The sequence below is a fragment of the Paraburkholderia fungorum genome (assembly GCF_046027605.1).
Taxonomy (GTDB): domain Bacteria; phylum Pseudomonadota; class Gammaproteobacteria; order Burkholderiales; family Burkholderiaceae; genus Paraburkholderia; species Paraburkholderia fungorum_F.
In genome coordinates this window covers 173,015-223,571 of sequence record NZ_JAQQEF010000014.1, presented here as the reverse complement: position 1 = coordinate 223,571, position 50,557 = coordinate 173,015, and the positions used below count along the sequence as shown (strand labels likewise).

General features: G+C 61.4%; 43 protein-coding genes (1 of these 43 only partly in view). 29 read left to right on the top strand and 14 right to left on the bottom strand.

Features of this window, described 5'->3' with window-relative positions; all coding sequences use genetic code 11:
* The 3 genes from prpC to PQR53_RS23405 all read right to left on the bottom strand — a co-directional run.
* Window positions 1-1,148, bottom strand: a 1,148-nt coding sequence (prpC, locus tag PQR53_RS23415; protein WP_408459037.1) for a bifunctional 2-methylcitrate synthase/citrate synthase, incomplete at its 3' end; no start/stop codon positions are given.
* A gap of 160 nt (window positions 1,149-1,308) precedes the next feature.
* Window positions 1,309-2,325 (bottom strand): HpcH/HpaI aldolase/citrate lyase family protein, encoded by a 1,017-nt coding sequence (locus PQR53_RS23410; protein WP_408459034.1) that lies wholly within the window; start codon window positions 2,323-2,325, stop codon window positions 1,309-1,311.
* Window positions 2,326-2,675: 350 nt separating this feature from the next.
* Entirely contained in the window at window positions 2,676-3,659 is a 984-nt protein-coding gene (locus tag PQR53_RS23405; RefSeq protein ID WP_154557955.1) for a malate dehydrogenase, read from the bottom strand.
* A 581-nt stretch (window positions 3,660-4,240) separates the two neighbouring features.
* Between PQR53_RS23405 and PQR53_RS23400 the strand changes: the two genes are divergently transcribed.
* From PQR53_RS23400 to PQR53_RS23275, 26 genes are all read left to right on the top strand, one after another.
* Window positions 4,241-5,041: a GntR family transcriptional regulator gene (locus PQR53_RS23400; RefSeq protein ID WP_408459032.1), complete on the top strand. Its 801-nt coding sequence runs from the start codon at window positions 4,241-4,243 to the stop codon at window positions 5,039-5,041.
* Window positions 5,042-5,198: 157 nt separating this feature from the next.
* Window positions 5,199-5,615 (top strand): succinate dehydrogenase, cytochrome b556 subunit, encoded by a 417-nt coding sequence (sdhC, locus tag PQR53_RS23395; RefSeq protein ID WP_054034790.1) that lies wholly within the window; start codon window positions 5,199-5,201, stop codon window positions 5,613-5,615.
* A gap of 4 nt (window positions 5,616-5,619) precedes the next feature.
* Entirely contained in the window at window positions 5,620-5,988 is a 369-nt protein-coding gene (gene sdhD, locus PQR53_RS23390) for a succinate dehydrogenase, hydrophobic membrane anchor protein (RefSeq protein ID WP_408459029.1), read from the top strand.
* Window positions 5,989-5,992: 4 nt separating this feature from the next.
* Entirely contained in the window at window positions 5,993-7,768 is a 1,776-nt protein-coding gene (gene sdhA, locus PQR53_RS23385) for a succinate dehydrogenase flavoprotein subunit (protein ID WP_323044595.1), read from the top strand.
* 24 nt (window positions 7,769-7,792) lie between these two features.
* On the top strand, window positions 7,793-8,497 hold the full coding sequence (locus PQR53_RS23380) for a succinate dehydrogenase iron-sulfur subunit (RefSeq protein WP_134963614.1): 705 nt from the start codon (window positions 7,793-7,795) through the stop codon (window positions 8,495-8,497).
* Window position 8,498: 1 nt separating this feature from the next.
* Window positions 8,499-8,771 carry an FAD assembly factor SdhE gene (locus PQR53_RS23375; protein ID WP_179739516.1) on the top strand — a complete coding sequence of 91 codons (273 nt, stop codon included), beginning with the start codon at window positions 8,499-8,501 and terminating at the stop codon, window positions 8,769-8,771.
* Between the two features lie 92 nt (window positions 8,772-8,863).
* A complete protein-coding gene (gene gltA, locus PQR53_RS23370) occupies window positions 8,864-10,165 on the top strand; it encodes a citrate synthase (protein WP_408459024.1) in 1,302 nt (433 codons plus the stop codon).
* 340 nt (window positions 10,166-10,505) lie between these two features.
* Window positions 10,506-11,138: a hypothetical protein gene (locus PQR53_RS23365; protein ID WP_408459021.1), complete on the top strand. Its 633-nt coding sequence runs from the start codon at window positions 10,506-10,508 to the stop codon at window positions 11,136-11,138.
* Between the two features lie 29 nt (window positions 11,139-11,167).
* Entirely contained in the window at window positions 11,168-12,973 is a 1,806-nt protein-coding gene (locus PQR53_RS23360; protein ID WP_408459018.1) for an enterotoxin A family protein, read from the top strand.
* Window positions 12,974-13,232: 259 nt separating this feature from the next.
* A complete protein-coding gene (gene leuC / locus PQR53_RS23355; protein WP_408459015.1) occupies window positions 13,233-14,642 on the top strand; it encodes a 3-isopropylmalate dehydratase large subunit in 1,410 nt (469 codons plus the stop codon).
* A 5-nt stretch (window positions 14,643-14,647) separates the two neighbouring features.
* Window positions 14,648-14,806: an entericidin A/B family lipoprotein gene (locus PQR53_RS23350; RefSeq protein ID WP_408459012.1), complete on the top strand. Its 159-nt coding sequence runs from the start codon at window positions 14,648-14,650 to the stop codon at window positions 14,804-14,806.
* Window positions 14,807-14,891: 85 nt separating this feature from the next.
* Entirely contained in the window at window positions 14,892-15,545 is a 654-nt protein-coding gene (gene leuD, locus PQR53_RS23345) for a 3-isopropylmalate dehydratase small subunit (protein ID WP_408459009.1), read from the top strand.
* Between the two features lie 26 nt (window positions 15,546-15,571).
* Window positions 15,572-16,639, top strand: a complete 1,068-nt coding sequence (gene leuB, locus PQR53_RS23340; protein WP_408459006.1) for a 3-isopropylmalate dehydrogenase — start codon at window positions 15,572-15,574, stop codon at window positions 16,637-16,639.
* Window positions 16,640-17,020: 381 nt separating this feature from the next.
* Window positions 17,021-18,142, top strand: coding sequence for an aspartate-semialdehyde dehydrogenase (gene asd / locus PQR53_RS23335; protein ID WP_323047661.1), 1,122 nt, complete (start codon window positions 17,021-17,023; stop codon window positions 18,140-18,142).
* Between the two features lie 139 nt (window positions 18,143-18,281).
* On the top strand, window positions 18,282-21,119 hold the full coding sequence (locus tag PQR53_RS23330; protein ID WP_408459002.1) for a motility hub landmark protein FimV: 2,838 nt from the start codon (window positions 18,282-18,284) through the stop codon (window positions 21,117-21,119).
* Window positions 21,116-21,928: a tRNA pseudouridine(38-40) synthase TruA gene (gene truA, locus PQR53_RS23325; protein WP_408458999.1), complete on the top strand. Its 813-nt coding sequence runs from the start codon at window positions 21,116-21,118 to the stop codon at window positions 21,926-21,928. The genes PQR53_RS23330 and truA overlap by 4 nt, the downstream gene beginning before the upstream one ends.
* The gene (locus PQR53_RS23320; RefSeq protein ID WP_408458996.1) at window positions 21,925-22,638 is read left to right on the top strand and encodes a phosphoribosylanthranilate isomerase; all 714 of its coding nucleotides are present in this window, start codon (window positions 21,925-21,927) and stop codon (window positions 22,636-22,638) included. Before truA ends, PQR53_RS23320 begins: the two co-directional genes overlap by 4 nt.
* Window positions 22,639-22,698: 60 nt before the next feature.
* Complete coding sequence (gene trpB, locus PQR53_RS23315) at window positions 22,699-23,892, top strand: tryptophan synthase subunit beta (RefSeq protein WP_408458993.1); 1,194 nt, start codon at window positions 22,699-22,701, stop codon at window positions 23,890-23,892.
* An 11-nt stretch (window positions 23,893-23,903) separates the two neighbouring features.
* Window positions 23,904-24,821 carry a DNA-methyltransferase gene (locus PQR53_RS23310; protein WP_408458990.1) on the top strand — a complete coding sequence of 306 codons (918 nt, stop codon included), beginning with the start codon at window positions 23,904-23,906 and terminating at the stop codon, window positions 24,819-24,821.
* A gap of 32 nt (window positions 24,822-24,853) precedes the next feature.
* Complete coding sequence (gene trpA, locus PQR53_RS23305) at window positions 24,854-25,666, top strand: tryptophan synthase subunit alpha (protein ID WP_408458987.1); 813 nt, start codon at window positions 24,854-24,856, stop codon at window positions 25,664-25,666.
* Between the two features lie 82 nt (window positions 25,667-25,748).
* Window positions 25,749-26,621, top strand: a complete 873-nt coding sequence (gene accD / locus PQR53_RS23300; RefSeq protein ID WP_408458985.1) for an acetyl-CoA carboxylase, carboxyltransferase subunit beta — start codon at window positions 25,749-25,751, stop codon at window positions 26,619-26,621.
* Window positions 26,622-26,794: 173 nt separating this feature from the next.
* Entirely contained in the window at window positions 26,795-28,105 is a 1,311-nt protein-coding gene (gene folC / locus PQR53_RS23295) for a bifunctional tetrahydrofolate synthase/dihydrofolate synthase (protein ID WP_408458982.1), read from the top strand.
* A gap of 29 nt (window positions 28,106-28,134) precedes the next feature.
* Complete coding sequence (locus tag PQR53_RS23290) at window positions 28,135-29,070, top strand: SPOR domain-containing protein (RefSeq protein ID WP_408458979.1); 936 nt, start codon at window positions 28,135-28,137, stop codon at window positions 29,068-29,070.
* A gap of 7 nt (window positions 29,071-29,077) precedes the next feature.
* Window positions 29,078-29,572, top strand: a complete 495-nt coding sequence (locus PQR53_RS23285; protein ID WP_179739466.1) for a CvpA family protein — start codon at window positions 29,078-29,080, stop codon at window positions 29,570-29,572.
* Between the two features lie 135 nt (window positions 29,573-29,707).
* Window positions 29,708-31,258 carry an amidophosphoribosyltransferase gene (gene purF / locus PQR53_RS23280; protein ID WP_408458976.1) on the top strand — a complete coding sequence of 517 codons (1,551 nt, stop codon included), beginning with the start codon at window positions 29,708-29,710 and terminating at the stop codon, window positions 31,256-31,258.
* A gap of 306 nt (window positions 31,259-31,564) precedes the next feature.
* On the top strand, window positions 31,565-32,755 hold the full coding sequence (locus PQR53_RS23275) for an O-succinylhomoserine sulfhydrylase (RefSeq protein WP_408458973.1): 1,191 nt from the start codon (window positions 31,565-31,567) through the stop codon (window positions 32,753-32,755).
* Between the two features lie 30 nt (window positions 32,756-32,785).
* Here PQR53_RS23275 and PQR53_RS23270 read toward each other — a convergent pair whose 3' ends face one another.
* The 6 genes from PQR53_RS23270 to PQR53_RS23245 all read right to left on the bottom strand — a co-directional run bounded on the left by PQR53_RS23270 (window position 32,786) and on the right by PQR53_RS23245 (window position 37,909).
* Window positions 32,786-34,255: an MFS transporter gene (locus tag PQR53_RS23270; RefSeq protein WP_408458970.1), complete on the bottom strand. Its 1,470-nt coding sequence runs from the start codon at window positions 34,253-34,255 to the stop codon at window positions 32,786-32,788.
* 11 nt (window positions 34,256-34,266) lie between these two features.
* On the bottom strand, window positions 34,267-34,779 hold the full coding sequence (locus PQR53_RS23265) for a glycine-rich domain-containing protein (RefSeq protein ID WP_408458967.1): 513 nt from the start codon (window positions 34,777-34,779) through the stop codon (window positions 34,267-34,269).
* 47 nt (window positions 34,780-34,826) lie between these two features.
* On the bottom strand, window positions 34,827-35,735 hold the full coding sequence (locus PQR53_RS23260; RefSeq protein ID WP_408458965.1) for a hypothetical protein: 909 nt from the start codon (window positions 35,733-35,735) through the stop codon (window positions 34,827-34,829).
* A 455-nt stretch (window positions 35,736-36,190) separates the two neighbouring features.
* On the bottom strand, window positions 36,191-36,373 hold the full coding sequence (locus PQR53_RS23255; RefSeq protein WP_408458962.1) for a hypothetical protein: 183 nt from the start codon (window positions 36,371-36,373) through the stop codon (window positions 36,191-36,193).
* A gap of 366 nt (window positions 36,374-36,739) precedes the next feature.
* Complete coding sequence (locus tag PQR53_RS23250) at window positions 36,740-37,534, bottom strand: AraC family transcriptional regulator (protein WP_408458959.1); 795 nt, start codon at window positions 37,532-37,534, stop codon at window positions 36,740-36,742.
* Window positions 37,535-37,567: 33 nt separating this feature from the next.
* A complete protein-coding gene (locus tag PQR53_RS23245) occupies window positions 37,568-37,909 on the bottom strand; it encodes an FKBP-type peptidyl-prolyl cis-trans isomerase (RefSeq protein WP_408208184.1) in 342 nt (113 codons plus the stop codon).
* Between the two features lie 189 nt (window positions 37,910-38,098).
* On the opposite strand from PQR53_RS23245, the gene PQR53_RS23240 reads away from it, so the two are divergent.
* From PQR53_RS23240 to PQR53_RS23230, 3 genes are all read left to right on the top strand, one after another.
* A complete protein-coding gene (locus PQR53_RS23240; protein WP_408458956.1) occupies window positions 38,099-38,905 on the top strand; it encodes a sensor histidine kinase in 807 nt (268 codons plus the stop codon).
* Between the two features lie 94 nt (window positions 38,906-38,999).
* A complete protein-coding gene (locus tag PQR53_RS23235) occupies window positions 39,000-40,343 on the top strand; it encodes a hemolysin family protein (RefSeq protein WP_408458953.1) in 1,344 nt (447 codons plus the stop codon).
* Between the two features lie 82 nt (window positions 40,344-40,425).
* A complete protein-coding gene (locus PQR53_RS23230; RefSeq protein ID WP_408458950.1) occupies window positions 40,426-41,148 on the top strand; it encodes a sulfite exporter TauE/SafE family protein in 723 nt (240 codons plus the stop codon).
* 29 nt (window positions 41,149-41,177) lie between these two features.
* On the opposite strand, the gene PQR53_RS23225 is transcribed toward PQR53_RS23230, so the two are convergent.
* From PQR53_RS23225 to glgX, 5 genes are all read right to left on the bottom strand, one after another.
* Window positions 41,178-42,665 carry a dipeptidase gene (locus PQR53_RS23225; protein ID WP_408458947.1) on the bottom strand — a complete coding sequence of 496 codons (1,488 nt, stop codon included), beginning with the start codon at window positions 42,663-42,665 and terminating at the stop codon, window positions 41,178-41,180.
* Window positions 42,666-42,728: 63 nt separating this feature from the next.
* Window positions 42,729-45,587 (bottom strand): malto-oligosyltrehalose synthase, encoded by a 2,859-nt coding sequence (treY, locus tag PQR53_RS23220; protein ID WP_408458945.1) that lies wholly within the window; start codon window positions 45,585-45,587, stop codon window positions 42,729-42,731.
* Window positions 45,584-47,788, bottom strand: a complete 2,205-nt coding sequence (gene malQ / locus PQR53_RS23215) for a 4-alpha-glucanotransferase (RefSeq protein WP_408458942.1) — start codon at window positions 47,786-47,788, stop codon at window positions 45,584-45,586. Before malQ ends, treY begins: the two co-directional genes overlap by 4 nt.
* Window positions 47,785-49,704, bottom strand: a complete 1,920-nt coding sequence (gene treZ, locus PQR53_RS23210; RefSeq protein ID WP_408458940.1) for a malto-oligosyltrehalose trehalohydrolase — start codon at window positions 49,702-49,704, stop codon at window positions 47,785-47,787. The genes malQ and treZ overlap by 4 nt, the downstream gene beginning before the upstream one ends.
* Window positions 49,705-49,826: 122 nt before the next feature.
* A protein-coding gene (glgX, locus tag PQR53_RS23205; RefSeq protein WP_408458937.1) for a glycogen debranching protein GlgX crosses the window boundary here: on the bottom strand, window positions 49,827-50,557 show its end. The gene runs 1,489 nt beyond the window's last position; only the last 731 of its 2,220 coding nucleotides appear in the window; its start codon lies off the right edge, out of view — the gene reads right to left on this strand; the stop codon is at window positions 49,827-49,829.

Genomic DNA, 50,557 nt, shown 5'->3' with positions numbered 1-50,557 from the left:
GGTCCGGTGTAATTCGCGCTCGGACGAATGATCTTGTTGTCGATCCGTTGCTCGATGATGTGCGCGCTCCAGCCTGCCGTGCGGGCGATCACGAAGAGCGGCGTGAACATCGCGGTAGGCACGCCCATCATGTGATACGAGACCGCGCTGAACCAGTCGAGATTCGGAAACATCTTCTTCGCGTCCCACATCACCGACTCGAGACGTTCGGCGATATTGAAGAGCTTGTTGTTGCCCGCTTCCTTCGACAGCTTCTTCGCGATTTCCTTTATGACCTTGTTGCGCGGATCGGAGATCGTGTACACCGGGTGGCCGAAACCGATCACCACTTCCTTGTTCTCGACGCGCTTGCGGATATCGGCTTCAGCTTCATCCGGCGTCTGATAGCGGGACTGGATTTCGAACGCGACTTCGTTCGCGCCGCCGTGTTTCGGGCCGCGCAGTGCACCGATTGCGCCGGTAATCGCTGAATAGATGTCCGAACCCGTGCCGGCGATCACGCGACCAGTGAATGTCGACGCGTTGAATTCATGCTCGGCATACAGGTTCAGCGACACGTGCATCGCGTCGACCCACGACTTTGACGGTTCTACACCGTGCAGCAGATGCAGGAAATGGCCGCCGATCGAATCGTCATCGGTTTCGACTTCGATGCGCTTGCCGTTGTGCGAATAGTGGTACCAGTACAGCAGCATCGAACCGAGCGAGGCCATCAGCTTGTCGGCGATATCACGAGCGCCCGGCAGGTTGTGGTCGTCTTTCTCCGGCAGCACGGTGCCGAGCACGGAGACGCCCGTACGCATCACATCCATCGGATGTGCGGCGGCCGGAATCCATTCCAGCGCGGCTTTCACATTCGCGGGCAGGCCGCGCAGCGCCTTGAGCTTGATCTTGTAGGCGGTCAGTTCGGCCTGCGTGGGCAGCTTTTCGTGGACCAGCAGATACGCGATTTCTTCAAATTCGCATGAGGTCGCGATATCGAGAATGTCGTAACCACGGTAATGCAGATCGTTGCCGGTCTTGCCGACCGTGCATAAAGCGGTGTTGCCAGCCGTCACGCCGGATAGCGCCACGGATTTCTTCGGTTTGAAGCCGCTTTTGGATTCGTTCTCGCCTTGTGCACCGGCGGTTTGCGTAGTCTCGCTCATCTCCCGCAATCTCCTTTGTGCCTGCTCAATGCTTCTGGTTGAATCGCGTATTCGACGCCTGTTTTCAACAAAGCCAAACGATGCTGCGATCCGCTGGCATGGCGGCACGCGTGGGCGCTGTGCAGCGCTGCCGCGCCGGTTGTAGCGTTGGCCGTCATGCTCATGATTCGGTTTGCCCGTTAGCGCCCACTTTCGTGAAGAGTGGTGCGGCGTCTTGCGGGACGGTGCGGCCAGTGGACTGCGCGCGACGCAGTACGGACCAGTAGTAGCGATAGCTTGCCCGGTCGTGCAGCGTGTCGTGATAGCGCGTCGGTCCCCATTGCGCCGACTGGGCAGCCAGCAGAATTTCGGTGGCAGTGACGATTTCCTCGTCACGCGGGGCAAACGCGGCGACGATCGCCTCGATTTGCGCCGGATGGATGCTCCACATGCGCGTGTAGCCGAACTCGTTGCGGGCGCGCGTGGCGTCATTCGCGACTACGCTCATGTCGCGAACTTCCGTGCTGACGTTATGCGACGGCACTTTGCCGTATGCATGGCAGGCCGCCGAGATCTCGAGCTTGGCACGCCGAACCAGCGGATGATCGAACTGACCGGGCGAGCGCATCGCGGTATCGGGAATCGCGCCGTCGTGCGCGGAAACGAAGTCCATTAGCCCGAAGCTCAGCGCTTCGACGCCCGGCAGCGCGGCCAGATCGAACACACGCGTCAACGCGCCATGGGTTTCGACGAGCAATTGCACCGGTACCGGCTGCGCAATGCCGAGCTCGCTGCGCGTCGCTTCGATGAACGCGACCATCTCGGCGGCATCGGGCACGTTGCGGATCTTCGGCAGGGTGATGTAAGCGGGCGCTCGCCTGGCGGCGCGCAGAATGAGGCGGACATCGTCGCGCCAGTGCGGATGATCGAAGTCGTGGATTCGCACGCCGACGCGGCCGAAATGGTCGTGCCCGCTGCCCAGCAGCGACGCGACCAGCTCCGCGTGTTCGGCTTCCCGGCCGACCTGCGCGCCGTCTTCACAATCGAGTGTGATGTCGAACACAGGGCCGAGTTGCTGCTGCAATGCCAGCGATTTCAGCATCAGCTTCTCGCTGCCGGCGTAGTGATCGCAGGCAGGCAGCACAGCGGGCGGCACTTCGCCGTCAAACAGCACTTCGGCGGGTGTGAGGGCGCGCATCTTCGGCGTCAGGGGCGTGGGTTGTGTTTAGAGAAAATCTGATGCGGATGCGTTCTGTTCGGTCACCGTCGAGCACCCGTTCAAAACGCGTTCGGATCAGATGTGAATGCCGGCATGGCGATCTGCGGAATCAGCCGCAGATTGCAGCGCCGCACCTGCATTCGCATGTAAAAAACCGGAGCCCGCTGCAGTGACGCTCCAGACCTGCCGCTTCGCACCAAGCCCCCTGAGAGGGGACCCCCCAATCCCCCAAGGGGACTTGCTTCGGGGCGGGGGGACTTTCTGCGCAGCGGAAAACCTGGAGCGGCCCGGCGTTTACTCACGAGTTCCGGTTCATCTGCCTCAGGCGCTTAGCCGAGCAGGTGTTGAACGCCTTCGCGCTCTTCAAGCAGTTCGTTCAGCGTGCCGTCCATCTTTTCGCGCGAGAACGCGTCGATTGCCAGACCTTCAACACGCTTGTATTCGCCGTTTTCACACGTAACCGGCACACCGTAGATGATGTCTTCCGGAATGCCATACGAACCGTCCGACGGGATACCCATGGTGACCCACTTGCCGTTCGTGCCGAGCACCCAGTCACGCACGTGGTCGATTGCAGCGTTGGCAGCCGACGCCGCCGACGACAGGCCGCGCGCTTCGATAATCGCTGCGCCGCGCTTGCCGACGGTCGGGATGAACGTGTTGCGGTTCCATTCTTCGTCGTTGATCAGCTTGGTGAGGTCTTGACCTTCAGCCGTTGCAACGCGGAAATCCGGGTACATGGTCGGCGAGTGGTTGCCCCACACTGCCAGCTTTTCGATCGAAGCGACCGGCTTGCCCGACTTGGCGGCCAGTTGCGACAGCGCGCGGTTGTGGTCCAGACGCAGCATTGCGGTGAAGTTCTTCTTCGGCAGATCCGGCGCCGACTTCATCGCGATGTAAGCATTCGTGTTGGCCGGGTTGCCGACCACCAGCACCTTCACGTCGCGGCTGGCGACTTCGTTCAGCGCCTTGCCCTGAACCGTGAAGATTTCGGCGTTTGCCGACAGCAGGTCTTTACGCTCCATGCCTTTCGAACGCGGACGTGCGCCAACCAGCAGGGCAACGTCGGCATCCTTGAATGCAACCTTCGGGTCGTCAGTGATCACGACACCCGACAGCAGCGGGAATGCGCAATCATCCAGTTCCATCACGACGCCTTTGACGGCGCCTTGCGCTTGCGGCAGGTCGAGCAGTTGCAGGACAACCGGCTGATCCTTACCCAGCAGATCGCCATTGGCGATGCGGAACAGCAGGGAGTAAGCGATTTGACCTGCGGCGCCGGTGACGGCAACGCGCTTTGCGGGCTTAGCCATTGAGAAATCTCCAGGACGATGCGTTAGACGCTAGGGAAAACGCCATTCTATATGCGCGTTCAGCGAAGCGTTGTGAAACACGGCGGAATTCACTGTTCGCGTACGGCCTCGAAATGTGCCGAGACTGTGCGGCGCTGCGGCAAGACCGCCATGCCGGAAACCTGTACTACAGCATGCCCCCAACCTGGCGCTTCGCGCCAGGTCCCCCGATGGGGCAAGAAAACCTGGGACGGCCCGATGTTTTCTTGAGAGAGCGGGGGCGGGGCATGTTGCGCCGGGTAGCCGCTGCACGGTGCGGGCTCCTGCAAACAGCGCGTTTCGGCAAGCGTCTGACCAACGAAGGGCGGCGGATCGAAACCTGGACTGCGTGGGAACGGCATGGTGCAGAGTGGCCGCCGGTGCGTTGCGGCGCTGTATTGCATCGTGCAAAACAGCCGCCGAAAACCCCGCAAACCCTTGCTCGACAAGGAGTGTAGGAGTCGTCTGGCACAAAGTCAACATTATCTTATGTCTTATATAAGACATATCTATTGCGGGGAAAACCCTAGACGCGGCCCGGCCCTTTATGATGAAATGCGCGGATGACTTCGAACCAGGCGAACACCGTGAATCCGAACGGCCAAGGGGCCGCCGGCGAGGGTGTATCCGCTGCCACACCCGCTACGTCGCCCACTTTCAGCCCCTTGTATCAGCAGATCAAGGGCTTGATTACGCAAAGCCTCGAAAGCGGTGAATGGAAACCTGGCGAGATCATTCCTAGTGAAGTCGAATTGGCGGCCAGATACAAGGTCAGTCAGGGAACAGTGCGCAAAGCAATCGACGAGCTTGCCGCCGACAACCTGCTGGTGCGCCGCCAGGGCAAGGGCACTTTTGTTGCGACGCACAACGAAGACCGCGCCCAGTTTCGCTTCCTCAGATTACTGGCCGATGACGGCGCGGAACACCCGCACGTCAGCCGCCTGCTTGAATGCCGGCGCTTGCGCGCTTCGGCGGACATCGCCCGGCAACTCGATCTGAAGCCCGCCGATCCGGTAGTGCTGATCAAGCGCTTGCTGCAGTTCGACGGCGAAGTCACCGTACTCGACGAAATCTGGTTGCCCGGCGCGGTGTTCCGCGGGCTCACGCTCGAGCGGCTGTCGGAGTATAAAGGTCCCCTCTATGCAATGTTCGAGACTGAATTCGGCACGCGCATGATCCGCGCAACGGAGAAGATCCGCGCGGTCGCAGCCGAGCCAGCGGTCGCCGATCTGTTGCACGTGCCGGCGGGTTTTCCGCTGCTGTCGGTCGAACGCGTGTCTTATACATATGGTGACCGGCCGGTTGAGGTGCGTCGTGGCTGGTATGTCACAACCGGGTATTACTATCAGAACGATCTGAGCTGAAGCGGGATGAAAAAAGGCGCCGCGTCCCACGCGCGCGCCTGTTTGAAGGCGCCTTTATCGCGCACGCTGTAACGGACCTGTCGTGGTTTTCGCTGCAGCGCGATATGAAAAGGCGCTAAAATTGCGGATTAGTGTGACTACATAGTAGGGGTCTAGCATGGCTGAAGCCGTAAAAAAACCGAGGCCGGAATTCCGGAACATCGGTATCGGGCAGATTTTGACGGCATACCGTCTCCCTCTAGCGGGGCGTGTGTCGATCTTGCACCGCTTAAGCGGTGGGCTGCTTTTTGTTTTTCTTCCGTTCCTGCTGTACCTCTTCGATCAGAGCCTGACTTCCGAACTTAGTTTCGAAGTCTTCAAGGGCTTCCTCTCCAACATCATCGTCAAGCTCATCACGCTCGTTCTCGCGTGGGCCTTCCTGTTCCACTTCTGCGCGGGTGTCCGTCACCTGTTCATGGACACGAGCCACGGCCTCACGACTAAAGAGAAGGGCAAGCAAACCTCCATCGTAGTGCTGGTCGTTTCGTCGCTTCTGACGATTGCTTTCGCGCTCAAACTCTTCGGAGCATTCTAAAAAAATGGCAGCTAATAACCGAATCGGTCCGAAGCGTCTCGTCGTTGGCGCGCATTACGGTCTGCGCGACTGGCTCGCGCAACGCATCACCGCTTGCATCATGGCGGTCTATACGGTGATCCTGCTCGCCTGGTTCTTCGGCGCGCGCGATTTCTCGTATGACGGCTGGGCGTCGATCTTCGCCACGCAATGGATGAAGCTCGCCACGTTCGTCACGCTGCTGTCGCTGTTCTATCACGCGTGGGTTGGTATCCGCGACATCTGGATGGACTATGTGAAGCCCGTTGGTATCCGCCTGTTGCTTCAGGCGCTGACGATCGTCTGGCTGCTCGCATGTGCGGGCTACGCTGCGCAGATTCTCTGGAGAGTGTAAAAGAATGGCTGCAATCAAGAATTCTCTGCCGCGTCGCAAGTTTGACGTGGTTATCGTCGGCGCAGGCGGCTCGGGGATGCGCGCTTCGCTGCAACTCGCGCGCGCCGGTCTGTCGGTTTGCGTGCTGTCCAAGGTGTTCCCGACGCGTTCGCACACGGTCGCTGCCCAGGGCGGCATCGGCGCCTCGCTCGGCAACATGAGCGAAGACAATTGGCACTATCACTTCTACGACACGATCAAGGGTTCCGACTGGCTCGGCGACCAGGACGCGATCGAGTTCATGTGCCGTGAAGCACCGAACGCTGTCTACGAACTGGAACACATGGGTATGCCGTTCGACCGCAATGCGGACGGCACGATTTACCAGCGTCCGTTCGGCGGCCATACGGCCAACTACGGCGAAAAGCCGGTGCAACGCGCCTGCGCGGCGGCTGACCGTACCGGTCACGCCCTGCTGCACACTCTGTATCAGCAAAACGTTGCGGCCAAGACGCAGTTCTTCGTCGAATGGATGGCGCTGGATCTGATCCGCGACGCCGACGGCGACGTGCTCGGCGTGACCGCGCTGGAAATGGAAACCGGCGACGTTTATATCCTCGAAGGCAAGACCACGCTGTTCGCCACGGGCGGCGCGGGCCGGATCTTCGCGGCGTCCACGAATGCGTTCATCAACACCGGTGACGGCCTGGGCATGGCTGCGCGTTCGAACATCGCGCTGCAAGACATGGAATTCTGGCAATTCCACCCCACCGGCGTGGCCGGCGCGGGCGTGCTGATTACCGAAGGCGTGCGCGGCGAAGGCGGCATTCTGCGCAATTCGAACGGCGAGCGTTTCATGGAACGCTACGCGCCTACCTTGAAGGATCTGGCGCCGCGGGATTTCGTTTCGCGTTCGATGGACCAGGAAATCAAGGAAGGTCGCGGCGTGGGTCCGAACAAGGATCACGTGCTGCTCGATTTGTCGCACATCGGCGCCGAGACGATCATGAAGCGTCTGCCGTCGATTCGCGAAATCGCCATGAAGTTCGCGAACGTCGACTGCATTAAAGAGCCGATCCCGGTTGTGCCGACCATCCACTATCAGATGGGCGGTATTCCGACGAACATCAACGGCCAGGTCGTGGGTACGTCGAAGGGTCACGAGGAAGTCGTCAACGGTTTCTACGCCGTGGGCGAATGCTCATGCGTGTCGGTGCACGGCGCAAACCGTCTCGGCACGAACTCGCTGCTCGACCTGGTGGTGTTTGGCCGCGCGGCCGGCAACCACATCGTCAAGCATGTGAAGGAAATCAAGGATCACAAGCCGTTGCCGGCCGACGCCGCTGATTTCTCGCTGGCGCGTCTGGACAAGCTGGAGAAGTCCTCGTCGGGCGAATACTCGCAAGACGTCGCGGCCGAGATCCGTTCCACGATGCAGGCGCACGCCGGCGTGTTCCGCACGTCGAAGCTGCTGGCCGAAGGCGTCGAGCGAATTCGCGAAGTGGCTGAACGTGTCAACAACATCTACCTGAAAGACAAGTCGAAGGTGTTCAACACGGCGCGCGTCGAAGCACTGGAAGTGGAAAACCTGATCGAAGTGGCACGCGCCACGATGGTTTCCGCCGAAGCGCGTAAGGAAAGCCGCGGCGCGCACGCGCAAGACGACTTCGAACATCGCGATGACGAAAACTGGCTGCGCCATACGCTGTGGTTCAGCGAAGGCGATCGCCTCGACTACAAGCCGGTTCATATGAAACCGCTGACCGTCGAATCGGTGCCGCCGAAAGCGCGTACCTTCTAAGGCACAAGTCAAAGGAATTCAGAAATGGCAAAGCGTACATTTGAAATTTACCGCTACGACCCGGATAAGGACGCAGCGCCGCGCATGCAATCGTACGAGATCGAGATCGACTCGCACGAACGCATGCTGCTCGACGCGCTCGTCAAGCTGAAGGCAGTGGACGAAACGCTGTCGTTCCGCCGTTCGTGCCGTGAAGGCGTGTGCGGTTCGGACGCAATGAACATCAATGGTAAGAACGGCCTCGCGTGTCTGACGAACCTGAACGATCTGCCGCAAAAGATCGTGCTGCGTCCGCTGCCGGGTCTGCCGGTCGTGCGCGACCTGATCTGCGACTTCACGCAGTTCTTCAACCAGTATCACTCGATCAAGCCGTACCTGATCAACGATACGCCGCCGCCGGAAAAGGAACGTCTGCAGTCGCCGGAAGAACGCGACGAGCTCGACGGCCTGTACGAATGTATTCTGTGCGCCAGCTGTTCGACCTCGTGCCCGAGCTTCTGGTGGAATCCGGACAAGTTCGTCGGCCCGGCAGGTCTGTTGCAAGCCTATCGTTTCATCGCGGATAGCCGCGACGAAGCGACCGGTGAACGCCTCGACAACCTGGAAGATCCGTACCGTCTGTTCCGTTGCCACACGATCATGAATTGCGTCGACGTCTGCCCGAAGGGCTTGAACCCGACCAAGGCGATTGGCAAGATCAAGGAATTGATGGTTCGCCGCGCTGTCTGAGATGGAAGAGTCTTCGCATCAGTCCGACCCTCTTCGCCGTGCGCGCCTTCGCTGGCGCGCACGGCGCGGCTTGCTGGAAAACGATCTGATCTTTGAACGTTTTTTCAGCCGATATGAGCATGACCTCAGCGATGCGGATGTAGGCGCTCTCACGCGCCTGCTCGAGCTGAGCGATAACGACCTGATGGACTTGCTGCTGGTCCGCAAGGAACCGGAAGGCGACCTTGCCGACCCGGATGTGATCCGGGTGCTGGAGTTGCTGCGCAACGCCTGAGCGCCGCTAATGTCTTGAGCGCCGCTTGTCCGTTGTTCCCAGGCGTGCAAATTATCGAAACCCTGTTTCCATACTTCGATTGAGGATGTGCTATGACCCCGTCAGATGTTAAAGCCACGCTATCGTTCAGCGATAACTCGCCGAGCGTTGAAATGCCGATCTACAAGGGCACTCTGGGCCCGGACGTGATCGACATCCGCAAACTGTACGGCCAGACCGGCAAGTTCACGTACGACCCGGGCTTCATGTCGACGGCGGCTTGCAATTCGGCGATCACCTACATCGACGGCGACAAGGGCGAGCTGCTGTACCGCGGCTACCCGATCGACAACCTCGCGGAAAACGCCGACTTCCTCGAAACCTGCTATCTGCTGCTGAAGGGCGAACTGCCGAACGTGCAGCAAAAAGAAGAGTTCGTGAAGACCGTCACGAATCACACGATGGTGCACGAGCAGATGCACTTCTTCTTCCGCGGTTTCCGTCGCGACGCGCACCCGATGGCAATTCTGGTCGCCGCAGTCGGCGCGCTGTCGGCGTTCTATCACGACTCGCTCGACATCAACAATCCGCGTCACCGTGAAGTGTCGGCGATTCGCATGATCGCGAAGCTGCCTACGCTCGTCGCGATGGCGTACAAGTACAGCATCGGCCAGCCGTTTGCGTACCCGAAGAACGACCTGTCGTACAGCGCGAACTTCATGCACATGATGTTCTCGAACCCGTGCGAAGAGTACAAGGTCAACGACGTGCTGGTGCGCGCGCTCGACCGTATCCTGATCCTGCACGCGGACCACGAACAGAACGCGTCGACCTCAACGGTTCGTCTGGCTGGCTCGTCGGGCGCGAATCCGTTTGCGTGTATCGCAGCCGGTATCGCTTGCTTGTGGGGCCCGGCGCACGGTGGTGCGAACGAAGCCGCACTGAACATGCTGGAAGAAATCGGCTCGGTCGACAACATTCCTGAGTTCATCAAGCAGGTGAAGGACAAGAACTCGGGTGTGAAGCTGATGGGCTTCGGTCACCGCGTCTACAAGAACTACGATCCGCGTGCGAAGCTGATGCGCGAAACCTGCCACGAAGTGCTGGAAGAGCTGGGTCTGCACGACGACCCGCTGTTCAAGCTGGCCATGGCGCTGGAAAAGATCGCGCTGGAAGACGAATACTTCGTGTCACGCAAGCTGTACCCGAATGTCGATTTCTACTCGGGCATCGTGCAACGCGCGCTGGGCATTCCGACGTCGATGTTCACGTGTATCTTCGCGATGGCACGTACGGTCGGCTGGATTGCACAGTGGAACGAAATGATTGCCGATCCGGAACAGAAGATTGGCCGTCCGCGTCAGCTGTTCATCGGCGATACGCAGCGTGAAGCGAAGCCGATTGCGCAACGTTGATCGATTGCGGTCTAGCAGGATTGAGAAGCCCCGGCAGTTGCCGGGGCTTTTTTGTTATTAGAAGCATCCCTGTCCTCATTAAACGCCCGGCGCTTCATGTGTCATGGGCGCTGCAACTTACCCATTCATATATCTGAGTCGATCCGTCGCGCCAATGCCGACGCCCTGAGGCGCACAATAAGTCCACAAATTCGTAGATCGCTTCCCCACCTCTAATTTGCCACCGTACACCTACTGCTTGTAATTAAAAAGCAGTTGTATGCGGCGAAGTTTCTTTGCGCCATTTAAACGACGATTAAGGTTGTTGGCGCAGGTTTTTATTGAAAAGCGAGGTGTGAAAATGAAGTCGAATCTGAGATGCGTGGCCGCGAAGGGACTATGTTCATTTTTCTTCGCTTCAGTTACTGGCATGCTCGATGCCAACGCGGCGGCAGGACCGTCACTGTCGGCAGATGTCGATACTGCGGAACTGTTGTCGCAGCGATATAACGTCACATACTACACTGGAACCAGTTGGGTTTCTTTGCCGGCAGGGGGTGGTAATGTTGTATTGGGCCCGCGGTTTTCAGCGGAAGGAGAAAGTCCCATTGTCTGGGGTTTTTACAAATACGGTATCGAATTAAAAGATAAAAACGGTCCGAACTCCACCTTTTACGTCTTTCTGTCGACAGATAAGGAACCTTGTATGGTTCATCAAACGTCTTCGTCGGATTATTTTTCGAACGAGACTTTAGGCTACGTTTACAGCATAACTACTCAATACACAAACCTTGCCACCTCGAATGTTCAGAATGCAAATGTGTCCGTAGCTTATCGAGTATGCAGCAAGCCAAATGTGATATCCATACGATTTTTCGACCCTATAACGAGCGGAATTCCGATTGGGATTGGCGCCCATGTCAATAATCAGACTGTAAGAATTTCAGAGACTTATATTCTTTTGAACACTGAGGGAATCTTGTATCCACAGTAATCGGATGAACATCTGAATGGAGTGCGGCCATGAGATCTCTCTCGATTTTTTTGATTGCTTTTGTGATACTGCTTGGGGTTGCGAGAAATACTTCTGCCCGGCCGGCGCAAATTCCCGAGTTTGTCTATCGGGCTGACACACGTGCTCCCAATGAGGTGAGGCGAGCTGGGGCATTTATCGCGAGAGGCGTTGATGCTTCGCGACCGGGAACGATTGCCGATCTCAGTCTTTACAATCATGCGACCGGACATGCGGGGCCCCAGAACGACTACTCAGGCTACGTCTCGACAACGAGCGATTTTATGCGGGGATACCGCTGGTTGTGGGATCTGGGAGGTGGGTTCCGTAGTGGCTATGTCTACACGATTCGTCCAACCGCAAACTTCGTCGATGTCAATGCCAGCTTAGGCCGATTCCTGGATCCGGTCATCCGGCAGGAAAATGAATGGGCTGCGATGGGGCGGATACATTGGTATCAAGTTGTCGGATGGCGCTCGGTAGCCGAGCCGCCGACAACACCAATGACGCCTAACCCCGAATACAATCCAAACCATATCGCATTCACGCTGCCGCCCGTTGCGGCTCAGCCGGAGCTAGCGCATTTTCCTCTCGGGCATGCGGCATGGAATGAAATGCCGTGGGTCGAATTTACGAATTGCGGGCGACCGCCAACGGGTAATAGGCAAAAACGTGCGGGATCTACGAGTGAGCAGTGCATCCCATTCGATAATGGGAACATGGACTACGCGTACTACACGGGATATTTGTCGGCGCTCAGTTCGACATTGTGTGGTGGCTCTTGTCTCGAAGGAGATCGAAGCTTTAATCAGCATGAGGATTTCGACTCGGCGATAACCTTCCTGTACGATCACGGTACCCAGCGCGAATGCGATTACGGTAGGGAGGAGATCCCGGAGAGTATCGCGGAAATATATAATAAAAGTTTATGTAGCCGTATGCAGATTGACGATAAGCTTCGCGTTAGAGAAGGGTATCTTCTGAAAAGTGCGGATTCGACCTGTATGGTGATAGCAACCCCGGACACGCAGTATACAACCGGGGAAATATGTCAGCCGTCGGGCAGAAACGTATTTGAAACTGATAATCCAGTACCTGGGTGTCCGGCAGGTTATAAGTTTGCGACGGCGGAAGATGTTGAAATAAATTCGAGTATTTGCTTCACGCAAATGGATATATACAGCATTGCCAGACTGGATGGCGAAAATATTGTGTCCGGTAGCGAACGTGTTCCATGTGTGATTTCGAAGAGTACACGCGTAACTCAAAGCTCTCTATGCAAGAAAATCTCATACACGACACCTGAAGTCGTTGTTTCATCTCAGTCTCCCGAAGGCGCAGTGTGTTGGGATCGTTACGCACCCGTAAACGTTCAGCAGGCAATGGCAAATAAAACGGCTTTGTGCAATCTGGTCATTCACTCGCCGAGCGGTTCAAATGTAATTGGCCTGGCTGATGGCTGGTTCAATGCGGAGACCTGTAAGGTCTGGGCGTGGACGCCTCCGCAAAAACCCGTTTATACCTTCTGTAACAACGGCGTCGCCGAAGGGAACCGTTTTCTTTCGACCATGATTTTGGCAAGCGCTGGCGAAACATGTCCGTCGGGCTTTCAGCTGGCGTCGGAATCTGAGTTGCAAGCTGATCCGGGTATTTGCTACGGGACATTACCGGCGGGATCGACGGCGCGTCTGGCGAACTCGGCCTCGGTGACGATGTCGCCCGGCGCAAGTCCGACCACACCTCTGTGCACCACAAAGTCATCGGATCCGACGACGTTGACGATGGCCGTTTGCAAAGCCGTACTGCCTGTTCCCTAGGCGGGGTTAGCGCGCTCGGCCAGCCCGCGCCGGTCGGTTGCCGCGTCGCAATGCCGACGCGCTACCGCCTGGCGCACCGGCGAGCCCGATGCCGGCCTTGCAAGCCCCTGCCGGGTAACACCCATACAGGTATCGCCACTACCACCCAACTCCCTGTTTTTTATCGGTTTTTCCCCCGAGTCAGAGACCCCAGGCAGGGTTCTGCGTGGCATAATCGACCGACACAGTCAGCCCGCAGTCACTACTACCCCCGCATACCATGGCACAGACTCTCTACGATAAATTGTGGAACACGCACGTGATCCACACGGAAGAAGACGGTACGACGATTCTCTATATCGACCGTCACCTGCTGCACGAAGTCACCAGCCCTCAGGCGTTCGAAGGCCTGAAACTGGCTGCGCGCCCGGTGTGGCGTATCAGCGCGAATCTGGCGGTGTCGGATCACAACGTCCCCACCACGGATCGCAGGCACGGCATTGCCGATCCGGTCTCCAAGCTGCAGGTCGATACGCTCGACACGAATTGCGACGCCTTCGGCATCACGCAGTTCAAGATGAACGACCTGCGTCAGGGTATCGTGCACATCATCGGGCCGGAGCAGGGCGCTACGCTGCCGGGCATGACCATCGTCTGCGGCGACTCGCACACCTCCACGCACGGCGCATTCGGCGCACTGGCGCACGGCATCGGCACGTCGGAAGTCGAGCACGTGCTGGCCACGCAAACGCTCTTGCAGAAGAAGAGCAAGAACATGCTGGTGAAGGTCGAAGGCCCGTTGCCGCGCGGTTGCACCGCGAAAGACATCGTGCTGGCGATCATCGGCAAGATTGGCACGGCGGGCGGCACCGGCTATGCAATCGAGTTCGGCGGTTCGACCATCCGCGCGTTGTCCATGGAAGGCCGTATGACGGTCTGCAACATGGCGATCGAGGCAGGCGCGCGCGCCGGCATGGTTGCCGTGGACGACATCACCGTCGACTACCTGAAGGGCCGCCCGTTCTCGCCGGAAGGCGTCGAATGGAATCACGCGGTCGAGTACTGGAAGCAGTTCAAGTCGGATGACGGCGCGCAATTCGATCGCGTGGTCGAATTGAACGCTGCCGAAATCGTGCCGCAAGTCACGTGGGGCACGTCGCCGGAAATGGTCACCGCCGTGGACGGCCGCGTGCCGGATCCGGAACGCGAAAAAGACCCGGTCAAGCGCGACGCAATGGAGCGCGCACTGAAGTACATGGCGCTCGAACCGAATGCGCCGATCGAGTCCATCAAGCCGGATAAAATCTTTATCGGGTCGTGCACCAACGCGCGCATTGAAGACATTCGCGCCGCGGCATACGTCGTCAAGAAGCTCGGCCGCCGCGTCGCACCGAACATCCGTCTGGCCATGGTCGTGCCGGGTTCGGGTCTGGTGAAGGCGCAAGCGGAACGCGAAGGCCTCGACAAGGTCTTTACCGATGCCGGTTTCGAATGGCGTGAGCCCGGTTGCTCGATGTGTCTCGCGATGAACGCCGACCGGTTGGACCCGGGCGAGCGTTGCGCATCCACGTCGAATCGTAATTTCGAAGGTCGTCAGGGCGCCGGTGGCCGTACCCACCTGGTCAGCCCCGCGATGGCTGCCGCTGCGGCTATCGAAGGGCATTTCGTCGATATTCGCAAGCTTGGATAAATCGCATGATGAAGAACATGAATCGCACCACTCTATTGCGCCGCTTCGCACTCGGTACGCTGGCCGGGCTAGTGCTCGGTCTGGCCGGCTGCAACACGGTGCACGGATTCGGCGAGGACATGTCGCACCTCGGCAATTCGATCAGCAATCACGCTGACAAATAAGCGGTTTTTGATTTTTACCGGCAGTGCGCCGGGGGCTCTCCCGCCGCCACCCGCACTGTCCGGTCTTGAAACAGGCGCAAGCGTCATGGATAAATTCATCGTACACACCGGCGTCGTGGCGCCGCTCGATCGCGAGAACGTCGATACGGACGCGATCATCCCGAAGCAATTCCTGAAGTCGATCAAGCGCACGGGTTTCGGTCCGAACGCGTTCGACGAATGGCGTTATCTCGACCACGGCGAGCCGGGTCAGGACAACTCGAAGCGTCCGCTGAACCCGGATTTCGTACTGAACCAGCCGCGCTATCAGGGCGCATCGGTGCTGTTGGCGCGCAAGAATTTCGGTTGCGGCAGCTCGCGCGAGCATGCGCCGTGGGCGCTGGGGCAATATGGCTTTCGCGCGATCATTGCGCCGAGCTTCGCCGATATTTTCTACAACAACTGTTTCAAGAACGGCCTGCTGCCGATCGTGCTGACCGAACAGCAAGTCGATCACCTGTTCAACGAAACCAACGCGTTCAACGGCTTCAAGCTGACCGTCGACCTGGACGCGCAAGTCGTGCGCACGTCGGACGGTGGCGCTGAGTATCCGTTCGAAGTGGCGGCGTTCCGCAAGTACTGCCTGCTGAATGGCTTCGACGATATCGCTTTGACGCTGCGTCACGCGGACAAAATTCGCCAGTTCGAAGCTGAGCGGATCGCGAAGCAGCCGTGGCTGAATCACCGCATCGTCGGATAAACGAAAAAATCATCAAGGAAATTCGCATGAAGATCGCAGTCTTGCCGGGCGACGGCATTGGTCCCGAAATCGTCAAGGAGGCCGTGAAGGTCCTGAACGTGCTCGGCGAAAAGTTCGAACTCGAAGAAGCGCCGGTTGGCGGCGCGGGCTACGAAGCAAAGGGCCATCCCCTGCCCGATTCGACGCTCGCGCTGGCGAAAGAAGCCGATGCGATCCTGTTCGGCGCCGTGGGCGACTGGAAGTACGACTCGCTCGAACGCGCGCTGCGCCCGGAGCAGGCCATTCTTGGTCTGCGCAAGCACCTGCAACTGTTCGCGAATTTCCGTCCGGCAATCTGCTATCCGCAATTGACGGGCGCTTCGTCGTTGAAGGAAGAAATCGTTTCGGGTCTGGACATCCTGATCGTGCGGGAACTGAACGGCGACATCTACTTTGGCTCGCCGCGCGGCGTGCGTGAAGCGCCGGACGGTCTGTTCGCCGGCTCGAAAGAAGGCTTCGACACGATGCGCTATTCGGAGCCCGAAGTGCGCCGCATTGCGCACGTGGCGTTTCAGGCAGCGCAAAAGCGTGGCAAGAAGCTGACCTCGGTCGATAAGGCCAACGTGCTCGAAACGTCGCAGTTCTGGAAGGACGTGATGATCGACGTCTCGAAGGAATACGCGGACGTCGAGTTGTCGCACATGTATGTCGACAACGCGGCGATGCAACTGGTTAAGGCGCCAAAGTCATTCGACGTGATCGTCACCGGCAACATGTTCGGCGACATTCTTTCCGACGAAGCCGCCATGCTGACGGGTTCGATCGGTATGCTGCCGTCGGCCTCGCTCGACAAGAACAACAAGGGCTTGTACGAGCCGTCGCACGGTTCCGCACCGGATATCGCCGGCAAGGGCGTGGCGAATCCGCTGGCCACGATCCTGTCGGCCGCGATGATGCTGCGCTATTCGCTGAACAAGGCGGAACAGGCGGATCGCATCGAAAACGCAGTCAAGAAGGTGCTGGAGCAGGGTTATCGCACGGGCGACATTTTGACGCCGGGTTGCAAACAGGTCGGCACCGTGGCGATGGGCGACGCAGTCGTCGCCGCCCTGTAAGGCGCTTTGACGCGGACGTAGCGCAGCGGGTAGTTGCGTCGCCGCGCAGTCTTTAAAGCGGCCTTTAAAACGCGAATTGGCCTTGAAACAGGCCAATTCGCGCGTAATACGGACGATAGCGGCAGACGATCACGTCGCCGGATTCCGGTTTTCGTGTATATTGTAGCGATGGCACAGCGCTCCCAAATCTCCTCGATTTCCAAACTGCACGGCAAATCCGCCCGTGTGGTTGAGCTCGCCATTAGCACCAAATCGCTCACCAAAACGATTACCCCGAAAACGATCACGAAACGCTGATCGTCCGTCGTGCCCGCTCATCTTCCCCGCGCGGTCACTGCGGGCAAAGATGCGGGGAAGTCTCCATTCGAAGGGTATGAAGTCATGAACGTAGGTCTCGTAGGTTGGCGCGGTATGGTCGGCAGCGTCCTGATGCAACGCATGCAACAGGAAGGCGATTTCGACTTGATCGAACCGGTGTTTTTCAGCACCAGCAACGCGGGCGGCAACGCGCCGTCGTTCGCCAAAAACGAGACCAAGCTCAAAGATGCAACAAGCATCGAAGACCTGAAGAAGTGCGAAGCGATCATCTCGTGCCAGGGCGGCGATTACACGAATGAAGTGTTCCCGAAGCTGCGCGCAGCGGGCTGGAACGGCTACTGGATCGACGCGGCTTCATCGCTGCGCATGAAGGACGACGCGGTCATCATTCTCGATCCGGTCAATCTCGACGTGATCAAGAACGCGCTGGTCAAGGGCCAGAAGAATTTCATCGGCGGCAATTGCACAGTCAGCCTGATGCTGATGGCGCTGGGCGGTCTGTTCCGCGAAAACCTCGTCGACTGGATGACGGCCATGACTTATCAGGCCGCTTCGGGCGCGGGCGCGCAAAACATGCGCGAACTGCTGCAACAAATGGGCACGCTGTACGGCGCGGCCAAAGAAGATCTGGCGGATCCGTCATCGGCGATTCTCGACATCGACCGCCGCGTGCTCTCCGCCATGAACAGCGACCGTATGCCGACTGACCACTTCGGCGTCCCGCTCGCCGGCTCGCTGATTCCGTGGATCGACAAGGATCTCGGCAACGGCATGTCGAAGGAAGAGTGGAAGGGCGGCGCAGAAACCAACAAGATCCTCGGCAAGCCGGCCATGGGCACGCCGGGTTCGATCCCGGTCGACGGTCTCTGTGTGCGTATCGGCGCAATGCGCTGCCACTCGCAGGCGCTGACCATCAAGCTGAACAAGGACGTACCGCTGGACGAAGTGAACAGCATCCTCGCGTCGGGCAACGATTGGGTCAAGGTCGTGCCGAACGAGCGTGAAGCGTCGATGCGCGATCTGTCCCCCGCCGTGGTGACGGGCACGCTGACGGTGCCGGTCGGCCGCGTGCGCAAACTGGCGATGGGCGGCGAATATCTGTCGGCCTTCACTGTCGGCGATCAGCTGTTGTGGGGCGCGGCTGAACCGCTGCGTCGCATGCTTCGCATTGTGCTCGACAAGTAAAGTAAACTACGCGCTCACGACGCGTAGAAAACTCAAGAAGCGTCGCGCTTGCGCGGCGCTTTTTTCATTGTGTGCTCCGATTATCTTGTCTCTTCTCAACCGCAAAAAAGGGCTGCGCGCTGACGCGCCAGGAGTCCCGATGAACCTTCGACTCTCTTCCCTTCGGGCTATGTCTATGTATCGAGGTACGGGCCACTTGACGGTCGCCGCAGCTCTGACTTTTGCGCTGGCCAGCGTCGGTGTCGGCGCAGGCAACGCAGTAGCAGCGACGGGCGACGCCGCAAGTGCGCCGGAGGGCGCCTCCGTTTCCTATGCCGCCGGCAGTCAATATACGGTGAAGCCTGGTCAGTCGTTGAACGACGTCGCGATTGCCGTCACGCAGTCGCGCGATCGGGCGACGCTCGCACGCGCTTCGCGCGCGTTGTTCGATGCGAATCCGGGCGGCTTCATGAGCCATGACCCGAGCCGGATGCGCGTCGGCGCGGTGTTGACGATTCCGGCACTGGATGCGTCGGGGGCTCTGGTGGCTTCCGCGCCGGTTGCTGGGTCCGCGTCTGCTGCGCCATCGACCGCCGCGGCTGCGGCTGCTTCCACGCCGAGCGTGTCCACCGCACCTGCCGCACCGGGCACGGCGACGCCCAGTGCGACGGTCGGCGCCGCGAGCGGTGTGGCGCAGGTCAATGCCGCAGCAGCAAGCGCGGCAAGTGCTGCGGCGCGCGCTGCAGCGCCGTCCGCGCCTGCGGTTTCAGGGACGGCCAGTTCGGCGGCTGAAGCAAGCCCGGCAACGCCGGGGAGCTCGACGACGGCCGGTGCGGTCGCGACGGCGCCTGTCGCGGGCTCACAGGCCGCAAGCGGGGTGCCGGCCAGCGGCGCGCATGTCTGGTCGGGAGCGGTCCAGCCATCGGCCAGCGAGGCCGCCGAAGCTGCGTCAGCCGCTGCCGCAGCGGCTGCGCAAGCGACGGCTACGGCCACTGCGCAGGCGGCATCGCAACCGCGTGCTCAGGTGTCCAGCTTGCAGCAATTGCTTGCGCTGAAAAATCGCGTGCTGATGGAACTGCAGAAACACGGTATCGGCGGCTCAGCGGCCGTGACGGGCACGCGTCAGCCTACGCCCGCGCCTTCGGCGAACGGTGCGCAGCCGGCCGCTGGTGCTTCATCGGCGGCGGCTGTTTCGGGGCATGGTAGCGCGGCGATCTCCACGTCAAACGACGTCGGCATCTCGCAGACGAATTTGAGCGTGGCAGCGGCGATCGGCGCGGCATTGGTGGTACTGCTGGCGGCTTTGGGTCTGCGGCGGCGTAAGCGCGCCGCTGTTGCCGTGACTGAAGACTCGCTGGCGCAGGACGCCGCGGCGGCTTCCGCGCGTGCGGCCGAGCGGGAAGATATCGTTTCGACGCGCGAACACATTCCTGTGCGGGACGCGTCGGATGCGAGCGACGACGCGGCAGCGTATGGGGTGGCACTGTCCGCGGCTGGCCGTGAGGACGCGGAGCGTGAAGCTGCGGCGCGAGAAGTAGAGGCACGCGTGGCTGCGGAGCGCGAAGCGGAAATTCGCGCGGCGGCGGAGCGTGAGGCGGCGGAGCGCGTTGAAGCTGAGCGCGCGGCGGCAGACCAAGCGGCTCAAGGGCGTGCTGCAGCAGAACATGTAGTAGCGAAAGACGCGGCAGAAGAGCGAGCCTCAGCAGAACGTGAAGCCGCAGCAGAAGAGCAGGCCGCAACGGGAGAGCAAGCGGCAGCACGAGAGCAAACCACAACACAAGAGCAAACGGCAGCAGCACGCGAAGCCGAGGCTGGCGAATCGCACCCAAGCTCCCTCGCACAAGACCCCGACGCATCCCGGCACGTGTCGCCCGAAAGCCACGCGGCACCCGCATCGTATGAATCTGCGCAACCGCGCGCAGACATCGAACCGGCTGCCCACAGCGGCTCCCTGTCCGAACCGCTTCCCACCGCTCATCACGAAAACCTCGACGGAGCGACCACGGCAGCAAGTCTTGCAGCCGCCGCGGAACTGGGTGCTGAAGCTTTGCCGCTGACGTCGCTCGAACCGGTCAGCGAGACTTTCGAGCAAGAAGTGACTCCACACCGTCTGCAGTGGGACGACGAACCCGCCTCGAGCGCGTCGGCTGCGCCGCTGGCAGCGTCGACAAATGAGCTGCAGAGCCATTTCGACACTCCCGCACCGGTCATCGACTTCACGCCGCACGAGGCCGAGCCGCACACGACGTCGCCGTTCGGTCAGCCGTACATCGACACGTCGGCGCATTCTGTGCCCGGCACGTCTGTGCCGGCAGTGCCCGTGGTCCAACAGGATACGTCTCACGTCGACCCGGCAGATCAGCCGCCCCATGAGCCGCCGCAATCACACCGGCAGCCACATCAGCAAGCCGAAACCGCAACACCTGATGGCGCACCGAGCCTCGACCCGGCCCCTGTCGCGCAAACGCAACCCGTGCGATCCATTCCGACCGCGTTCCCGCGAGACGCCGTCGATGCCTTCGGCGGTCTGAACATGCCATTGCCGCCGCGCGTCGAATCGACCGAGGCAGGGGTGAGCGCACCTGAATCGCTGGCGACACAGCCGGTGGCCTCCCCGGGAGCCACCGCACAGCAAGCCGTGGTGCCTCACGATCCGGACGACGCCCCGCATATCTCCGACGAAATCTCCGCCGGCACCGCAGGCCACGCAGCCGTCGCGGGCCTTGGCGCGGCCGGCTTGGGCGCGATCGGCTTCGGCGCGTTGAAGCTCGATTTCGACCTTGAGTTGCCGCCGAGTCCGGCTCAGCCGTTGCCCGCCTTTACGCAAGCCGATCTCAGCCGCATTGCCCGCAACAAACTCGATCTGGCCGCGGAATATATCGACCTCGGCGATCTGTCCGGCGCGCGCCTGCTCATCAACGAAGTGATCGAGGCGAACGATCCGGCCACGCGCACCGAGGCCCGCGCGCTGCTCTCGACGCTCGCCCCGTTGTCGTGAAGCGGATTGCGCTAGGCGTCCAGTACGACGGCTCGGCATTCTGCGGCTGGCAGTCGCAGCCGCATGGCAAGACCGTGCAGGACGAACTCGAACGGGCGTTGTGCGAGTTCGCGCAAGTGCCTGTGCAGACGGTAGTGGCTGGCCGCACGGATACCGGCGTGCACGGCCTTGGCCAGGTCGTGCACTTCGACACTGAACTCGATCGCACGGATTTTTCGTGGATTCGCGGCACCAACGCCTTTCTGCCGAAGACGATCGCCGTGCAGTGGGCCAAGCCGATGCCCGACGCGTTCCACGCCCGTTTTTCAGCGTTCGAGCGGACCTATTACTACGTCCTGTACGTCCATCCGTTCCGCTCGCCGATGCAGGCCACGCGAGCCGGCTGGGTGCACACGCCGCTCGATGTCGACGCCATGCGGGCCGCCGCCGCCCACCTGATCGGCGAACACGATTTTTCGGCGTTCCGTTCGTCGCAATGCCAGGCGAAAACGCCGGTCAAGCTGCTCTATCAGATCGACATGCGCCAACAGGGCGACTTCGTTCATTTCCGCTTTCGGGCGAACGCGTTCCTGCACCATATGGTGCGCAACCTGATGGGCTGTCTCGTCGATATCGGCCGGGGACGTCATCCGGCTGAATGGATGGCCGAGGTGCTCGCCAGCCGCGATCGCGACTGTGCCGCGCCGACCTTCATGCCCGACGGCCTGTACCTGGCGCAGGTGGGCTATCCTGAGCAATTCGCCGTGCCCGCGCCGCAGACCGGCAGCGTGCCGTGGAGTACCGTATGGACCGAGCAAGCCCAAACATGAAATCAACCGAAAATCTGGCGGCCGACGCTAACGCCGGCACGCCGCAGCAAGCCGCACCGCATCGCACGCGTATCAAGTTGTGCGGCCTGTCGAAGCCGGAAGACGTCACCCACGCGATCGACCTCGGCGCCGACGCGATCGGCCTTGTGTTCTATCCGCCGAGCCCGCGTTCGGTCAGCGTCGCGCAGGCGGTCGAGCTGGTGCATGACGTGCCGCCGTTCGTGTCGGTAGTCGGCCTGTTCGTGAACGCAACGCACGACTGGATTCGCGAAGTCGTCAGCAACGTCGGGCTCAACCTGCTGCAATTCCACGGCGACGAAACCGCTGCACAGTGCGAATCCCTTGCTGGAGTTGCGGGTTTGCCTTGGTTGCGCGCGTTGCGAATCGCGGCGGATACTCAACCGGCTGATTTGGTAAAATCAGCACTTAACTATTCAGCAGCCAGCGGCTTTCTGTTCGACACCCATGTCGAAGGCTATGGCGGCGGCGGGAAGGTTTTCGATTGGTCACTTATTCCAGCAGAGCTCGCGCGTCGGGCCGTTTTGAGTGGTGGGTTGAACGCGCAAAACGTCAGTGATGCGATCCATCGCGTGCGCCCGTACGCGGTCGATGTCTCGAGCGGCATCGAAGTACCGGGCGCCAAGGGCGTGAAAGATCACGCCCGGATGGCGGCGTTCGTACGCGCAGTGCGCGCGGCAGACGCCGAATGATTCAGGCGGCACGGTTTTCTCATACGAAAACCGTGCGCCACACTGAGAAGAGTGATCACCATGTATAACTTGCCTGACGAAAGAGGCCATTTCGGCCAATATGGCGGCGTGTTTGTCGCCGAAACGCTGGTTCATGCGCTCGACGAGCTGCGTGCCGCGTACGAGAAATATCAGAAAGACCCCGAATTCGTCGCTGAATATGAGCGCGAACTTAAGCATTTCGTGGGTCGTCCGTCCCCGATTTATCACGCGCAGCGTTGGAGCGAAATGCTCGGCGGCGCGCAGGTTTTCTTCAAGCGTGAAGACCTGAATCACACTGGCGCTCACAAGATCAACAATGTGATCGGCCAGGCGCTGCTCGCCAAGCGGATGGGCAAGCCGCGCGTGATCGCGGAAACCGGAGCGGGCCAGCACGGCGTGGCGACTGCAACCATCGCGGCACGCTTCGGCATGGAGTGCGTGGTCTATATGGGCGAGGAAGACGTCCGCCGCCAGGCAGCCAACGTCTACCGGATGAAGCTGCTCGGCGCGACCGTCGTGCCGGTGTCGTCCGGCTCGCGCACGCTGAAAGACGCCCTCAATGAAGCGATGCGCGATTGGGTGACCAACGTCGAAAACACCTTCTACATCATCGGCACCGTCGCGGGGCCGCATCCGTATCCGATGATGGTACGTGACTTCCAGCGGGTCATTGGTGACGAGTGCAAGGTGCAGATGCCCGAGCTGGTCGGCCGTCAGCCGGATGCCGTGATTGCGTGTGTTGGCGGTGGTTCGAATGCAATGGGTATCTTTTACCCCTATATTGACGACGCTTCGGTGCAACTGATCGGCGTCGAACCGGCTGGCGACGGGATCGAAACCGGCCGGCACGCGGCTTCGCTGATCGGCGGCAGTCCGGGTGTGCTGCATGGCAACCGCACGTATCTCCTGCAAGACGAGAACGGTCAGATCATCGAGACGCATTCGATCTCGGCCGGTCTGGATTATCCGGGCGTCGGTCCTGAGCATGCATGGCTAAAAGACAGCAAGCGCGCGCAATATGTCAGCATCACCGACGAAGAAGCGCTTAAGGGATTCCACGATTGTTGTCGCATCGAAGGCATTATTCCGGCGCTGGAATCCAGCCACGCGCTGGCTTACGCCGCGAAGCTTGCGCCGACACTGCCCAAGGACAAGGTCCTTCTGGTCAATCTGTCGGGCCGCGGCGACAAGGACATGCATACGGTCGCTGAGCGATCGGGCATTCAGTTCTGAGCACCGCGACGATGCGCGACGAGTTCGACGAGCCGCAACCGGCGTTTGAAACCGCCCCGGTCGCCGAAATAGCGGCGGCCGAGGCGCCTGCACCTTTGTTAGCAGAGGTGCCCGCCGGCATCCGGTTGTTGAACCGCGATTTTCTGACCGATGTGGCGAATATCCCCGACGGGTCGATCGACCTGATCCTTTGCGATCCGCCTTATGGGCTCGGCAAGGATTATGGCAACGACTCCGATATGCGCTCCGGCGAGGATTTCCTCGCCTGGACGCGTGGCTGGCTCGAGCTGGCTATTCCGAAGCTCAAGCCGTCGGGTTCGCTGTATATCTTCTGTACCTGGCAGTACGCGCCGGAAATCTTCAGCTTCCTGAAGACAAAACTCACGATGATCAACGAAATCATCTGGGACCGGCGCGTGCCGAGCATGGGCGGAACGGTGCGCCGCTTCACTTCGGTGCACGACAACATCGGCTTTTTCGCGGTGTCGAAAGATTATTACTTCGATCTCGATCCCGTCCGTATTCCGTACGATGCCGTCACGAAGAAGGCGCGTTCGCGTAAATTGTTCGAAGGCAGTAAGTGGCTGGAGCTTGGCTATAATCCGAAGGACGTCTGGTCAGTATCGCGGCTGCATCGGCAACACGCCGAGCGCGTCGATCATCCGACCCAGAAACCTCTGGAAATCGTCGAGCGGATGGTGCTGGCAAGTTGTCCGAAGGGCGGGCGCGTACTCGACCCGTTCATGGGCAGCGGCACTACCGCAGTCGCTTGCGCTCGGCAGCAGCGCGAATTCGTCGGCTATGAGATCAATGAAAGTTACTGCGCGATAGCGCGTGAACGCGTTAGCGCGGCCGCGTCGGCGCCCGCTGGCGCTCGCAAAACCCGCAAGGTTGCGGCCAAAGCCGAGCGCCAAACCGAGGCGCAATAAGCGCGCAGTAGCTAAAAATCCGAGAATATTCCATGTCCCGTATCAAGAACACGTTTGCCGCGTTGTCCGCCCAAGGTAAGAAAGGCCTGATTCCGTTCATGACGGCCGGCGACCCGGATCCGGCGCGCACGGTCGAATTCATGCATGCGCTCGCCGCAGGTGGTGCCGATGTGATCGAACTCGGCGTGCCGTTTTCCGACCCGATGGCCGACGGCCCGGTGATCCAGCAATCGTCCGAACGCGCGTTGGCGCAGGGCGTGTCGCTGCGGCACGTGCTGGCCGACGTGAAGCGCTTCCGCGAAACCGACGACAAAACGCCGGTGGTGCTGATGGGCTACGCCAATCCGATCGAGCGCATGGGCACGGAAGCGTTCGCCAATGCGGCGAAGGAAGCCGGGGTAGACGGCGTGCTGGTTGTCGACTACCCGCCGGAAGAGTGCGTGAACTTCGCGGAACAGATGCGATCTGCCGGCATTGATCCGATCTTTTTGCTCGCGCCCACTTCCACGGACGAGCGCATTGCTGAGGTCGGCAAAATCGCCAGTGGCTACGTCTATTATGTGTCGTTGAAAGGCGTGACCGGCGCGGCAAATCTGGACGTTTCCAGCATCGCGAGTAAAATCCCGGCCATCAAGTCGCGCGTACCCCTGCCGGTGGGCGTCGGTTTCGGCATCCGTGACGCGCAAACGGCGCGTTCGGTGGCCGAAGTTTCCGATGCTGTCGTGATCGGCAGCCGTATCGTGCAATTGCTCGAACAGGCGGCCCCCGAAACCGCCGCCGAGACGCTTACGCGCTTCATCGCCGAAGTGCGCGAGGCGCTCGATAGCGTCGCGACTGCCCGATAACAGTTATTTTTTTGTCTCCTGTAACGTGAGCGGCGGGTTTGTCCCGCCGTTCTCGCAACCGGTTGACCCAGAGGGATTCAATATGAGCTGGCTCGATAAGCTGCTGCCGCCAAAAATCAAACAAACCGACCCGAAGAACCGCAAGGGAATTCCGGAAGGCCTGTGGATCAAGTGCCCGTCGTGCGAAGCCGTGCTGTACCGCAATGACGTCGAGGCCAATCTGCATGTTTGCCCGAAGTGCGACCATCACATGCGCATCGGCGCGCGTGAGCGGCTCGACGGCCTGCTCGATCCAGAAGGCCGCTATGAAATCGGCCAGGAAATCGTGCCGGTGGATGCGCTCAAGTTCAAAGACAGCCGCAAATACCCGGATCGCCTGAAAGAGGCGATGGACGACACTGACGAAACCGACGCGATGGTCGTGATGGGCGGCGCCATCCACACGCTGCCGGTGGTGGTCGCATGCTTCGAGTTCTCGTTCATGGGCGGCTCGATGGGGTCGGTGGTCGGAGAACGTTTTGTGCGTGGCGCGCAGAACGCGCTCGAACAAAAAGTGCCGTTTATCTGCTTCACCGCTTCGGGCGGAGCACGGATGCAGGAAAGCCTGCTTTCGCTGATGCAAATGGCGAAGACCACGGCCATGCTGACCAGGCTCGCCGAAGCCAAGCTGCCGTTCATCTCCGTGCTGACCGATCCGACCATGGGCGGCGTGTCGGCGAGTTTCGCGTTCCTGGGTGACGTGGTGATCGCGGAACCGAAAGCGCTGATCGGCTTCGCCGGCCCGCGCGTGATCGAACAAACCGTGCGTGAAAAGCTGCCGGAAGGCTTCCAGCGCGCCGAGTTCCTGCTGACAAAGGGCGCGATCGACATGATCGTCGACCGTCGCAAGCTGCGCGAAGAGATCGCGCAATTGATGGCGCTGTTGAGCCATCAGCCGGCGGACGCAGTCGCTTAAGCGTTTGAATTATCGGGCCGCGCCTTTTCGCGTGGCCGCCGACAAAGCAGCCATTCAGCACGTCGGCAATCATCAAAGCAGTCTCCAAAAACAGCGCGCCGCGAGAGTCATCAAGCGGCGCGCTGTCATTTCCGGGATAATCACGATCTCGCAACGCAGCACAGATTCACTCGATGACCACATTCCCCACCCTCGACGCGTGGCTCACGCACCTTGAATCCGCGCATCCGGTCGGCATCGACATGGGTTTGGGTCGTATCACACAGGTACGCGACGCGATGCAGTTGTCGTTCGCGTGCCCGGTCATCACGGTCGGCGGCACGAACGGCAAGGGTTCGACCTGCGCGATCCTCGAATCGATTTTGCTGCGCGCGGGCTTCACGGTCGGCTGCCATACGTCACCGCATCTGCTTTCGTTCAATGAACGGGCGCGCGTGAACGGTGCAATGGCAAGCGACGCAGAGCTGCTGCCGCATTTCGAAGCAGTCGAAACCGCACGCCTGAGCCTCGCCGAACCCGTCACGCTGACTTACTTCGAATTCACGACGCTGGCGATCATGAGCCTGTTCGCCTCGCGCGGGCTAGACGCGGTGATCTTCGAAGTGGGCCTGGGCGGCCGTCTGGATGCGGTCAACATCCTCGATACGGACTGCGCGATCATCACCAGCATCGATATCGATCACACTGAGTATCTCGGCGACACCCGCGAGAAAATCGCCTTCGAAAAAGCCGGCATTTTCCGCCCGGGCAAGCCGGCGATCTGCGCCGATCCGGTGCCGCCGCAGACGCTGATCGACCACGCTGAGAAGATCGGCGCCGAACTGTGGCTATTCGGCCGCGATTTCCGCTACGAAGGGCAGGCAGGCAGCGAGCGCCAGCAATGGAGCTACGTGGGCCCGACGATGCGCCGTTCCTCGCTCGCCTATCCGGCGTTGCGCGGGGCGAATCAGTTGATCAATACATCCGCGGCGCTGGCCGGACTTGAAGCGCTGCGCGACCGTTTGCCGGTGTCGGCACAGGACATCCGGCTCGGCCTCGCCAACGTTGAACTGCCTGGGCGCTTCCAGGTGCTGCCCGGCAAGCCGTCGATCGTGCTCGATGTCGGTCACAATCCGCATGCTGCGGCGGTATTGGCGCAAAACCTCGGCAATATGGGCTTTTTCCCGTACACCTATGCCGTGTTCGGCGCGATGCGCGATAAGGACATTGCCGGCGTACTGTCGCACCTGAAGGGCGAAATCGACCACTGGGGCGTAACCGGTCTGCCGACTCCGCGTGCGGCTTCGGCGGAAGAACTTGAAGCAGCTTTGCGCGAGCAAGGCGTGAGCGACGGCAGCGACAACAGCGTAACGCGCTACGCAACGCCGGCCGCTGCTTTCCAAGACGCGCTAAAACGAGCGTCAGAGAATGATAGAATCGTGGTTTTCGGCAGTTTCTATACGGTAGCGGGTGTAATGGCCTACCGTAAATCGCAGCAACACTGAACGGGCGCCAGGCTCGAACCAAGCGATTCATGGGAATTTTCTCGTTCGGCAAGAAAGACGACGCGCCCAGCCGGCGTGGCGCAAACACCAGTTCCACCCGGGCCGCCCGTGGCGAGCGCGTGGAGCGGCGAACCCGCCGCACGGAGCGCACCGTGGATGCCGATGCGATGCTGCTCGACCCTACGCTGCCGGAAAAGCAGCGCGCGCGGCGCAGACTTGTCGGCGCGATTGCGCTGGTCGTCGCAGCGGTCGTGATCCTGCCCATGGTGCTGGATTCCCATCCCAAGCCCGTTACTGACGACATCTCTATCGATATTCCAAGCCGTCCCGCGCCGAAGGTCGCCAAGACCGACGAAGACACGCAGGCCGGTGTAGCACCGGATAACCCAGCGCCTGACGCGGCACTTGCCGCTTCCGGCCTTGCGCCGACAACGGCAGCCACGCAAGGCCAGTCCGGCGCCGCTAAACAGCAGAGCGCGGCAACGAGCGCGGCGTCCGCAGTCAAACCGGCCGTGAAATCGCAAGCGCCTGCCGCCGTCGCCGCCAATACGGCGCCTGCGGCGCCCATTGCCCAGACGCCTGCCAAACCGGTCAAGTCGGCCAAACCTGCCAACGCGCCCGCCACGCAAAACGCGGCGAACGTTCCGGCACCCAGCGAAGACAGCGCGAATACCGCCGCTGCCAGCGCCGACGCGAATTCCGGCACGCCGGCGTCGCCCCCGGGCAGCCGTTTCGCCGTCCAGCTCGGCGCATTTGCGAACGACGCCAATGCGCGCAATTGGGCCGCCAAGTTGAAAGCGGCCGGTGTGCCCGCATATACCGAACATCGGAAGCAGGCCGACGGCTCGACGCTCACGCTATTGCGCGCCGGTCCGTTCGCCGATCGTGCAGCGGCGAGCGCCGCGATTGCGAAGGTTCGCGAGGCCGGCTTGACGTCGGGCGCGAACAGCAGCGCGGCACAGTAAGCGAGCGATGTTCACTGCCTTCGACTACGCTGTAATGGCGGTGATCGGTTTGTCGGCCTTGCGCGGCACATGGCGCGGGTTTTTGTCGGAGATATTCGGGCTGATCGGCTGGATTGCGGCGTTTTTCATTGCTTGCCGCTTCGTCGGTTATGTCGTGCCGTATATCCCTGCCACGTGGCCGGGCGGCGCACTGACCCAGTGGCTCCTGGCGTTCGCGCTGGTGGTGGTCGGCGTGGTGCTGGTGGCGAGCGTGCTGAACGCGTTGCTGAGCCGCCTTGTGCAGGCAACCGGCTTGAGCGGCGTGGACCGCTCGCTCGGTTTGATGTTCGGCCTCGTGCGCGGGGTCGTTCTGGTGCTGGTTCTGGTCGCCCTTGCAGGCTTGACCGAACTGCCCCAACAGGAATTCTGGCGCAACGCCTTGCTTCGGCCCTATGCGGTCGAGGGCGTGCACGTAATGAAACCGCTGCTTCCCGAGACGCTCGCTGCCTACGTCCGTGTGTGACGATCAAGTGAACGGATAGAGGAACGCAGCAGGACTCCGGCGCAATCCGGTGCCTCTCTATACCGTCGCGTACCCTCGCGCAGCATCGCAGGCATCGGCCGCCGTTACGAATTTCGTACCTTTGAAGGACATGCCATGTGCGGCATCGTAGGCGTAGTTTCCCATTCTCCGGTCAATCAGCTGATCTATGACAGCCTGCTGCTTCTGCAGCACCGCGGTCAGGACGCCGCCGGCATCGCGACAGCGAACGGCAGCAATTTTCACATGCACAAGGCCAACGGCATGGTGCGCGACGTGTTCCGCACGCGCAACATGCGTAGCCTGCCCGGCACCACCGGTATCGGCCAGGTCCGTTACCCGACCGCCGGTTCCGCATCGAGCGAAGAGGAAGCCCAGCCGTTCTACGTGAACGCGCCGTTCGGCATCATCCTCGCGCACAACGGCAATCTGACCAACTGGCAGCAACTGAAAGATGAGATGTTCCGCATCGATCGCCGCCACATCAACACCAATTCCGACACCGAAGTGATGCTCAACGTGCTCGCGCACGAATTGCAGCTGTCCAGCTCGGGTCTTCAATTGGATCCGGCCGCGCTGTTCAAGGCGGTGTCGGGTGTGCATCGCCGGGTGCGGGGTTCGTACGCGATCGTCTCGCTGATTGCCGGCTACGGTTTGCTCGGCTTCCGCGACCCGTTCGGCATTCGCCCGTTGTGCCTCGGCAAGCAGGAAACGGCCGAAGGCGTCGAGTGGATTCTGGCGTCGGAATCGGTCGCGATCGAAGGTATCGGTTTCGAATTCGTGCGCGACATCGCGCCGGGCGAGGCGATTTTCATCGACATCGAAGGCAATCTGCATTCGCAGCAATGCGCGACGAACCCGAGCCTGAATCCCTGCATTTTCGAACTCGTGTATCTCGCGCGTCCGGACTCGGTGCTCGACGGCGTGCCGGTCTACAACGTGCGGTTGCGCATGGGCGATTACCTCGCCGAGAAGATCAAGCGTGAATTGCCCGACGTCGCGATCGACGTGGTGATGCCGATCCCTGATTCGTCCCGACCGGCTGCGATGCAGGTCGCGAAGAAGCTGGGCGTGGAGTATCGCGAAGGCTTCTTCAAGAACCGTTACGTCGGCCGTACCTTCATCATGCCGGGCCAGGCCGTGCGTAAAAAGTCGGTGCGCCAGAAACTCAACGCCATGGGCATCGAGTTCAAGGGCAAGAACGTGCTGATCGTCGACGATTCGATCGTGCGCGGCACGACCTCGCATGAAATCGTGCAGATGGCACGCGACGCCGGCGCGAACAAGGTGATCTTCGCTTCGGCGGCGCCGCCGGTGAAGTACCCGAACGTCTACGGTATCGACATGCCGACACGCGGCGAACTCGTTGCACATGGCCGCACGGACGACGAAGTCGCGCGCATGATCGGCGCTGACTATCTCGTTTATCAGGACGTCGACGCGCTGAAGCAGGCGGTGCGCGATATCAACCCGGCGCTGAAGGAATTCGAAGCCTCGTGTTTCGACGGCAACTACGTCACGGGTGATGTCACGACCGAGTACCTCGATCGCATCGAAACCGCGCGTCTCGCACCGTCCTCGCAATCGGATCGCGACGCCGCGAGCGAAGCGATCGACGGCGGCGCTCCGGCGCGTTCGCAATTGCATCTGCAGTTGTCGGTGGGCTAAAAGCAATACGGCTCGCGGGGTGGCGTGGCCCGCTGCGCGCCACGCCGCGCCGCGAGCGTGTTAGCATGACGGCTTGCGTCGATTTGATCTCAGCTTGCGGACGCGGGGCAACCCAAAACAGCTAAAGCGAAGGGTGGAAAAGCCGCAGTCATCCGCCTCCGCTCCAGCTTTTCCCCGCACATGAAGCCCGCTTATGCCGACGCAAAAGCGGGCTTTTTTGTTGCTGCCGTTTGGCGTCACGCGCATCCTTTCGGATGCGTTGTAGACACCGAACCCAGCCATGGAACATTGGAAACCAGAACCAACATGGACGACTCCCTGAACTTCGATACGCTGGCAGTCCGCTCGGGCACAGTGCGCAGCGACTTCAACGAACACTCGGAAGCGATTTTCCTGACCTCGAGCTTCGTCTTCGCGAGTGCCGCGGACGCCGCCGAAAAATTCAAGAATTCCGAAGACAACTACACGTATTCGCGCTTCACCAACCCGACTGTCTCGATGTTCCAGGACCGTCTGGCCGCGCTCGAAGGCGGCGAAGCGTGCATGGCCACGGCTTCGGGGATGGCCGCGATCATGTCGGTGGTGATGTCGACGCTGCAGGCCGGCGACCATCTGGTCAGCTCGCAAGCACTGTTCGGTTCGACGCTCGGCATGTTCTCGCAAATCTTCAGCAAGTTCGGCATCGTCACAACCTTCGTCGATCCGACCGATCTGGACGCGTGGAAAAACGCCGTGCGCCCGGAGACAAAGATGTTCTTCCTCGAAACGCCGTCGAATCCGCTGACCGAAGTCGCCGATATCGAAGCGATCAGCAAAATCGCGAAGGCAGCGAATGCGATCTTCGTGGTCGACAATTGTTTCTGTAGCCCGGCATTGCAACAGCCGCTGAAACTCGGCGCGGATGTTGTGATGCATTCGGCCACCAAGTTCCTCGATGGCCAGGGCCGTGTGCTCGGCGGCGCGCTGGTCGGCTCGAAGCAATTCATCATGGAGAAGGTGTTCCCGTTCGTGCGTAGCGCTGGGCCGACCTTGTCCGCGTTCAACGCGTGGGTGCTGCTCAAAGGCATGGAAACGCTGTCGCTGCGCGTCGAAAAGCAGTCGGCAAATGCGCTGGAAATTGCGCGCTGGCTCGAAACGCATCCGGCCGTGAACCGCGTGTTTTATCCGGGGCTCGAATCGCATCCGCAGCATGCGCTGGCCATGCGTCAGCAGAAGGCGGGCGGCGCGATCCTGTCGTTCGAACTGAAGGGCGATACGCCTGAGCAGATGCGCGTGAATGCCTGGCGCGTGATCGACAGCACGAAGATCTGCTCGATCACCGGCAACCTCGGCGATACGCGTACCACCATCACGCATCCGGCTACGACCACGCACGGGCGCGTGACGCCTGAGGCGCGCGCGGCGGCGGGTATTAGCGAAGGCTTGATCCGTCTCGCCGTGGGTCTGGAAAACGCTGGCGATATCCGCGGCGATCTGGAACGCGGCCTGGCGGGTTAAGCCGTAGAGGAGTGGGCCACGCCTGAACGCTTATGCCGGTGGCATCGGGCGCGGGCGGCGCATCGTGGCGAGTACGATAAGCAGCGCCAGCATGAAAAACGCCGCGGATGTGGCAGCGGAAATCGACAGCGCGTGGGTGAGTTCAGCCTTGGCGCCCGGTTCCGAAGCCGAATCGGTGAGCCTGGGTGCTAAAGCGGTACGGCTAAGCGTCAGATCGACAACGAAGACGACAAACGCCGTGCCCATCGCGCCACCGATATAGTGCGTCGCGTTGATCAGACCGGAGGCCGCGCCGGCATCACGCGGCGCCACGCCGTCTATACAGGCTGTCGTAAGCGGCACCAGTGCGGCACCGGAGCCGATCCCCAGCATCATGATCGGCAACGCCAGATCGGCGAAAAATTCGCTGCCTGCATCCACCCGGCTCAGGCACAGCATGCCGACCGCCGCGATCAACAGTCCGCCTGTCAACAGGCCTTTGCCGCCCAGCCGTGGTATCAAACGTGGCACCCCGACTACCACCATCAGAAACTGCGTGACCGACAACGGCAGGAAGGCGAGCCCCGCGCGGAACGCGCTGAATTCCAGGACTTCTTGCACGTATTGAATCAGGAAAAAGAAGGTCCCCAGCATGCCGCCTATCAGCAGCGTCCTGCCGACGTAAGCGCCTGAACGTTGTGCGTTGGCGAAGAGCGCGAGCGGGGTGATCGGTTGGCGCGCCCGCTTCTCGATGAGAATGAAGGCAGTGAGTAATAACCCGCCTGCGCTCAGCGCCGCCGCGACGGCTGGGTCGCCTGCCCCGGCCGGCACGCCACGCACGAGCCCATAGACCAGAAGAATGGTGCCGAGGGTGACAGTCAATGCGCCCGTGCAGTCGAAGTGCCCGCGGTTGCGCGGCGTTTCGGGCAGGCACCTCAGTCCGGCCATGAGCAAAAGCGCGCCGATGGGCACGTTAATGAACAATACCCAGCGCCACGAGGCGAAATCCGTCAGGACGCCGCCGAGCACCAACCCCGCTGCGCTGCCGCCGCCGGATACCGCCGTGTAGAGGCCGATAGCACGCGCGCGCGATGCGCCATCCGGGAAACAGAGCATCAATAGCGCAAGCGCGGACGGCGCGGCAAAGGCGCCGGCGATGCCTTGCACGGCGCGCGCGATGAGTAGCTGAGGCAGCGACAAAGCGAGCCCGGCGGCACACGACGCCACGACAAACGCCGCGCTGGCGGCGAGGAAGACGTGGCGGTGTCCGAGGATATCGCCGGTGCGGGCGCCCAGCAGTATGAACCCGCCGAAAGTCAGCATATAGGCGTTCTGCACCCAGGACAGATCCGGGCGCGCAAGCCCGAGGTCTGCCCGAAGACGCGGCAGTGCCGCGTAGACCACGGTTCCGTCGAGCACAATCATCAATTGGCAGGCCAGGATGACGGCAAGGGCAAGCGCGCTGGCGGACGGCCTGCCTCGCTCGCTTGCCCGATGCCGGATGTCCTGGTAGCCTGACATGGGGTCCGCCTTCAGGCTGTCTTGTGGGCTTCGAGCTGCGCGATCTCCGACAAGGAGAGGCCCATTTCGTCGCGAAGAAAACGCGGCATGGTCCAATGCGGCAGCGCGGCCTCGTCGAATGGACCAAAGGATTCCCGGTATAACGGTAGCCAGCGAAGCGACTGCTCGATCAGTTGCTCACGGCTCGGCTCTTGTTGATAAGTCGCGTAAGGAAAACTGCGGTGTTCGATAAAGAAGCCGCCGGGCAAGCGTTCTTCACAAAGTGTCCGGTACTCGCGTGTCTGGAGAATGAGGTAGTGCCAGATTTCGTCGATCTGCTGCTCGACCGGCAAAAAAAGACCACTCAGCTGCTCCCGGTGCTTCGAGACCAGGTAAAGATAGCGCAGGCATTCCGTGAGTTGCCGCTTCACGTAGTCCGACGACGACCCGGTGCGCTTGATGAAATAGGCGATTACTTCCGAATGGAGATCGTGACCGAGCAATGCCTTTGCGTCGATGGCCGGAGCAGAAAGTGGGGAATGCATGCGTTATCCTCGTTGCAGCGAAGCGATTGGAACGTGTTGGGTAGCCTTTATTTTTTCGCGAGCCAGGCATATTTTCCCGACTTGCCGATGTCGATATGCGTGCGATGCAAGGGAGCGCAATCCATCCCTGTCGCTTCCTGAATACGCCCTTGCAGGTCAGCGGCTTCCTGCGGCAAGAGCGGAGCCCCATTGAACGTCGTGTAATGCAGGCCGGCTTGCCACTTCGCCTCCGGATACAGTTGGTAGACGAAGATATTCGGCGAGGCGGCGCAGATCAGATCGTCAAATTCGGCTTGCGACACAATCCCGTGCGAAGCCTGCAGCATTTCCTTTTCGCGGCCGCAAAACCGGACAATTTTCTCGGGGTCCGCCGAGCCGTCGCCGGTCTGAACGCAATCGCCGGAGCGGTAGCGGATCAGTGGCATATAGGGATTCCGCACGCTCGACACAATCATGCTGAAGATTGTGTTGCTCGTCGCAAACGGCACGAGTTCCAGGCACATTTTGTCGAGAAACGGCGAATAGTTTCCGTGCCGATCGCTGTAGTAGAGATAGCCGAGTTCGGTGCTGCCGAAGAGATCGATGAGCGGGCAACTGAAATTTTTCAGCAGGAACCACCGGACGTTTGCAGGGGTGTACTCGTAAGCGTGGATGATGCTGGCAGGTTGGGGGAAGCGTGCTTCAAGTCCGTATTGCGCGACCTTCAATATGAAATGCGCCAGATGGTAGCTGGAACAATCCAGATGATAAAACCCATTCGGATGGCAATGCTGCGCCGCCTCGATATCGTCAAGCATGCGCTCGATATCGGCGCGTTCCCACCGTGCTGGATCGAGCTTCTGATTGAGATACGTGGTGCGGGCATCGAGCCGCCGCATCGCGGATGAGGCTATTTCAATCGTGTGCTTGCCGTATTTTCGGGCGTTCACTCGTGCCACATGTTCGGTCGCCAGCACGGTAGTGAGCGATACGCGCTGGCATTGTTGCTGCCATGTGAAGCCGATATCGGGATGTTGGCTCCACAGCTGATAGTAGGAGTTCAACAGAAAATAAGGAGGACGGATGATATGCATCCGCGCGTGATGGGTGCCGGTTGAGAGAACGAACTCGGCTTCGCCTGTCCTGAGCGCTGCGGCGAGTCGCGGCGTCATCCAGTTGTCGGGGAAGTCCAATGCGATTGCCGGCTTTTCCAGAATGGGAAAAAATCTCTCCGCGATCGACTGTTGATAAATGGGAATGTCCTTGATCTGCTCGATTACATCGACTGTTGGCTGGTTTTCCATATGCGCTCCGTAGCCTGGTTGCGATGTCGAGGGAAGCTGGTCCTTGTGGTGTGCAAGGACCAGCTTGATGAGCTCGCCAGATGGGCGTGTTTCGCCTGATCTGTCAGCTCATGTTCGAGGTGCAGCGATTAGCTGATACAACCGGTCTTCGGCAGTGGCTTCGTCATGGCGATCGAAATGCAGCCTGCCTTCGCAGCGGAAATACAACCTTCCTTGGTACCAGAGATACAGCCGTCTGTCTGAGCGGAGTTGGCGGCAACCCATTTTTTCCATACGGAGTTCTGAGCAATTTGAAGAGCCAGCTTTTCCATCGTATACCTCCAAAGGTGTAAAGCATTGGGATTGGAGTGCATTAATAGAACAGAAAAAATATTACGCACCCCGTAGCTCTGTCTTTCGCTTCTGAGGTATGTTCAATTTTATTTGTTGGGTGCGACGATACGGTCGAGCGGTGCACATCCGTGCGCAGGCTCGATGGCTGCGTTGAGATTGAGATGTCGTTTGCCAAAGACCTTGATGCAGCGGGCTGTCAGGGGAGGTTGGGGGGATGAGGTGACGGCTGACAATCGCGAAGATGCGTCGTGCTTTTGCCTGACGCGTGTGACGCGATGACACATCTTATCCGTACGGCTTTGTTTGCCAGATTTAACTATTGGTAACAGTACGGGGATCGCGGCTCAAGCGTGACTTCGATGCCGGGTCGCGCGCCACTGTCCGGGCGCCAGCCCGAAACGCCGCGTGAACGCATGCGTGTAGGCGCTCTGATCGCCGAAGCCGATTTCCAGCGCGATATCGCTGAGCGATAAGCGTGGATCGGACAGCAAGCCAAGCGACGTATCGAGCCGCAGGCGCTGCAAATAGCGATGCGGTGTTTCGCCGAAGGCTTCGATAAAAAGCTGATGAAAGCGCCGCATGCCGAAGCCGCAATGGGCGGCGAGGTCGGCGATACGCAGCGGTTCCGACAGATGCGCGCGCAGCCAACGGTCGATGCGTGCGAAATCCAGACCAGCGCCAGGCGCCGGCGCGCCCGCCATCGTTGTGCCGGGGTCCGCCACTAGCGCAGCGCCCAGGCGCGCCGCCGCGTCCCAATGAAAACGCCGCGTATCCAGAGCGTTGCCTTGCGCGCCGCCCGCGGCGTGCGCCGCGATGCGATGCACGAGTTGCGTGAGCGAGGCATCCACCATCACGGCCCGCGCGTGGTCGAACAGACGTTCCGGCACGGCCAGCGAGGCGGCCGGCAGATCCAGCACCAGCTGCCGGTTCTCGCCGATACCTGCATAGTCGTGCCGTGCACCTGCCGGGATGAGCCAGGCGGACCCGGCGTCGATCTGTTGCGCGACGCCGTCCACCGCCATCACCATCGCGCCGTCGAGGCCGAGTACGACCTGATGAAAGTCATGCACATCCGACGCTTCGATCGCACCGTAGCGACGCAACGAAACGCTCGGAGCGGTAACGACGGCGTGATTCATCGGCAATGCACCCGATTACAAAACAGGGAAAGCTTAGACGTCGAGCAGTTCGACTTCGAACACGAGCGTTGCATTCGGCGGAATCACGCCGCCTGCGCCACGCACGCCGTAGCCGAGTTGCGGCGGAATCGTCAGCTTGCGCGTGCCGCCAACTTTCATGCCTTGCACGCCTTCGTCCCAGCCCTTGATGACCATGCCGCCGCCCAGTACGAACGCGAACGGGTCGTTGCGGTCCTTGCTCGAGTCGAACTTCTGGCCGTCGGTCAGCCAGCCCGTGTAGTGCACGCTGACGGTCTTGCCGGCAACGGCTTCGGCGCCGTTGCCTTCGACGATGTCTTCGTATTTCAGGCCGGATTCGGTAGTCACAGTCGACATATGTCGCTCCTTGGTTCAAAAACGTAAAAACCGACATTGTAGGCGTGTTGGCATCGCATCGCCGAGGATTCCCGCGTGGCATGCGGTTTGCGTCCGTATTGGCCGTCCGGCCAGGCTGGTCGCGCCGGACAGCATGCCTATAATGAGGCTTCTTTCAATATTTCCTGCACTGCCTGAGAGGGCTCGATCGTGACAACGTCTTCCACCGGAACCACCGGCGCACAGCCGGGTGTTTCCGGCTTCGCCGTATCCGAACGCACCGCACATTTGCGCGCGGAGACTGCGCTGTTCATGCGCGACCACGTGCTGTCGCTGGTGTCGCACGACCTGCGGGGTCCGCTGAACGCCATTCATAGCTGGGCGTATGTGCTGGAGCGCAAGCTCGATGCGAACGACCCCAACTCGCAGCGCGCCGTCACCGGAATTCGCAACGGCGTGGAGCAGCAGGTGAAGTTGCTGGAGACGATCGTCGACGCCACACGGGCCGAGACCAAGTCGCTGGCGCTCGCTTTTGCGCCGTTTCCGCTGCATCCGCTACTCGACGAAACAGCGGAAGAGGTCCGCTCCGGATTGGCTCGCACGCGTGGCGTCGAGGTCAGGGTGGAGTCGCAGCTCGCTACCGAGCAGCTCAACGGCGATCGTGAACGCCTGGCCGCGGCGCTGTGGGTGATGCTCACGTTTGCCGTCGAGGCGAGCGTGGCGGGCGCCACGGTTACGCTGGCTGCGCGCGCGGACGCCTCCAGGTGGTACGCCAGCGTCACCTTCAGACAGGGCGCCGCGGCCTTGACCGATCCTTCGGTGCCTCATTTGCTGGAAGCCTTTGCCCGCCAGCAGGCACGGGAACCGCGCGAAGCCAAACGGATCGCGTGGGTGTTCGCGCTGTGCAAGCGCGTTGCGGAAGCGCACGGCGGCAGTTTCGAGCAAAACGAGGCGCCTGAAGGCGAAACGGCTACGCTCGCGCTGCATGTGCCGCTGAGTGCAACAGCAGCAACGTGAGCGGCCATTGCCGGCACGCGTTGCCGGACGCGGTTAACTTTCACCGAACTTTCGCCCTTTATACTGACAACTTTTGTTGCCGGAGCCTTTCGCTTTGATCCAGGTTGTCGCCCTTATCGGTGCGTTGTTTCTCGTTGCCCTCAACGGTTTTTTCGTCGCCGCCGAATTCGGTCTGGTGAAGCTGCGCCAGACGCGCGTGCAGAGCCTCGCGACCGGGCACGGCGTGCGCGGGCGTTTGCTGGCGAAAGTGCACGGCCGGCTCGACGCGTATCTGTCCGCCTGTCAGCTCGGTATCACGCTGGCGTCGCTCGGGCTTGGCTGGATCGGTGAACCGGCGTTCGCGGAACTGCTCACGCCCATCTTCAGCCTGCTTGGCGTGGAATCGGAGAAGCTGATCCACGGCATCTCGCTGTTCTTCGCGTTCTCGTGTATTTCGTTCCTGCACATCGTGGTGGGCGAGCTGGCGCCGAAGTCGCTGGCGATTCGCGAGGCGGAGAAGGTCTCACTGTGGGCCGCCACGCCGCTGTACGGTTTCTATTGGGCGATGTATCCGGCAATCTGGGTGCTCAATTCGAGTGCCAACGCGGTATTGAAGCTCGCAGGCCTCGACGCGGACCACGGCCACGATTCGCATTATTCGACCGACGAACTCAAGCTGATCTTGCGCGGCCGCCGCGCCAACGTCGCAACTGAACTCGGTTCGCCGGAAGGCGCATACAGCCAGGACGAATGGAACACGATTGCGCATTCGCTGGATTTTTCGCGCATGACGGTCTCGGATCTGATGCGCCCGTCGCATGAAATGGTCGGCATGAGGCGCGATTTGCCGTTGCGCGAAAACATGCAGGTGGTGGCGCAACACCGCTTCAGCCGCTATCCGCTGTTCGAAGACGCCGCCGGCGAGCGCGTGGCCGGCATGATCCATTTGAAGGATTTGCTGCTGGCGCGGCACGCGGGCAGCACGCTCGACGACCTCTCCAAATATGCACGGCCCGTGCAGTATGTGAAGCCCGACATGCCTGCGCTCGAACTGTTTCGCCGCTTCCGCAAGGGCGCGCCGCACTTCGCGCTGGTTGGGCACAAGAATTCGAAGCCGATCGGCTTTCTGACGCTGGACAATCTGCTTGGTGCACTGGTTGGGCAGATACACGACGAATTCCGCCAGGGCGACGCCGACTGGACGCGCATGGACGACGGCACGCTGATGGGCAAGGGCAGCTTGCCGGTGGTGTCGTTGGAGCGCGCGCTCGGGATCGACATCGACGAAGGCAAGGCCGAATCGGTCGGCGGCCTCGTGATTCAGGCGCTCAATGACCTGCCTGCCGAAGGGCAGCGCGTCGAGTTCGATCGCTTCGACGTGGTGGTCAAAAAGATGAAAGGACCGCGAATCGTGCTGGTGCGCGTTTATCCGAGAACCTTCGACGACGAAGGCGGTTGAGCGGCTTCTAACGCCAGGCCCGTCTCAGGTCCGCTGAACCGTTGCTCGAGTAAAATCGCCATCCATACGACCGGGGGGCGGAATGGGTTATTTGCTGGTGCTGTGCGTTGGTTTGCTGGCCGGCACGTTGAGCGGCGTGATCGGTACGGGCTCGTCCATGATGCTGATGCCCGTTCTCGTCATGCTGTTCGGTCCGCAGCAAGCGGTGCCGATCATGGCGATCGCCGCGATCATGGGCAATTTCGGAAAAATTCTTGCGTGGTGGCGCGAGATCGACTGGCGGGCTTGCGGCGCTTATTGCGTGACTGCGGTGCCGGGCGCGGCACTGGGTGTGCGAACGCTTCTTGCATTGCCGCCCCATGCCGTCGAACTCGCGTTGGGGCTGTTTTTCATCGCAATGGTGCCTACGCGGCGCTGGCTGGCGCGGCGGGCTATCAGGTTTTCTTTGTGGCAGCTTTCGCTGATCGGCGGTGTTGTCGGTTTTCTCACCGGCATCGTCGTTTCCACTGGGCCGATCACGGTGCCCGTGTTTATGTCGTATGGCCTTGTGAAAGGCGCCTTTCTAGCGACGGAAGCGGCGGGATCACTGGCTGTGTACGGCACCAAAGTCGCGGTTTTCAATCACTTCGGCGCGCTGCCGTTGCATGTGGTGATCGACGGTTTGATCACCGGCTCGGCACTCATGATCGGGTCCTTTTCCGCGCGGCTGATCGTGGTTCGGATGAGCCCCGCGGTTTTCAAGCTGGTGGTTGACGGGTTGATGTTGTCTTCGGGGCTTTCATTGCTGTGGGCGGCAGGGCGGTAGCGTGCGCTGTTGCGAAGAGGCATGCAACCTCACCCCACTGACGCCTCAAACACCCGCCGGTAATTGCCCCCCAAAACCGCTGTCACTTCCGCTTGGGAAAATCCGGCCAGCAACAGCGCGCTGGCCAGATCGGGCAGCTGCCGGTAGCTCCTGAACACCGGCGGCGAGATAAACCCGAGCATATCGGTCCCCAACCCGACGTGTTCCACCCCCACGACGTCCGCCATGCGTTTGACGCCCTCGGCCATCGCATGCAAGTCATGAAACGTCCCTGAACTCGGCCACACGCCAATCACGCCGCCCGTGCCGGCGATGACCCGCGCATGGTCCGGCGTGATCAGCCGGCTTCGCGCACCCGGACGCGTGGCCAAAGCCGAATGCGACAGCACCAGCGGTTTGGTCGTCGTATCCGCCGCGCGCTTCACCAGGTCATAGGTGCCATGCGCCACATCCACGACGATTCCCAACGCATTGCAGCGCTGCACCACTTGCACGCCGATGTCCGTGAGTCCGCCATGCACCGGTGGCTCAGTCTGGATGTCGCCAAGTTCGTTCACGCGGTAGTGCGTCAGTTGCAGATGCCGCAATTGATGCTGCGTGTACGCCTCGTCGACACGATCCACCTGGCCTTCGAGAAAATCCGCACCCTCGGCGGAGAGGATGGCGCAGGGCCCGAGCGGACCCAAGGTCGACAACGACGCGGTGTTCGTCACCACCCGCAACTGCTCGCGTTCGATCAACTGATGCGCGCGCACAAACTCGGTTTGGCCGAGCGCATACAGTTCGCCTGGCTGCGGTTCGCGCCACGCTTCGAAACGTTTATGGTTGTCCGCCACACGCGTGACGGTCGTATCGGTGACGATCGCAAGACAGATGACGTTCATGCCGCCGGCGCGCATCGGCGCGGCCAGCGGGATAAACGGACGGTTGGCGCCGATCGCTGGATTGCGCGACACGATTACGCGTCCGCCGTGACTGTGCATGTCGATGGCGAGCGTGCCGGCAGGCGCTTGCCATTGGGGCGCGTTCCCGGATTGCGCGGCTTGTGCGGCCTGCGCGGATTGCACCGTTTGTTCCGTTTGTGCCGCGCCGTCGTGCGCCTCGGTATAACCGGCAAAGTGTCCGGGCGCACAAGCTGTCAACCCCAACGCCGCGCCTGAGGCGAGAAACGCGCGCCGGCTAAACCGGCGCGGCGGCGTTTGCGGACGATCGAGCGGGAGTGCGTCGACCAGCCGATACCGCCAGCCCGCGGGATCGTCCAGCAGACGAACCAGCCGGCCGCGCAAAGCCAGTGGCTCAGCCTGCGGCGCGAGCGGCGCGGCCATATAGACCTCAATCGATGTCAGCGGATTGCGCGGCACGCAACCCCCGCAGCAGGGCTCGTCGGCGCTCAGCAAGAAGTAATCGACCGTGGGTGCTTGCGGGTCCAGCGGAATGATCCAGCCTGATATGTCGACCGTCGTGCCGTGGGATGTATCGGCACACCCGCTTTGAATAGTCGGCCAGTCGATCTGCATCGGCGCTCCTCTCGGGGGCATTCATTTTGTGCGCCGATGTTACCTGACTTGTGAGACGACTCGTCAACTGCGTGGCACGCCGTCCTCCACCAGCACCGCGATAGGCATCGCGCCTAATGCATCGCGCAGATACAGCGAGCCGTCTTCATCCACTTTGGGCGCGGCCGGACTCAGCCAGTCGAACAGCGCCCGCGCCGTGAGGTCCGCAGGCATGGCGATCGCCGTATCGCCCCATTTAGCCGGGTCGACCATCGGCAACTCGCCATCCTCGTCGAGTAAGCCGGCAGCAAGCCGGCTCGCCACCACGACAGCCCACGCGTTCCCATGCCGCCGTGCAAACGCGATCACATTCGACGCCTGCGCCCCGCGCACCTCGAGCGGCAGATACGCGCCCTGACTGAGCAATTCCGGTAAATGCGCGCGCAGCGCCAGCACCCGCTGCACCACCGCAAGCTTCACCCGACCGTCATGCCAGCTCGCCAGAAACTCCGAAGGCGGCGTCTGCGCCAGCCACGCCTCGCGCCTGGCAAAATCAACGGGCCGGCGATTGTCTGGATCGACCAGACTGAAGTCCCACAATTCTGTGCCTTGATAAAGATCGGGAATCCCAGGCGATGCCAGCCGCAACACGGTCTGCTGCAAACTGTTGAGCGCGCCCGCGCGCCCAATCCGCGTCACGAACGCGGACAACTCGCGCAGAAACCCATCGCGCCGTTGCGGCGCCAGGATGTCGAACAGGAAATCGCGGCAGCCGGCCTCATACGCTTCATCCGGGGCGAGCCAGTTGGTCTGCAGCTTCGCTTCCCGCAGCGCCTTCAACTGCCATTGCGCGACGCGCTCGGCCAGTTCCTTGACGCCCGCTTCATCGGCCGGCTTTAAATCCGGCGGCCAGCAGCCCACCAGGGTCTGATACAGCATCGCCTCGGCGGCGGGGCCCGGCGCCCAATCGTAGCTCGTGTCCTGACCGACGCTGCTGATCGGCTTGCCGTCGAGCGCACGCCGATGCGGCGCGTTCAAGGTCGACCACGCACGCAGCGTCGTGCTCCACTCTTGAGAAATCTCGCTCAATACCGCGAGCCGCGCGCGCACGTCCTCGCCCCGCTTGTGGTCATGTGTGGCCGTGGCGAGCATCGCGTGAGGAAAGCGTTGCGAGCGCTCGAGATTCGCCGCATGAAATTGCTCGACCGACAAAGCAAACTCGCCCGGGTCCGAGCCGACTTCATTGCGTGACAGCAAACGCCCATAGCGATAACACGCTGTATCTTCAACCGCCTTCGCGGCGACCGGCGCGCTCAACTGCGAGAACAGTGTTTGCGCGGTGCGCCGCGCGGAACCCGCATGACTGGGCGGGGCGCCATTCGGACCCTGCTGTTGCGATGAATTGACCCGCGCATTCGGCACTTCTTCGGCGCTGCCGCCAAGCCAGGCGTTCACCCGGTCGAGCACCACATGATCCGCGCGCGAAAGCGTTTGTCGCGCGCCGGCCAGCGCCTGCTCGAAATAGATATTGTCTGCGGCGCTGCGCAGCGCGTTCTGCGGATAGATCCGATACACCGGAAAATGCACGACCAGTTCGGTCAGCACGCGCCGCAGCGCGGTGAACGTGAAATCGCGCGTGGTCAATGAATCACGGGCAATCCGATGCAACGCGCGTGCCGCGCGATCCAGTTCCGCCGAGAGGTTCTCCGCGAGGATCTTGCGCCGCGCGGCCAGGGCTTCGTCGGCGAAGCGCGGGCTGCGGCCGGTGAGTTCGGCCCACGTCCGCGCGAGCGGTTCGGCACCGGCGGGATCGTGCAGCAGCGCGCCTACGTCGCTCATGAAATCGTAGCCGGTGGTGCCGTCGACGGGCCAATCGTCGCGCAGCGGCTCGCCGCGGCCGAGAATCTTTTCGACCACCACATACGGCGCGGTGTCGCGCAGTTCGGTGAGGCGCTGGCGCAAACGCTGACAGTACTCGCGCGGTTCAGCGAGCCCGTCTACATGGTCGATCCTCAAACCGTCCACCACGCCTTCCTGATACAAACGGAAAATCAGCGCGTGGACCGCCTCGAATACTTCGGGCCGCTCCACTCGCACACCGGCCAGCGTCGAGATGTCGAAGAAACGCCGCCAGTTCACTTCGTCCGAAGCGGTGCGCCACCATGCAAGACGAAAATGCTGCCGTTCGATCAGCCGATGCAAACGATCGCGCGTTACGGGATCTTCGGGCGCATACGCTTGCAGCGCCAGCTCGATCGCCGACGCGCCGCTTTGCGCGACGAACTCACGCAGCATCTCGCGCCCTTCGGCGGCGCGCGGCTGATCGGCCGGCTGCGTCGTCAGGCCCTGGAAACGTTCGGCCAGTGCGTTGAGATCGGCGCGCTCGGCGCTTTGCAAAATGGACGGGTAATCGGTCGGGCAGACCGGAAACACATGCGGCCCATAGCCGATGTAAAAGCGCCCGCTGTCCGCCGCGAAATGCAGCGCAATCCTGCCCGCCGCCAGTTCCTCACCGTACGGCGCGCCAAGCGTCGGCACCAGCACCTTGCCGCGCAAGGCCGGATCGGGCGAATGCCAGTCGACATCGAAATGGCGCGCGTACATGCTATGCCGGCCCCATTCGAGGATATCGAGCCACCATGCGTTGCTCGAGCCGCCGACACCCATATGGTTCGGCACCATGTCGACGATCAAGCCCATGTTGTGCGCGCGCAGTTTTTCGACGAGGCGTTTCAAGCCCGCCTCGCCGCCGCATTCGGCATTGACCTGGGTGTAGTCGACAGTATCGTAGCCGTGCATCGAGCCCGGCTCGGCCGTGGTGATGGGCGACGCGTAAACGTGGCTGATGCCGAGCGCGGCGAAGTAGTCGACATGCTTCGCGGCATCGTCGAAGGTAAAGCCTCGATGAAACTGGAGGCGAAGCGTGGAGCGCGGGACGGTCATGGCGTATCAGGCTCCGAAGAAGCATTGGAAGAAGAAGCGGGAACGGTTGCGCTGCGGCGCGCGCGGTCGATGGCCAGCAAGCGGTCGCTGAAGGTGCCGTCCTCGAACAATTCGTCGATGGGCACAGTGACGCGGCGGCGCCAGTTCGGATGCTCGTCGATCGAGCCGGGCAGATTCGGCTGCTCGACCAGCGCGAGCAAGTCTTCGAGCGGGAACGTGACGAGCGGCCCGGGCGTCGCGGCGACGAAGGCGAGCGCTTCATCCACGGGTGCCTGGTCGGGCGGCGGCGCGTCCACGTCGGGCGCGGCGACACCGGCTTGCTGGAACGCTTGCCACAGCAGCGCACGGTCCTCGGCGCGCTGTTCCTGCGCGGCTTCCTCAGGGTCGCGGCCGTCGGCGCGCGCCATTGTCTGGCCAATCCGGTTGCGCCACGTGATATCGCTGCCGCGCCACCAACCCGCCACGGTCGGCAGATCGTGGGTGGTGGTGGTGCCCACCGCGTTGCGGTCCCATGCCTGCGGCGGCTTGAAGCCTGTGCCGCCTTCCGCGCCTTCAAACCACAACACACGGATGCCGGCGATGCCGTGCTCGTCGAGCCGCTCGCGAAAACCCGGCGGCACGGTGCCGAGGTCTTCACCGATCACGATTGCGCGATGCCGCCACGATTCGAGCGCGATCAGCCGCAGCAAGTCCTCGAGCGGATAGCGCAGATAGGCGCCGTTACGCGCGCTCTCGCCCTCGGGCACGAGCCACAGGCGGCGCAAACCGAGAATGTGGTCGATGCGGATGCCGCCCGCATGCGCGAAGGCCGCCCGCAGCATGTCGATGAAAGCGGAGAAGCCCTGGGTCCGCATCGCGCGCGGCGAAAAGGTGGTCAACCCCCACGCCTGGCCGGCCTGGTTGAACAGATCGGGCGGTGCGCCCACGGACACGCCTTGCAGCATGTCGTCGCGATACGACCATGCATGGCTGCCGGCACTATCGCAACCAACGGCCAGGTCGGCGATCAGGCCAACGGCCATGCCGGCGTCGGCGGCTGCATGCTGCGCGTGCGACAACCCCTTGGCGGCGAGCCATTGCAGAAACAGGTGAAAATCGACTTCATGCCGATGAGCGTCAGCGAAGGCTTCAACTTCCGGGCTGCGCGGATCGCGCAACGCCTCAGGCCAATTGCGCCAATGACCGTCGCCGCCTTCTTGCGAGAGTTGCACCGCCTGCAGCGCTTCGAAACGCGCGTGATCTTCGAGCGCACGGCCGGCACGTTCGCAGAAGCCGTGAAATTCGAGCGCGCGCGGTGTGTCGTGCGCGCGTTCCTGGGTGCAGAAATTTTCGTACAGCGCGCGCAAAACCTTGAGCTTAAGCACGACCGCATTCGGCCAATCGATCAGCGGCAAGTCCTCGAGTGCCGACCATGCGCCGGCGGCCTGCGCGGTTTCGAGCGCGGCGCGCGCGGCATCGGCGCCGAACACCGCGGCGGGATCGATATGCGTGACGTTCAACCACAAGCGCGATGACGGCGAATACGGGCTGAAGCGATTCGGCTCGGCGCTGAACATCGCATGCGTCGGACTGACGGCAAGCGCGTGCGCGCCACGCTTCGCGCTTTCGATCGCCATTTTCGCGAGCGCCGAATAGTCGCCGATACCGCCATCGCCCGCGCGGCGCAAGCCGTACAACTGCGCGGCAATCCCCCATAGCGGTGGGGTTTGCTCCGTGGTGCCATCGTGCAGCGTGCGCCACGCATCCGCGACGGTGTAGCAGCGTGACGGCGCCACGGCCAGTGTCACGTGTTGGTCGTTGATTACCAGCGTGTGATAGCCGGGCTCGTCGATCGGCGCGAGCAAGGCTTCCTCGCCTTTAGGCGCGGTGAAACGGCCGTCGATGATCGAACCGCTTTCAAGTTCGATTCGATAATGGCTGCCGGCTTTGATCGCCGCGACCGGCAGCGCGATGCCGCGGTCGACCTCCGCGGTCATCAGCGGCGGCAGTTTCTTGCCGGACAGTTCCGCTTCTAGCGCGGCCGCGCTTTGCCGGATTTGCGTGGCGTTACCGCACGGCAAGCCCATCCGTTCGAGCAGCACGGCGAGCGTGCTCTCCGGCACAAGCTGGGTCTTACGGTGCGCATCGCGCCACTCCACCTCGAAACCGGCGCGCGTGGCAAGGGTCACGATCGTATCGTTTGAACGTCGGGTAGCACTCACGCGTGGCGCTCCTGTTGGCCCGCGATGCGAGCATCGTGGCCGATGGCATAGTCGCTGACGTCGCCGGTAACCCAAGCGACGAATGCGTGCGGTGGCAACACCTTGGCGTCGATCTGCTCGCGCACGCGCGGCGGCGTTTCGAAAATCACTTTGCCGGCAGGCAGATCGGGGAACGCCACATTCTCCTTCGAGAGATTCAATGCGACCGACAAGGTCTCGCCGTCGCCAAGTTTCCAGCGGGCGATCAGTGCATTGGCATCGCCACCGTTTGCGGCGCTCAGCACGGTCGAGCCGAGCGCTTTTGAATGTTTCAGGCGCGGCGTGACCAGTTTCGCCCGCACGGCCAGCGCGGATTTGTAGAAGTGCATCCAGTCGAGGCGGTCTTTCGCTTCGTCGTTCGCTGTGCCTCCATGAACAAGCTCGGGCGGTGACGAGGCCGCAAAGGTCTTCACGTCGTTCGGATCGGGAATCTGCGCGCGCCGCTTTTCGTCGCTGAACGACGAGAAACGGGCGAATTCGCGGCGCCGTCCTTCGCGCACGGCATCGGCGAGATCGCCGGTGTAGTCGGTGAAGAACAGGAACGGCTGGGTCGAGCCGTATTCCTCGTCCATGAACAGCAGCGGGATTTGCGGCGACAGCAGCAGCAAACCGGTGGCGGCACGCAAGGCATCGTCCGAGGTCAGCTTGCGTAGACGCTCGCCGAATGCGCGATTGCCGACCTGATCGTGATTCTGCAAGAACATCACGAATGAAGTGGGCGGCAGATGCTGGCTCGATTCACCACGTGGTGCGCCGTCGTGAATCGGCGACGGGTCGCCTTGATAAGCGAAGCCTTCCGACAGCACGCGCGCGAGGCGCCGGATCGGCTGGTCTTCATACGCGTGGTAATAGCCCTCCGTTTCGCCCGTCAGCAGAACGTGCAGCGTGTTGTGCGCGTCGTCGTTCCATTGCGCGTCGAAATGCGTTTCCAACAGGCTCGCGCTGTTGTGCTCGTTTTCCAGCACCAGATGGACATGCCGTCCGTGTTGCACTTTCGCGCGAATATGGTCGGACAATTCGCGCAGCCACGCGTGATTGTCGATGGCATGCACCGCATCGAAACGCAGGCCGTCGATACGATATTCATTGATCCAGTACACGGCGTTGTCGGTGAAGAAGTCGCTCACTTCGCTGCGGTCGAAATCGATCGCCGGGCCCCAGGGCGTATGCGAGCCCTCGCGGAAAAACGGGCGGGCGTACTCATGCAGATAATTGCCGTCCGGGCCGAAGTGGTTGTAGACCACGTCGAGAAATATCATCAGGCCGAGACCGTGCGCGGCGTCGATCAGCGCTTTCAGTTCTTCGGGACGGCCGTACGCGGAATCGGGCGCATACGGCAGCACGCCGTCGTAGCCCCAATTGTGCTTACCGGGAAAGTCGTTCAGCGGCATTAATTCGATGGCGGTCACGCCGAGCGCGGCAAGCGCGGGCAAACGTTTCTGCACACCCGCATAGCCGCCCATCGCGCCGACGTGCAACTCGTACAACACGGTTTCTTCCCACGGGCGACCATGCCAGTTCGTATGTTCCCAATGATAGGCACGCGGGTCGATCACTTCGCTCGGACCATGCACGTCTTGCGGCTGGAAGCGCGACGCGGGATCGGGCACCGCATGTTCACCATCGAGCCGGAAACGGTATAGCGTACCCGCGCCGCTGTCGACGGTCGTTTCGAACCAGCCGTTGCCGGCGGGCGTCATGTCATGCGAGCCCTGGGCCGGTCCGTTTTCGACTTCTACGTGTACGGTCTTGCACGAAGGCGCCCAGAAGCGGAACCGGGTACGCGGCTTCGCGCCTGTCGCGCCCAGCAACTGCGCGCTGAACGGCAGGCAATGCGCGTGATGATGCGCGTGCGGGTCAATCGGACTTTCGGACATGATTCTTCACCATTCGGTTTTGCTTCGCGCCCCGTCTCACGTGTCGTTCGCCTTTGAGAGGCCCGACGCGTCATGACGCAGCTGCCTTACCCTGCTGTACGTGCCGTGCTTTCATGCGCAGCCTACGTGGTCGGCGACGGGTCGCGGCTCGGCGGATGCGCACCCGGATCGGGCGGCAGGGCGGTCAACAGCCGCGGCCCATGCTGCACACCGGCTTTCCAGCCCGCCTGCCAGTCCGCTTCGCCGACGGGTTGCGCCGCCAGCATCACAAGGCTATGCGCGGCCACTTCCACCTCTGCCACCGCCAACCGGTGCGGCGCGCTTTCCGGCTCGGCAGTATCTAGCAGCACATGCCATTCCAGGTGCGGTGCGGGTGGCGTAAAACGCAGCGTTTCTTCCGCTGCGTTGAGCATCATCAACAATACTTCTGTTTCGCCATTCAAGCCTGGACCGGCGCGCCGCAGCGTAAACGCGCGGCCTTCGGGGTCCTGCCAGGCTTCGATGGTGAGCGGATCGCCGTGCGTATCGAACCAGCCGACATCGAACAGGCCCGGCAACACTTCGCGGTCGCCAAACAGAAAGCGCGTTTCGCGCAGCAGCGGATGCTGTTTGCGCAGCGCGATCACCCGCGCGACGAACGCGGTCATCTGGCGCCCATCGGGCGACTCCGCGCGCTCCCAGTCGAGCCATGATAGTTCGTTATCCTGGCAATATGCGTTGTTGTTGCCGTTTTGCGTGCGCAGTGATTCGTCGCCTGCCAGCACCATGGGCGTGCCGAGCGCCATCAGCAGCGTGGCGATCAGCGAACGGGCCACGCGTTTGCGGGTTTCGTCGATGACGGCGTCGTCGCTCA

Coding starts and splice junctions, on each gene's coding strand:
- PQR53_RS23410 (WP_408459034.1), bottom strand. CDS start 2,325: ATGCGCGCCCTCACACCCGCCGAAGTGCTGTTTGACGGCGAAGTGCCG.
- PQR53_RS23405 (WP_154557955.1), bottom strand. CDS start 3,659: ATGGCTAAGCCCGCAAAGCGCGTTGCCGTCACCGGCGCCGCAGGTCAA.
- PQR53_RS23400 (WP_408459032.1), top strand. CDS start 4,241: ATGACTTCGAACCAGGCGAACACCGTGAATCCGAACGGCCAAGGGGCC.
- sdhC (WP_054034790.1), top strand. CDS start 5,199: ATGGCTGAAGCCGTAAAAAAACCGAGGCCGGAATTCCGGAACATCGGT.
- sdhD (WP_408459029.1), top strand. CDS start 5,620: ATGGCAGCTAATAACCGAATCGGTCCGAAGCGTCTCGTCGTTGGCGCG.
- sdhA (WP_323044595.1), top strand. CDS start 5,993: ATGGCTGCAATCAAGAATTCTCTGCCGCGTCGCAAGTTTGACGTGGTT.
- PQR53_RS23380 (WP_134963614.1), top strand. CDS start 7,793: ATGGCAAAGCGTACATTTGAAATTTACCGCTACGACCCGGATAAGGAC.
- PQR53_RS23375 (WP_179739516.1), top strand. CDS start 8,499: ATGGAAGAGTCTTCGCATCAGTCCGACCCTCTTCGCCGTGCGCGCCTT.
- gltA (WP_408459024.1), top strand. CDS start 8,864: ATGACCCCGTCAGATGTTAAAGCCACGCTATCGTTCAGCGATAACTCG.
- PQR53_RS23365 (WP_408459021.1), top strand. CDS start 10,506: ATGAAGTCGAATCTGAGATGCGTGGCCGCGAAGGGACTATGTTCATTT.
- PQR53_RS23360 (WP_408459018.1), top strand. CDS start 11,168: ATGAGATCTCTCTCGATTTTTTTGATTGCTTTTGTGATACTGCTTGGG.
- leuC (WP_408459015.1), top strand. CDS start 13,233: ATGGCACAGACTCTCTACGATAAATTGTGGAACACGCACGTGATCCAC.
- PQR53_RS23350 (WP_408459012.1), top strand. CDS start 14,648: ATGATGAAGAACATGAATCGCACCACTCTATTGCGCCGCTTCGCACTC.
- leuD (WP_408459009.1), top strand. CDS start 14,892: ATGGATAAATTCATCGTACACACCGGCGTCGTGGCGCCGCTCGATCGC.
- leuB (WP_408459006.1), top strand. CDS start 15,572: ATGAAGATCGCAGTCTTGCCGGGCGACGGCATTGGTCCCGAAATCGTC.
- asd (WP_323047661.1), top strand. CDS start 17,021: ATGAACGTAGGTCTCGTAGGTTGGCGCGGTATGGTCGGCAGCGTCCTG.
- PQR53_RS23330 (WP_408459002.1), top strand. CDS start 18,282: ATGAACCTTCGACTCTCTTCCCTTCGGGCTATGTCTATGTATCGAGGT.
- PQR53_RS23320 (WP_408458996.1), top strand. CDS start 21,925: ATGAAATCAACCGAAAATCTGGCGGCCGACGCTAACGCCGGCACGCCG.
- trpB (WP_408458993.1), top strand. CDS start 22,699: ATGTATAACTTGCCTGACGAAAGAGGCCATTTCGGCCAATATGGCGGC.
- PQR53_RS23310 (WP_408458990.1), top strand. CDS start 23,904: ATGCGCGACGAGTTCGACGAGCCGCAACCGGCGTTTGAAACCGCCCCG.
- trpA (WP_408458987.1), top strand. CDS start 24,854: ATGTCCCGTATCAAGAACACGTTTGCCGCGTTGTCCGCCCAAGGTAAG.
- accD (WP_408458985.1), top strand. CDS start 25,749: ATGAGCTGGCTCGATAAGCTGCTGCCGCCAAAAATCAAACAAACCGAC.
- folC (WP_408458982.1), top strand. CDS start 26,795: ATGACCACATTCCCCACCCTCGACGCGTGGCTCACGCACCTTGAATCC.
- PQR53_RS23290 (WP_408458979.1), top strand. CDS start 28,135: ATGGGAATTTTCTCGTTCGGCAAGAAAGACGACGCGCCCAGCCGGCGT.
- PQR53_RS23285 (WP_179739466.1), top strand. CDS start 29,078: ATGTTCACTGCCTTCGACTACGCTGTAATGGCGGTGATCGGTTTGTCG.
- purF (WP_408458976.1), top strand. CDS start 29,708: ATGTGCGGCATCGTAGGCGTAGTTTCCCATTCTCCGGTCAATCAGCTG.
- PQR53_RS23275 (WP_408458973.1), top strand. CDS start 31,565: ATGGACGACTCCCTGAACTTCGATACGCTGGCAGTCCGCTCGGGCACA.
- PQR53_RS23270 (WP_408458970.1), bottom strand. CDS start 34,255: ATGTCAGGCTACCAGGACATCCGGCATCGGGCAAGCGAGCGAGGCAGG.
- PQR53_RS23265 (WP_408458967.1), bottom strand. CDS start 34,779: ATGCATTCCCCACTTTCTGCTCCGGCCATCGACGCAAAGGCATTGCTC.
- PQR53_RS23255 (WP_408458962.1), bottom strand. CDS start 36,373: ATGGAAAAGCTGGCTCTTCAAATTGCTCAGAACTCCGTATGGAAAAAA.
- PQR53_RS23250 (WP_408458959.1), bottom strand. CDS start 37,534: ATGAATCACGCCGTCGTTACCGCTCCGAGCGTTTCGTTGCGTCGCTAC.
- PQR53_RS23245 (WP_408208184.1), bottom strand. CDS start 37,909: ATGTCGACTGTGACTACCGAATCCGGCCTGAAATACGAAGACATCGTC.
- PQR53_RS23230 (WP_408458950.1), top strand. CDS start 40,426: ATGGGTTATTTGCTGGTGCTGTGCGTTGGTTTGCTGGCCGGCACGTTG.
- PQR53_RS23225 (WP_408458947.1), bottom strand. CDS start 42,665: ATGCAGATCGACTGGCCGACTATTCAAAGCGGGTGTGCCGATACATCC.
- treY (WP_408458945.1), bottom strand. CDS start 45,587: ATGACCGTCCCGCGCTCCACGCTTCGCCTCCAGTTTCATCGAGGCTTT.
- treZ (WP_408458940.1), bottom strand. CDS start 49,704: ATGTCCGAAAGTCCGATTGACCCGCACGCGCATCATCACGCGCATTGC.